Source organism: Streptomyces sp. NPDC000878 (assembly GCF_053599695.1).
Map to the genome: position 1 here is coordinate 57,672 of NZ_JBSFMT010000010.1, position 56,442 is coordinate 114,113.

49 protein-coding genes, 2 tRNA genes, 1 pseudogene and 1 riboswitch (2 of these 53 running past the window's edge) are annotated in these 56,442 nt (G+C 70.3%); of the genes and pseudogenes, 18 read left to right on the forward strand and 34 right to left on the reverse strand.

The genetic code is table 11. The features are described 5' to 3' along the window. The 5 genes from ACWDR4_RS12075 to ACWDR4_RS12095 all read right to left on the reverse strand — a co-directional run. Positions 1-324 carry the 5' portion of an ABC transporter ATP-binding protein gene (locus tag ACWDR4_RS12075; protein ID WP_450407158.1) on the reverse strand. 864 nt of this gene lie to the left of the window's left edge, so only the first 324 of its 1,188 coding nucleotides appear in the window; its start codon is at positions 322-324; its stop codon lies off the left edge, out of view. 89 nt (positions 325-413) lie between these two features. After that, positions 414-1,247 (reverse strand): carbohydrate ABC transporter permease, encoded by an 834-nt coding sequence (locus tag ACWDR4_RS12080; protein ID WP_450407160.1) that lies wholly within the window; start codon positions 1,245-1,247, stop codon positions 414-416. Continuing rightward, on the reverse strand, positions 1,247-2,206 hold the full coding sequence (locus tag ACWDR4_RS12085) for a carbohydrate ABC transporter permease (RefSeq protein WP_450407163.1): 960 nt from the start codon (positions 2,204-2,206) through the stop codon (positions 1,247-1,249). Before ACWDR4_RS12085 ends, ACWDR4_RS12080 begins: the two co-directional genes overlap by 1 nt. 70 nt (positions 2,207-2,276) lie before the next feature. Continuing rightward, complete coding sequence (locus ACWDR4_RS12090) at positions 2,277-3,521, reverse strand: ABC transporter substrate-binding protein (protein WP_450407165.1); 1,245 nt, start codon at positions 3,519-3,521, stop codon at positions 2,277-2,279. Positions 3,522-4,068: 547 nt separating this feature from the next. Further along, positions 4,069-4,142, reverse strand: a tRNA-Pro gene (locus ACWDR4_RS12095). A gap of 101 nt (positions 4,143-4,243) precedes the next feature. On the opposite strand from ACWDR4_RS12095, the gene ACWDR4_RS12100 reads away from it, so the two are divergent. The 3 genes from ACWDR4_RS12100 to ACWDR4_RS12110 all read left to right on the forward strand — a co-directional run bounded on the left by ACWDR4_RS12100 (position 4,244) and on the right by ACWDR4_RS12110 (position 7,727). Next, positions 4,244-4,777 (forward strand): DUF309 domain-containing protein, encoded by a 534-nt coding sequence (locus tag ACWDR4_RS12100; RefSeq protein WP_450407168.1) that lies wholly within the window; start codon positions 4,244-4,246, stop codon positions 4,775-4,777. Positions 4,778-4,825: 48 nt separating this feature from the next. Continuing rightward, complete coding sequence (cobF, locus tag ACWDR4_RS12105) at positions 4,826-5,614, forward strand: precorrin-6A synthase (deacetylating) (RefSeq protein ID WP_450407170.1); 789 nt, start codon at positions 4,826-4,828, stop codon at positions 5,612-5,614. A gap of 70 nt (positions 5,615-5,684) precedes the next feature. Continuing rightward, on the forward strand, positions 5,685-7,727 hold the full coding sequence (locus tag ACWDR4_RS12110) for an MDR family MFS transporter (protein WP_450407173.1): 2,043 nt from the start codon (positions 5,685-5,687) through the stop codon (positions 7,725-7,727). A gap of 6 nt (positions 7,728-7,733) precedes the next feature. Here ACWDR4_RS12110 and ACWDR4_RS12115 read toward each other — a convergent pair whose 3' ends face one another. Further along, entirely contained in the window at positions 7,734-8,522 is a 789-nt protein-coding gene (locus ACWDR4_RS12115; protein WP_450407175.1) for a sulfite exporter TauE/SafE family protein, read from the reverse strand. A gap of 224 nt (positions 8,523-8,746) precedes the next feature. On the opposite strand from ACWDR4_RS12115, the gene ACWDR4_RS12120 reads away from it, so the two are divergent. From ACWDR4_RS12120 to ACWDR4_RS12130, 3 genes are all read left to right on the forward strand, one after another. Further along, the gene (locus tag ACWDR4_RS12120; RefSeq protein WP_450407178.1) at positions 8,747-9,595 is read left to right on the forward strand and encodes an alpha/beta hydrolase; all 849 of its coding nucleotides are present in this window, start codon (positions 8,747-8,749) and stop codon (positions 9,593-9,595) included. Positions 9,596-9,701: 106 nt separating this feature from the next. Beyond that, positions 9,702-9,944: a WhiB family transcriptional regulator gene (locus ACWDR4_RS12125; protein ID WP_450407181.1), complete on the forward strand. Its 243-nt coding sequence runs from the start codon at positions 9,702-9,704 to the stop codon at positions 9,942-9,944. Between the two features lie 49 nt (positions 9,945-9,993). Next, a complete protein-coding gene (locus ACWDR4_RS12130; protein WP_450407183.1) occupies positions 9,994-10,476 on the forward strand; it encodes a Dps family protein in 483 nt (160 codons plus the stop codon). A gap of 48 nt (positions 10,477-10,524) precedes the next feature. Here ACWDR4_RS12130 and ACWDR4_RS12135 read toward each other — a convergent pair whose 3' ends face one another. The 8 genes from ACWDR4_RS12135 to ACWDR4_RS12170 form a co-directional block, all read right to left on the reverse strand. After that, complete coding sequence (locus tag ACWDR4_RS12135) at positions 10,525-11,214, reverse strand: SDR family NAD(P)-dependent oxidoreductase (protein WP_450407186.1); 690 nt, start codon at positions 11,212-11,214, stop codon at positions 10,525-10,527. Further along, complete coding sequence (locus ACWDR4_RS12140; RefSeq protein WP_450407188.1) at positions 11,211-12,134, reverse strand: cupin domain-containing protein; 924 nt, start codon at positions 12,132-12,134, stop codon at positions 11,211-11,213. Before ACWDR4_RS12140 ends, ACWDR4_RS12135 begins: the two co-directional genes overlap by 4 nt. Continuing rightward, positions 12,131-13,510 (reverse strand): amidohydrolase family protein, encoded by a 1,380-nt coding sequence (locus ACWDR4_RS12145; RefSeq protein ID WP_450407191.1) that lies wholly within the window; start codon positions 13,508-13,510, stop codon positions 12,131-12,133. Before ACWDR4_RS12145 ends, ACWDR4_RS12140 begins: the two co-directional genes overlap by 4 nt. Positions 13,511-13,556: 46 nt before the next feature. Continuing rightward, a complete protein-coding gene (locus ACWDR4_RS12150) occupies positions 13,557-14,570 on the reverse strand; it encodes an alpha-ketoacid dehydrogenase subunit beta (RefSeq protein ID WP_450407193.1) in 1,014 nt (337 codons plus the stop codon). Further along, complete coding sequence (locus tag ACWDR4_RS12155; protein WP_450407195.1) at positions 14,558-15,538, reverse strand: thiamine pyrophosphate-dependent dehydrogenase E1 component subunit alpha; 981 nt, start codon at positions 15,536-15,538, stop codon at positions 14,558-14,560. The genes ACWDR4_RS12150 and ACWDR4_RS12155 overlap by 13 nt, the downstream gene beginning before the upstream one ends. Continuing rightward, positions 15,538-16,872: a M24 family metallopeptidase gene (locus ACWDR4_RS12160; protein ID WP_450407198.1), complete on the reverse strand. Its 1,335-nt coding sequence runs from the start codon at positions 16,870-16,872 to the stop codon at positions 15,538-15,540. The genes ACWDR4_RS12155 and ACWDR4_RS12160 overlap by 1 nt, the downstream gene beginning before the upstream one ends. Before the next feature lie 91 nt (positions 16,873-16,963). Further along, positions 16,964-17,608: a helix-turn-helix domain-containing protein gene (locus ACWDR4_RS12165; protein ID WP_450407200.1), complete on the reverse strand. Its 645-nt coding sequence runs from the start codon at positions 17,606-17,608 to the stop codon at positions 16,964-16,966. Between the two features lie 81 nt (positions 17,609-17,689). Next, positions 17,690-18,856 (reverse strand): histidine kinase, encoded by a 1,167-nt coding sequence (locus ACWDR4_RS12170; protein ID WP_450407203.1) that lies wholly within the window; start codon positions 18,854-18,856, stop codon positions 17,690-17,692. Positions 18,857-19,009: 153 nt separating this feature from the next. On the opposite strand from ACWDR4_RS12170, the gene ACWDR4_RS12175 reads away from it, so the two are divergent. From ACWDR4_RS12175 to ACWDR4_RS12205, 7 genes are all read left to right on the forward strand, one after another. Further along, positions 19,010-19,378: a DUF4333 domain-containing protein gene (locus ACWDR4_RS12175; RefSeq protein ID WP_450407205.1), complete on the forward strand. Its 369-nt coding sequence runs from the start codon at positions 19,010-19,012 to the stop codon at positions 19,376-19,378. Between the two features lie 35 nt (positions 19,379-19,413). Continuing rightward, the gene (locus ACWDR4_RS12180; protein ID WP_450407207.1) at positions 19,414-20,100 is read left to right on the forward strand and encodes an ABC transporter ATP-binding protein; all 687 of its coding nucleotides are present in this window, start codon (positions 19,414-19,416) and stop codon (positions 20,098-20,100) included. A gap of 473 nt (positions 20,101-20,573) precedes the next feature. Continuing rightward, positions 20,574-22,580: an FtsX-like permease family protein gene (locus ACWDR4_RS12185; RefSeq protein WP_450407209.1), complete on the forward strand. Its 2,007-nt coding sequence runs from the start codon at positions 20,574-20,576 to the stop codon at positions 22,578-22,580. Positions 22,581-22,659: 79 nt separating this feature from the next. Further along, positions 22,660-23,376, forward strand: a complete 717-nt coding sequence (locus ACWDR4_RS12190; RefSeq protein ID WP_450407212.1) for a response regulator — start codon at positions 22,660-22,662, stop codon at positions 23,374-23,376. A gap of 88 nt (positions 23,377-23,464) precedes the next feature. Beyond that, a complete protein-coding gene (locus ACWDR4_RS12195) occupies positions 23,465-23,992 on the forward strand; it encodes an NUDIX hydrolase family protein (RefSeq protein ID WP_450407415.1) in 528 nt (175 codons plus the stop codon). 209 nt (positions 23,993-24,201) lie between these two features. Continuing rightward, a complete protein-coding gene (locus tag ACWDR4_RS12200) occupies positions 24,202-24,357 on the forward strand; it encodes a hypothetical protein (RefSeq protein WP_389350693.1) in 156 nt (51 codons plus the stop codon). 306 nt (positions 24,358-24,663) lie between these two features. Next, a complete protein-coding gene (locus tag ACWDR4_RS12205; protein ID WP_450407418.1) occupies positions 24,664-26,559 on the forward strand; it encodes an ABC transporter ATP-binding protein in 1,896 nt (631 codons plus the stop codon). Positions 26,560-26,583: 24 nt separating this feature from the next. Here the strand turns inward: ACWDR4_RS12205 and ACWDR4_RS12210 are convergent, their stop codons facing one another. Together ACWDR4_RS12210 and ACWDR4_RS12215 are read right to left on the reverse strand one after the other, a co-directional pair. Beyond that, positions 26,584-29,958: a pyruvate carboxylase gene (locus ACWDR4_RS12210; protein WP_450407421.1), complete on the reverse strand. Its 3,375-nt coding sequence runs from the start codon at positions 29,956-29,958 to the stop codon at positions 26,584-26,586. 103 nt (positions 29,959-30,061) lie between these two features. Further along, a complete protein-coding gene (locus tag ACWDR4_RS12215) occupies positions 30,062-31,903 on the reverse strand; it encodes an ABC transporter ATP-binding protein (RefSeq protein WP_450407424.1) in 1,842 nt (613 codons plus the stop codon). A gap of 160 nt (positions 31,904-32,063) precedes the next feature. Here ACWDR4_RS12215 and ACWDR4_RS12220 point away from each other — a divergent pair, with 160 nt between their 5' ends. Then, positions 32,064-33,083, forward strand: coding sequence for a glycoside hydrolase family 43 protein (locus ACWDR4_RS12220; RefSeq protein ID WP_450407214.1), 1,020 nt, complete (start codon positions 32,064-32,066; stop codon positions 33,081-33,083). A gap of 89 nt (positions 33,084-33,172) precedes the next feature. On the opposite strand, the gene ACWDR4_RS12225 is transcribed toward ACWDR4_RS12220, so the two are convergent. The 5 genes and pseudogenes from ACWDR4_RS12225 to tdh form a co-directional block, all read right to left on the reverse strand. Further along, positions 33,173-33,246: transfer RNA gene (locus ACWDR4_RS12225), tRNA-Pro, on the reverse strand. A 197-nt stretch (positions 33,247-33,443) separates the two neighbouring features. After that, complete coding sequence (locus tag ACWDR4_RS12230; RefSeq protein ID WP_450407217.1) at positions 33,444-33,803, reverse strand: MmcQ/YjbR family DNA-binding protein; 360 nt, start codon at positions 33,801-33,803, stop codon at positions 33,444-33,446. A gap of 74 nt (positions 33,804-33,877) precedes the next feature. After that, positions 33,878-34,270: pseudogene (locus ACWDR4_RS12235) on the reverse strand (LysR substrate-binding domain-containing protein); the annotation flags it as partial. A gap of 516 nt (positions 34,271-34,786) precedes the next feature. Then, positions 34,787-35,980 carry a glycine C-acetyltransferase gene (locus ACWDR4_RS12240; RefSeq protein WP_450407220.1) on the reverse strand — a complete coding sequence of 398 codons (1,194 nt, stop codon included), beginning with the start codon at positions 35,978-35,980 and terminating at the stop codon, positions 34,787-34,789. Between the two features lie 68 nt (positions 35,981-36,048). Next, entirely contained in the window at positions 36,049-37,077 is a 1,029-nt protein-coding gene (gene tdh, locus ACWDR4_RS12245) for an L-threonine 3-dehydrogenase (protein ID WP_450407223.1), read from the reverse strand. Between the two features lie 321 nt (positions 37,078-37,398). On the opposite strand from tdh, the gene ACWDR4_RS12250 reads away from it, so the two are divergent. Beyond that, entirely contained in the window at positions 37,399-39,285 is a 1,887-nt protein-coding gene (locus ACWDR4_RS12250) for a DUF2264 domain-containing protein (protein WP_450407226.1), read from the forward strand. Positions 39,286-39,324: 39 nt separating this feature from the next. Here ACWDR4_RS12250 and ACWDR4_RS12255 read toward each other — a convergent pair whose 3' ends face one another. The 6 genes from ACWDR4_RS12255 to ACWDR4_RS12280 form a co-directional block, all read right to left on the reverse strand. Beyond that, entirely contained in the window at positions 39,325-39,915 is a 591-nt protein-coding gene (locus tag ACWDR4_RS12255) for a GAF domain-containing protein (RefSeq protein WP_450407228.1), read from the reverse strand. Next, entirely contained in the window at positions 39,912-40,520 is a 609-nt protein-coding gene (locus ACWDR4_RS12260) for a GTP-binding protein (RefSeq protein ID WP_369030961.1), read from the reverse strand. Before ACWDR4_RS12260 ends, ACWDR4_RS12255 begins: the two co-directional genes overlap by 4 nt. Beyond that, positions 40,498-40,869: a DUF742 domain-containing protein gene (locus tag ACWDR4_RS12265; RefSeq protein WP_450407231.1), complete on the reverse strand. Its 372-nt coding sequence runs from the start codon at positions 40,867-40,869 to the stop codon at positions 40,498-40,500. The genes ACWDR4_RS12260 and ACWDR4_RS12265 overlap by 23 nt, the downstream gene beginning before the upstream one ends. A 2-nt stretch (positions 40,870-40,871) precedes the next feature. After that, entirely contained in the window at positions 40,872-41,303 is a 432-nt protein-coding gene (locus ACWDR4_RS12270) for a roadblock/LC7 domain-containing protein (RefSeq protein ID WP_105969869.1), read from the reverse strand. Between the two features lie 77 nt (positions 41,304-41,380). After that, complete coding sequence (locus ACWDR4_RS12275) at positions 41,381-43,510, reverse strand: ATP-binding protein (RefSeq protein ID WP_450407234.1); 2,130 nt, start codon at positions 43,508-43,510, stop codon at positions 41,381-41,383. Positions 43,511-43,890: 380 nt separating this feature from the next. After that, positions 43,891-45,165 (reverse strand): MBL fold metallo-hydrolase, encoded by a 1,275-nt coding sequence (locus tag ACWDR4_RS12280; protein ID WP_450407237.1) that lies wholly within the window; start codon positions 45,163-45,165, stop codon positions 43,891-43,893. A gap of 240 nt (positions 45,166-45,405) precedes the next feature. Between ACWDR4_RS12280 and ACWDR4_RS12285 the strand changes: the two genes are divergently transcribed. Both ACWDR4_RS12285 and ACWDR4_RS12290 read left to right on the forward strand, forming a co-directional pair. Continuing rightward, positions 45,406-46,596 carry a Glu/Leu/Phe/Val dehydrogenase dimerization domain-containing protein gene (locus ACWDR4_RS12285; protein WP_450407240.1) on the forward strand — a complete coding sequence of 397 codons (1,191 nt, stop codon included), beginning with the start codon at positions 45,406-45,408 and terminating at the stop codon, positions 46,594-46,596. A gap of 126 nt (positions 46,597-46,722) precedes the next feature. After that, positions 46,723-47,337, forward strand: coding sequence for a TetR/AcrR family transcriptional regulator (locus ACWDR4_RS12290; RefSeq protein ID WP_450407243.1), 615 nt, complete (start codon positions 46,723-46,725; stop codon positions 47,335-47,337). Between the two features lie 95 nt (positions 47,338-47,432). On the opposite strand, the gene ACWDR4_RS12295 is transcribed toward ACWDR4_RS12290, so the two are convergent. The 5 genes from ACWDR4_RS12295 to ACWDR4_RS12315 all read right to left on the reverse strand — a co-directional run bounded on the left by ACWDR4_RS12295 (position 47,433) and on the right by ACWDR4_RS12315 (position 54,730). Beyond that, positions 47,433-48,218 carry an SGNH/GDSL hydrolase family protein gene (locus ACWDR4_RS12295; RefSeq protein WP_450407427.1) on the reverse strand — a complete coding sequence of 262 codons (786 nt, stop codon included), beginning with the start codon at positions 48,216-48,218 and terminating at the stop codon, positions 47,433-47,435. A gap of 122 nt (positions 48,219-48,340) precedes the next feature. Continuing rightward, entirely contained in the window at positions 48,341-49,072 is a 732-nt protein-coding gene (locus ACWDR4_RS12300) for a DUF6250 domain-containing protein (protein ID WP_450407246.1), read from the reverse strand. Continuing rightward, positions 49,069-50,949: a rhamnogalacturonan lyase family protein gene (locus ACWDR4_RS12305; RefSeq protein ID WP_450407249.1), complete on the reverse strand. Its 1,881-nt coding sequence runs from the start codon at positions 50,947-50,949 to the stop codon at positions 49,069-49,071. Before ACWDR4_RS12305 ends, ACWDR4_RS12300 begins: the two co-directional genes overlap by 4 nt. A 214-nt stretch (positions 50,950-51,163) precedes the next feature. Beyond that, positions 51,164-52,174 carry a M23 family metallopeptidase gene (locus ACWDR4_RS12310; protein WP_450407251.1) on the reverse strand — a complete coding sequence of 337 codons (1,011 nt, stop codon included), beginning with the start codon at positions 52,172-52,174 and terminating at the stop codon, positions 51,164-51,166. A gap of 2 nt (positions 52,175-52,176) precedes the next feature. Beyond that, positions 52,177-52,336, reverse strand: a riboswitch (cyclic di-AMP (ydaO/yuaA leader). Between the two features lie 312 nt (positions 52,337-52,648). Beyond that, the gene (locus ACWDR4_RS12315) at positions 52,649-54,730 is read right to left on the reverse strand and encodes an alpha-galactosidase (protein ID WP_450407430.1); all 2,082 of its coding nucleotides are present in this window, start codon (positions 54,728-54,730) and stop codon (positions 52,649-52,651) included. A gap of 169 nt (positions 54,731-54,899) precedes the next feature. Between ACWDR4_RS12315 and ACWDR4_RS12320 the strand changes: the two genes are divergently transcribed. Beyond that, positions 54,900-55,697: a tyrosine-protein phosphatase gene (locus ACWDR4_RS12320; protein WP_450407254.1), complete on the forward strand. Its 798-nt coding sequence runs from the start codon at positions 54,900-54,902 to the stop codon at positions 55,695-55,697. 18 nt (positions 55,698-55,715) lie between these two features. Here the strand turns inward: ACWDR4_RS12320 and ACWDR4_RS12325 are convergent, their stop codons facing one another. Together ACWDR4_RS12325 and ACWDR4_RS12330 are read right to left on the reverse strand one after the other, a co-directional pair. Continuing rightward, positions 55,716-55,838: a DUF6126 family protein gene (locus ACWDR4_RS12325; RefSeq protein ID WP_235473469.1), complete on the reverse strand. Its 123-nt coding sequence runs from the start codon at positions 55,836-55,838 to the stop codon at positions 55,716-55,718. After that, positions 55,835-56,442 carry the 3' portion of a helix-turn-helix domain-containing protein gene (locus ACWDR4_RS12330; protein WP_450407258.1) on the reverse strand. Its footprint extends 16 nt past the window's final position, so the window shows 608 of its 624 coding nt (coding positions 17-624); its start codon lies beyond the right edge, outside the window; the stop codon is at positions 55,835-55,837. Before ACWDR4_RS12330 ends, ACWDR4_RS12325 begins: the two co-directional genes overlap by 4 nt.

Here is a 56,442-nt window from a genome sequence, read left to right on the forward strand (position 1 = left end):
CTTGTCCACCTTGGCGAGGCGCAGCGGGAAACCCATGTTCTCCCGGACGTTCATGTGCGGGTACAGGGCGTAGCTCTGGAACACCATGGCGACATCGCGTTCCTTGGGAGCGAGGTCGTTGACGACTTGGTCTCCGATGCGCAGGGTGCCCTCGGTGATGTCCTCGAGTCCGGCGATCATGTTCAGGGTGGTGGACTTGCCGCATCCCGACGGACCGACCAGGATCACGAACTCCCCGTCGGCGATCTCGAGGTCCACGTCCTTCACGGCGAGGGCCCCGTCGGGAAAGCGCTTGGTTACTCCCTCAAGGATGATCTCGGCCATGGTGGTGTCTCCTTGCCTTCATGCATTCCGGGTCCGAGCACTGCGGTCGGCGTCTCGGACCGGTGGCCTGTCTGCCACGGTCGGCCCGTTCACCCCTTGACTGCCCCGGAGGTCAGTCCGGCGACGATCCGCCGCTGGAAGAACAGGACGAAAAGGATGATCGGGATGGTGATGACCACAGCGGCGGCGGCGATCGACCCTGTGGGCTGCTGGAACTGGGAGCTCCCGGTGAAGAACGCGATCGCGGCCGGCACTGTGCGCGCGGACTCGGTGGAAGTCAGCGAGATCGCGAACAGGAAGTCGTTCCAGCAGAAGATGAACACGAGAATGGCCGTGGTGAACACGCCCGGCGCGGCCAGCGGCACGATGACCATCCGGAAGGCCTGCGCGGGCGTCGCCCCGTCGACCTTGGCGGCCTTCTCCAGATCCCAGGGGATCTCCCGGAAGAAGGCCGACAGGGTGTAGATCGCGAGCGGCAAGGAGAAGGTCATGTACGGGATGATCAGCCCGACCCAGGTGTCGAAGATCCCGATGATCCGCTCGATGTTGAACAGCGGTGACACCAGAGAGATCGGCGGGAACATGGCGATCAGCAGTGACATGCCGATGAGCACCCGCTTGCCGGGGAAGCGGAGCCTGGCCACCGCATAGGCGGCCATGGTGCCGAGCGCCACCGCGATCACCGTGGCGATCAGGGCGATCCCGATCGAGTTGATCAGAGCCCGGGTGAACTCGGCGGTCTCGAAGATGCCCTGGTAGTTCTCCCAGGTCCAGTCCGTGGGGATGTAGTTGCCGTCCGTCAGGGTGGTGGGGTCCTTGAACGACAGCGCGGCGATCCACCACACCGGGAACAGGGCGTACAGCACCACCACCACGTTGATGACACCCCAGCGGGCGGCATGCGACTTCCCGACCTCGGCCATCAGCGCTTCACCTCCGCGCCGGGTGCTGCGGTGCCGAAGAGTTTGACGAAGGTGAAGGCGATGATCCCGACGCAGATGAAGATCAGGACCGAGATCGCGGACCCGATGCCGAGGTTCAGCGCGGTGAACAGGTTGTCGTACCCGAGGATCGACAGAGAGCCGGTCCCCTGGGCGCCCGCGGTCAGGATGTAGATGTTGTCGAAGATCCGGAACGCGTCCAGTGTGCGGAAGAGCAGTGCCACCAGGACGGCCGGTTTCATCAGCGGCAGCATGACTTTGGTGAAGCGCTGCCAGGCTGTGGCGCCGTCCACCATGGCCGCCTTCAGGGTCTCCTCAGGGACCAGCGCGAGGCCCGCGAGCAGCAGCAGGGCCATGAACGGCGTCGTCTTCCACACCTCGGCGAGGATGATCAGCCAGAGGGCGGGCCACTGCTCGGTCAGCGGAGCCTCCCCGCTGGGCAGCAACTCGGCGAGGTATCCGAGCTCCGGGGTCCAGGCGTACTGCCAGGAGAAGGCGGCGACCACGGTGACGATCCCGTACGGAATGAGGACCGATGTGCGGACGACGCCGCGCCAGAAGATCGTGCGGTGCATCACCAGGGCGAGCCCCATTCCGAGGACGAGTTCGATCGCCACGGACACGGCGGTGATGAACAGCGTGACCCAGAAGGCGTCCCACCAGAACGGGGAGGACAGCACCGCCCCGTAGTTGCTCAGGCCCACGAACTCCGCCCGTCCGGGAAAGCGCAGGTCGTACCGCTGGAGGGACAGATAGACGGCGTACCCGATGGGGTAGGCGGTCACGGCGATCATGACGACGACGGCGGGCGCGCAGAGCAGCCAGCCGAGCCGCCGCTCCTGCCTGGCGCCCGCCGAGATTGCCGCCCGGTCCGGCCCCGCCTGCTCCGTCTCCGCCTCGGGGGGCGGCGGGGCTCCGGTCGGTTGCGCCCGCGCGCTCATCGCGGGCCGCCCGAGGACGAGACCCGCGCGCTGCGGCGCCGGCTGACGGAGTGGTGCGGGAGGTGGTGGTTCACGGGATCACACCCTCGGATCGCAGGGCATCGTCGATCTGTTCCCCGATGGTGTCGACCGAGCTCTCCGGTTTGATCCCGGACGGCGGAGACAGCGTGTGGGAGACCGCGATCGACACGTTCTGGTAGACCGGAGTGATCGGTCGCACGCTCGCCGACTCCAGGGCGGCCAGCACTTCCCTGGAGAAGGGGTACTCCTTCATGAACGCGGGCTCGTCGTACAGGGCGCGCAGGGTGGGCGGCAGACCGCCCTCAAGCGCGGCAGTGAGCTGGTTCTCCCGGTTGCGCAGGCACAGCGCCGCCTCGAAAGCCAGGTCGGGGTGGCGCGAGTAGGCGCTCACAGCCAGATCGATGCCGCCGATGGTGGGCCGTGCCGGGCGGTTCGCGTCGACCCGAGGGTACGGCGCCCAGCGGAAGTTCTTGAACAGCTCGGCGTTGTTCGCCTTCATCGACGGATAGACGAACGGGTAGTTGAGCTCGAACGCCGCCGTCCCCGACTCCATGGCGAGGCGGTTCTGGTCCTCCATCTGGTTGGGCAGGGAGGGGTCCGCGGCCGGGGACTTCGCCAGATCACGCATGATCCCGGCGGCCCGCACGGCAGGAGGACCGAGGGAGGGCTCGGTCGCACTCGCGTTGAGGATGGAGCCGCCCGCGCTGTTGATCAGCGTGTTGAACCAGACGGTCAAACCCTCGTACTGGGCGCCCTGGATCTCCACGAAGTGCGGTTTGCCCTGCCGGGCGAGGGCGCCGGCCATGTCCAGCATCTCGGCCCAGGTCCTGGGTGGGGTGGGCACCAGGTCCTTGCGGTACCACAGGAGCTGGGTGTTGGTGTTGTACGGGACGGCGTACAGCTTGCCTTTCCAGGTCGAGGTCTGCAGCGGTACACGCAGGGTGCCCTCTACGGCCTGCCGCCTCGCCGTCCCCGCCCATTCCCGGATCCAGCGTGCCTCGGCGAACTCCGCCGCCCAGGTGACGTCCAGGCCCAGGATGTCGAGCGAGTCGTCCTCGGCGGCGAGTCTGCGGACAAGCTGCTGGCGCTGGCCGTCCGCGGCACGCGGGAGCTTGTTGTAGCTGATCCTGTAGCGGCCGCCCGACGCCTGGCTGCACCGGTCGGCCGCCTTCTGGAGCGCACCGGAGTCGTCGGGGAAGTTGTACCAGTTGAGGGTGGGCCTACCGGATCCCTCGTCACCGCCACAAGCGGCGAGCACCGACGCCAGCAACGGCAGTACGGCAAACGCCCGCAACCATCGAGTCCCTCTGGGACGTTTCTTCTGACCCGAAACCGGCTGGCAGCCGCACCTCGCGTGCACGCGCTCCACACCTCGCTTTCGGACGGTGGCACGGGACTCGGACCTCGCAGTGTTTCCCTCCCGGCGAACACTAAAGGCCACATAAAGCAAGATCAAGCACATATCGCACCTAATCACCCAGCCCGGCCCACCAGTGGGACCGACTCAGCGGACCTGCGGGCATGGAAGGGGGGGGCGATCGACTTCGGCTACTTCCCACTGCTCCACGGCAGGGTGCGCGATCTGTTCGACACGGAACCGTCCGCCGAACCCGACTGGGTCGCCAGCTGCGCGCGGCCGTGCACTGTCGACCAGACGCGGTATCAAGGGAAACGTCTGCGCAGGTCAGAGCGTTTGCAATCGCCCCGGTAGTGCACCTTGACCGAGTCAAGGTGCACTACACAACCGCCCCATAGCGTTCGGTCCCCATCTGGTCCCCGAGAACGACGAAGAGGCCACTTCCGATCAACCAGAAATGACCTCCGACCTGCTACTTCGCAAGTCGGGACGACAGGATTTGAACCTGCGACCCCTTGACCCCCAGTCAAGTGCGCTACCAAGCTGCGCCACGTCCCGGTGCGTCCACCCGCGGTTGCCCCGCGTGATCACGCGTACAGAACTTTACCCCACGTCAGGGGCTGCCCCGAAGGCGGCGGGATCCGCGCGACAATCGGTGTATGGGCAGTGCATCGGAAGGTCGGGCGGCAGTGGGCGGTCGGGATCGGGACGAGGAGGGGCGGGCGCGCAACGCCCGGCCCCGGGACGGGCTCGGGCGCCCGCTGCCGTACGGCGAACACGGGGTGGCCCGGCAGCCCGAAGGCGTCGTACGCCGTCCCGAGGAGACCGTCGCCGAGGCCCAGGCGTTGCTGGACGCCGGGAAACCGTTCCACGCGCACGAGGTCTTCGAGGACGCCTGGAAGTCGGGGCCCGCTCAGGACAGTGGCCTGTGGCGGGGGCTCGCGCAGCTGGCCGTGGGACTCACGCACACCGCGCGCGGGAATCTCACGGGCGGTGTCCGGCTGCTACGGCGCGGGGCCGGTGCGGTCGAGGAGTGGGCGGCCGTGGACGCACGGCCGGGGCCGTACGGGATGGACCTCGCGGGGGTCGTGGCCTGGGCGCGGAGGCTGGCGGCGGAGGTGGAGCGGGACGCCGTGGCCGTCGACGCAGGGGCTCGGGCGCCGCGTCTGTCGGGCGGTACGGCCGACGGCTGACCAGGGGCGACCGCCGCGTTGTCAGTGGGGTGCGGCAGACTCGGGGGCGTGCGGAAGATTCATGTCATCGGTATCGGCGCGGGCGACCCCGACCAGCTCACCCTGCAAGCGGTCAGGGCGCTGCGGAGCACCGACGTGTTCTTCGTCCTGGACAAGGGCGAGGCCAAGTCCGACCTGGTGCGGCTGCGCCGGGAGCTGCTCGACACACATGTGCCGGAAGGGACGTACCGCCTGGTCGAGGCGCGCGACCCGGACCGGGACCGGACGGCCGGGGGCGGCGCGTACGCCCCTGCCGTCGGGGACTGGCGCAGTGCCCGGGCCGAGATCTACGAGCGGCTGATCGCGGAGGAACTCGGCGCGGACGAGAGCGGGGCGTTCCTGGTGTGGGGCGATCCCTCGTTGTACGACAGCACGCTCGGGATCCTGGAGGAGATCCTCGGGCGGGGCGCGGTGGAGTTCGAGTACGACGTCGTGCCCGGCATCAGCAGCGTCTCCGCGCTCGTCGCTCGGCACCGCACCGGGCTCAACCGGGTCGCGCGTCCCGTGCAGATCACCACCGGGCGGCGGCTGGCCGAGGGTTTCCCGGCGGGTGTCGACGACGTGGTGGTGATGCTCGACGCGCATCAGGCCTTCCGGGAGTACGCCGGTGAGGACATCGACATCTACTGGGGTGCCTACATAGGCACCCCGGACGAGATCCTGGTCTCCGGGCCGATCGCCGAGGCCGGTCCCCGTATCGAGCAGCTGCGCGCGGAGGCCCGGGAGCGCAAGGGCTGGATCATGGACACGTATCTGCTGCGGCGGAATCCCGGGGGCCGCCGACCCGGGCAACCGTAGGCACCGCAGGTGGGCACCCGGGCGGACCGCACCCCTTGCACGGGTGTACCACCGGTGTGATCGTGACCTCGTGACAGTCGCCGAGGACACCGCGCCTCCCGGCGCCGCGCAGCCGCCCGTGCTGGACACCCGCCGACGCAACGTCGTCTTCGTCACGATCATGCTCGGCATGCTGCTGGCGGCCCTGGACCAGACGATCGTCGGCACGGCCCTGCCGACGATCGTGTCGGACCTGGGCGGTGCCGAGCACATGTCGTGGGTGGTGACGTCGTATCTGCTGGCGGAGACCGTGGCCACGGTGCTGGTCGGCAAGTTCGGCGACCTGTTCGGCCGCAAGGTGGTCTTCCAGGTCTCGGCGATCGTCTTCATCACCGGTTCGTTCCTGTGCGGGCTGTCCACGAACATGACGCTGCTGATCGTCTGGCGGGCCATGCAGGGCGTCGGCGCGGGCGGACTGATGGTCACGGCGATGGCCCTGATCGCGGACGTGATCCCGCTCCGGGAGCGCGGCAAGTACCAGGGCGCGATCGGCGCCGTGTTCGGGGTGGCGACGGTCATCGGCCCGTTGCTCGGCGGCCTGTTCACCGACCATCTGACCTGGCGCTGGGCGTTCTACGTCAACGTCCCGATCGCGATCGTCGTCGTGATCGCGGCGGCCCGCACCATCCCGGTGGTGAAGTCGGCGGTGCGGCCGGTCATCGACTATCTGGGCATCGCGTTCGTCGCGATCGGCGCCAGCTCGCTGATCCTGGCGACGAGTTGGGGCGGCAACGAGTACGCGTGGGGTTCCGGCGTCATCATCGCGCTGTTCGTCGGCGGCGCCGTCTCGCTCGGCCTGTTCTGCTGGGCCGAGTCCCGGGCGGCCGAACCGATGCTGCCGATGCGGCTGTTCGGCAACCCCGTCTTCACGGTCTGCTCGATCCTCAGCTTCATCGTCGGCTTCGCGATGCTGGGCGCGATGACCTACCTGCCGACCTTCCTCCAGTACGTGGACGGCGACTCGGCGACGGTCTCCGGCGTACGGACCCTCCCCATGGTCCTCGGGCTGCTGATCGCGTCCGTGTTCAGCGGCAACGTGGTCAGCAAGACCGGCCAGTACCGCCTTTTCCCGATCATCGGCTCGGCGGTGATGGGCGTGGGCCTGTATCTCCTCTCCCTGATGGACGCGTCGACGAACACCTGGCTGGCCTCGCTCTACATGTTCGTCCTCGGTACCGGTATCGGCCTGGGCATGCAGGTGCTGACGATCGCCGTGCAGAACACCGTCGAGTACGCCGACCTCGGCACCGCGACCTCCGGCGTCACCTTCTTCCGTACGCTGGGCAGTTCGTTCGGCACCGCCGTCTTCGGCACGCTGTACACCAACTCGCTGACCCCGAACCTCTCCGAGGGCATCGCGGAGGCCGCGCGCACGGGCACGGCGGACGCGGCCACCATCACCAAGGCGGCCACCAGCCCGGAGGGCCTGCACAACCTGCCCTCCGAGGCGGCCGAACCGATCATCGGCGCGTACGCCGAGACCATCCAGACCGTCTTCCTGTGGACCGTGCCGGTCGCGCTGGTCGGCTTCGTCGTGGCCCTGTTCCTCAAGCAGGTCCAGCTGCGCGACAGTGCGCGCATGGCGTCGACGGACATGGGCGACGGCTTCGCGACCCCGGCCTCGGCGGACTCGCGGCGCCTGCTGGAAGCCTCCGTCGGAAAGATCATCGGCAGTACGGATCTGGACACCGCGCGCCGGATCGTGAGCGACTCCGACACCCGGCTCGACACCGCGGGAGCCTGGGCGGTCATGCAGGTCGAGCTGTTCACCCGGATGGTCGGCCATGCGGGCCTGGGCCTGATCGCCGCCCGCCGCCATATGCCGCCCGAGGTGCTCCTGCCGGTCTTCGACCGCATGGTCGAGGAGGGCTATCTGACCCGCACGGGCACCTTCTTCTCGCACACGGAGGCGGGCGCCCGCGAGGCGCGGGTGATCGGCGAGGCGTGGGGCACCTGGCTGGCCGGCCGCGTGGAACAGGACCTGGGCCGCCCCCCGGGCGAGGACCTGCGCACCGCGGTGGACACGATCGCCAAACGCCTCCTGGTGGAGGACCTCAGCAGCAGCGTGTCCTAGGGGTCGTCAGCGCAGCAGCAGTTGCGCCCCGCCCACCACCGTCGCTGCGATCACCAGCTGCTCGAACAATCGCTGGTTGATTCGGTTCACAGCCCATTTGCCGAGAAACGCCCCGGGCACCACGAACGCCACGAGCGCGGCGTCAAGCAGCAGGGAGTGGCCGTCGATCAGGCCGAGGCCGGCGCTGAAGGGGACCTTCGAGACGTTCACGATCAGGAAGAAGAACGCCGACGTCCCCAGGAAGCCGAGCTTCCGGAAGCCGGCCGACAGGAGATACATCGACATGACCGGGCCGCCCGCGTTGGCGACCATCGTCGTGAAGCCGCCGAGGACACCGTACGAGCGGGCCTTGAGACGTCCGGCGGGTGTGCTCACCGCGTCCGGGGCGTCCTCCTCCGACTCTGCCTCCGCCTCCGCCCGCCGCCGACGCCACACCGTCACCCCGGCCATCAGCAGCAGGATCGCCCCGATCGAGGTCCGTACGACCTCGTCGTCCGCCCACACCAGGAACACCGTGCCGACGACCACACCCACCGCGACCGCCGGGAACAGTCGCCACAGCGTCGGCCAGTGGGCGTGTCTGCGGTAGGTCAGGACGGCGAGGACGTCCCCCGCGATCAGGATCGGCAGCAGCACGCCGGTGGACTCACGGGCGGGCAGGACGGCCGCGAAGATCGCCAGACTGACCGTGTTGGCCCCGCTGACGGCGGTCTTCGAGAAGCCGACGAGCAGCGCCGCGGCGGCCAGCGCGGCGAACTCCCAGTGTGTTATGTGCCAGAGCGTCATCGTGTTCATGCGGAGACCGATGCTATGCCCATCCAACTGACCCCCGTAAGCAGCGTCTCGCCAGGTGACCCCTGCCCCACACGGCCCCTACCCGAGTCCGACTACCGACGGTGGCCGACGCGTCACCGTGGACCGGCCGCCCCGCCCCTGGGAAGATCCATCCACACCGTTACGCGCGCACCTTTCCCGCACGCCCTTCCACGCACCCCGTCCACGACGCAGCCGGAGGAGCCATGGCCGAGTTCCGCGAGTACGTCCTCACCGGCACCAGAGGCACGATCGCCGTCCGCGAATGGTCCCGCCCCACCCGGAGCGATTCCGAACGCCCGTTCGACCAGCCCCGCTGTCTCGTCCTCCTCTCGCACGGGTACGCCGAGCACGTCGGCCGCTACGAGGAACTCGCCGGCGTCCTCGTGGCCCGCGGCGCGACCGTCCTCGGCCCCGATCACCAGGGACACGGCAGGTCGGCGGGCGAACGGGCGGTGATCCACGACTTCGAGGACGTCGTCACCGATCTGCACACCGTCGCCGACCGCGCCCGGGCCGCCCACCCGGACGTACCGGTCGTCCTGATCGGCCACTCCACCGGCGGTCTGATCGCGGCCCGCTTCGCACAGCGGTACGGCGGTGAACTCGCCGCGCTCGTGCTCTCCGCGCCCGTGCTCGGCAGCTGGGACCTCCCGGGGCGGCTGCTCGCCCTCGACGAGATCCCCGACCGGTCCATCAGCCCGGCCGCGCTCTCCCGCGACCCCGCGGTCCGGGCGGCGTACGCGGCGGACCCGCTGGTCTGGCACGGTCCGATGAAACGGCCGACGCTGGAGGCGTTCGTACGGACGCTGGGGACCGTGGCGAAGAGCGGTGACATCGGACCGCTGCCGCTGCTGTGGCTGCACGGCGACGACGACCGGCTCGTCCCGCTCGCCGGGAGCCGCGTCGGCGTCGAGGAGCTGCGCGGCACCGACTGGACCGAGCGGATCTTTCCGGGCGCCCGGCACGACATCTTCCTGGAGACGGACAGGGCGACGGCCTTCGACGAACTGACCGCCTTCATGGACCGGGTGATCGCGCCCCGGGCGGCCTGACCCCCCTCCCCTCCGGCCCCTGCGCACCCCCTTCTCACCCCTCCCCCGCCGCACGCGGCCGATTCCCTCACGTTTCCGCCCATGCGTCCTGGGAACCCGCGTCCCCATGGAGTGGTTGCGGCAAGCAGCCTGCGCGGGAGAGGACCCGGAACTGTTCTTCCCCGTGGGCACGGCAGGGCCGGCGCTGCGGGACATCGCCACCGCGAAACGCGTGTGCGCCCGCTGCCCGGTGGCCGCGCAGTGCCTGGAATGGGCCCTGCGCAGCGGCCAGACCTCGGGCATATGGGGCGGCACCTGCGAGGACGAACGTGCCGCACTGCTCCGTACCGCGAGAGAACGGGTCCGGTGACGGGAAACCGGGCCACCGCAGCACCCCGTATCACAAGGAGGAGCACCCCATGACTGTTGTGAAGAGCAGCCTGCCCGAGCCGGAGCGCCGGATCACCGGTGACGCCCTGCAAGGGACCCTGGTGGATCTGCTGGCGCTGTCGCTGATCGGGAAGCAGGCCCACTGGAACATCGTGGGGCCGAGGTTCCGTTCGATCCACCTGCAGCTCGACGAGGTCGTGACGGCGGCCCGCGGGTTCTCCGACACCGTCGCGGAGCGCGCGGCGGCGCTCGGTGTGCCGCCGGACGGCCGCCCCGACACCATCGCCTCGTCCCTCCCGTTCCAGGACCCGAAGGACGGCTGGTTGCAGGACACGGAGGTCGTGCAGCTCCTCGTCGACGCGCTGGGGACGGCGATCGGGCGCCTGCGCGAGCGTATCGACGCGACGGAGAAGGCCGATCCGGTGACCCAGGACCTGCTGATCGCCATCACGGCCGAACTGGAGAAGCAGAGGTGGATGTTCGAGGCGGAGAACGTGCAGCGCGCCAACTGACCTACTTCTCTTCGGACTTGTCCTTCTCTTCGGACTTGTCGGGCTTGCTCACCCCAACAGCCAGCCCCCGTCCACACTCAGGTCGATCGCGTTGACGGACCGGTTGCGCAGCAGGAAGTCCACGGCGTCCACCACGTCGGCCATCGTGGCGAGTTGGCCGGCGGGTGTGCGGGCGCGCAGGCCCGCCAGCACCTCCGCCGGTTTGTCCCGCCAGTACGGGCTGTCGCCGACCACCCCCGGGTGCACGGCGTTGACCCGGATCGGCGCGAGTTCGACCGCGAGGGTCCGGACGAGCCCGGTCACGCCGGCGTTGACGGTCGCCACCGTCGTCGCACCCGGGTAGGGCCGTTCCTTGGCCTGGCCGCCGAACAGCACGATGGCGCTGGCGTCACGGAGCCGCGGGCACAGGGTGTGCACGACCTCGGTGTAGCCGACGAGTTTGAGGGTGACGAGATGGAGGGCCGCGTCGATGTCGTACGCGGTGACCCGGTTCTCGTCGCGCGAGACGCCCGCGAGGACGAGATGATCGACCTGTCCCACGTCGGCGAGCGCGGCAGCGACGTCCCGGGGGTGCGAGAGGTCCAGGGCCAGGCCCCGGGCGCCGATCTCCTTGGCCACCGCATCGGCGCGATCGGCATCACGGCCGGTGAGGACGACCTCGTCGCCGCGTTCGACACGGGCGCGAGCGAACTCACGGCCGATTCCGGACGTACCGCCGACCACGACCACACTGCTCATGCCCGTTCCTCCCCGTCGCCCACGTTTCCCACGTTTCCCAGTACGTCCCTCAGGTGGTCCCAGTCCCGGGTGAACCGGTAGGAGTGGCGCGGCGGTGGCTGCGGGGCCTGTGTCTCCAGCCAACGGACGGGCCCGTCACCGGCGTTGGTGAAGCCGTGCACACAACCGGCGCCCGCCCAGGCCGTATCGCCGGGGCGGAGGCGGTGGCGTTCGCCGTCGAAGGTGGCGTCGACCACCCCTTCGAGGATCAAGTACGTCTCCTCGAAGGGGTGGTCGTGCGTTCCGGCGACGCCGTCGGGCGCGTACTGCACCATGAACATCGTCGAGGCGACCGCGCCCAGGTCGCTGTCGACCATCATCTTCACGGTGATCCCGCTGTAGACGAGCAGCGCGGTACGCATGCTCGCGGACACCGCGAGAAGATCCTGGGACTGCTTGCCGGGGTCCATCTGCCCGGGCTCGAAGTGGCCGAACGACCGGGTACGCGGGTCGCGTACGTCGATCCGGACGGGCTCGCGCTCCGGCAGCGCGGGCACGGCCCAGGTGTCGTACCCGTAGCGGGCGCGCGGCACAGGCGCGAGCATGTCGGCCCAACGCCCGCCCATCTCACCGGAGTTGGCGCTGCCCGTGCCACGCCAGGCATGCGGCACGCCTGTCGGGAGGAGCCCGTAGTCGCCCTCCTCCAGGAGGTACGAGCCCTCGGGCACATCGAGGATCACACTCCCGTCGAGCACGTGGAAGCTCTCCTCGTACGAGTGCACGTGCGCGCCCACCGCGCCGTCCGGCCGTATCTCGCACAGACCGAAGCCGGTGTGCACGCTCCCGTCCTCCTCGCCGATGACCGCGCGACGCCTGAACCCATCGCTGCCGTACGGGAGTTGCGGCGCGTCCGCCGCGTACCGCACCACGAAGTCCGTCATGCCTCGTTCCCCGACGCCCCCGACGCCCCCGACACCTTCGCTGCCTTCGCCGCCAGCAGCCGGTCGCGGGACTCCTCGACGAGCCGCCGGGCCCGTCCGGTGTCGGCGAGCAGCTTCCCGTCGCGCTTACGGACGATGCCGTCGACGACGACCGTCTCGACGTTGGACACATCGGCCGACAGGGTCACGGCAGCCACCGCGTCATGCACCGGCGCCATGTTCAGTGCCGTGGCGTCGAGTGCGACGACGTCGGCGCGTTTGCCGGGGGTCAGGGAGCCGGTGCGGTCTTCGAGGCCCGCGACATGGGCGCCGTTGACCGTGGCCAGCTCCAGCATTTGACGAGCCGTCAACATCGTTGCGGGGACGGGTATATCGGCCTGCCAGGACTCGGCGTTCACCCGGGCCCGTTCGGCGCCGAAGGCCGCGCGGATCTGGGTGAACATGTCGCCGGGCACGGTGGTGACGACGTCGATGCTGAGCGACGGCCGCAGTCCGTGCTCGATCGCCTTCATCACGGGCGGCCAGCCGTGCCCCATCTGGGTCTCGACCTGCGGCGCGATCGACACCGTACCCCCGCTGTCGGCGACCATCCGCCACTCGTCCTCGCTGAGGTAGCAGCAGTGGACGTAGGTGGTGTCGGCGCCCAGCAGACCCAGCTCCTGGAGCTGCTTCACCATGCCGAAGCGGCCCGCGAGCCGGCCCATGGCGACATGCACGGTGATCGGGATGTCCAGTTCGCGGGCGAGGGCCCATTCGGCGGTGACGACGTCGTTGGTGCAGAAGCCGGGGCCGCGCGTGGCCAGCGCCATCGTCAACAGGCCGCTGTCGGAGGCGAAGTGGCTGGAGCGGATGCGTCGTACGTCGTCGCCCGGTATCGCGATCTTGCTGTCGAACCAGTAGTCGGCGAGGGAGGTGTTGGCGCTGCCGTAGGCGTACTGGGCGCGGATTCCGGTCTCCGTGAGGGCCTTTACGGCGGCGTCCGGGTGCTCGGGCGTGTTGTTGATGTGGGACCAGTCGACGAGGGTGGTGATGCCTGCGTTGAGGCATTCCAGGGCGCCCGCGAGGTTGCCCGCGTACACGTCCTCGGGGGTGTAGAGAGGGGCGAAGGTGTCCAGGACGTCCACGAAGTAGTCGTCGAGGGTGGCGTCGGGGGCGCAGCCACGGATCGGCGCCTCCCAGGTGTGGCGGTGGGTGTCGACGAAGCCGGGGATCACGATGTGGCCCGTCATGTCCAGCACGTCGGCGTCCGCGCTGATCTCGCGCTGGACCGCGACGATCTTCCCGTCCTCGATCAGGACGTCGCCCTGGGGCAGTTCCCCGATGTCGGGGTCCATGGAGATCACATGGCCGGAGCGCAGAAGCAGACGATCTGTCATCGCCCTTCCTCTCATGGAGAGTTGGTACGGATCTCAGTAGGCGCTCTCAATAGGCCGCGAGGGCGCGGACGGCCGTCACGACCTTGTCCACGGTGGGGATGACCCGCTCCTCCAGCGCGTCGGCGAACGGCAGCGGGACGCACTCCCCCGCCACCCGCCGCACCGGCGCGTCGAGCAGTCCGAACCCCTCGTCAGCGACGACGGACGCGAGCGTCGCGCCCCATCCGCCCTGGTACGGGTTCTCCTCGACAATCGTAAGTCGCGAGGTCTTCCCCAGCGAGGCGAGAACGGTGCTGACGTCGAGCGGTACCAGGCAGCGCAGGTCGACGACCTCCGCGTCGACCCCCTCCGTGGCCAGCTGTTCGGCGGCGGTGAGCGCGACCGGGACCATCGAGGCGAGGGCCACGAGCGTGATGTCGGTGCCCTCGCGGACGACGGCCGCCTTCCCCAGTTCCACCACATGGTCCGGCGGCGCAGGCGCGCCCTTGCTCGCGAACAGCCCCTTGTGCTCGAAGAAGACCACGGGGTCGTCGCTGCGAATGGCGGACGCCATCATGCCGATGACGTCGGCAGGGGTCGACGGTGCCGCGATCTTCAGCCCGGGCACGGTGAACGCCCAGTTCTCGGTGGCCTGCGAGTGCTGCGCCCCGAAGCCGAGCCCACCGCCGTTCGCGGTGCGGACGACGAGCGGCACGGTCACCTGACCACCCGTCATATACCGGATTTTCGGTATCTCGTTGGCGAGGTAGTCCCAGCAACAGGCCAGGAAGTCGGAGAACATGATCTCGGCGACGGGTCGCATCCCGGTCATGGCAGCGCCCATCGCGGCGCCCACGATGGCCTGCTCGGAGATGGGCGTGTCCCACACCCGCTCGGGCCCGAACTCCTTGAACAGCCCGGCGGTCGTCTTGAACACCCCGCCGGCCTCCCCGATGTCCTCCCCGAGACACACGACCGCCGGATCACGCCGCATCTCCCGCGCGATGCCCTCGGCGACGGCTTCGCGGTAAGTGATCTGCCGTTGTGCAGCAGCTTCTTGAGCCTCCGTCAGGTCCGCCATGCCGCACCTCCGTCCGCCCATACGTCCGTCAGCGCCTCGGCCGGATCGGGTGCGGGCGCCGCCTTCGCGGCCTCGACTGCCGCCTGTACGACCGCACTTGCGCGCTCGTCGACAGCGGTGATCGTCCCGACCGGAACACCCAGCTCGGTGAGCCGACCCCGTGCGAGGTCCAACGGGTCGTGCTTGAGCCAGCGTTCGACTTCCTCGGCGGGTCGGTAGGTGGCCGGGTCGGCGCGGCTGTGCCCGTAGTGCCGGTAGGTCTCGGCCTCCAGGAGGGCGGGCCCGTCTCCCGCCCGGGCCCGCCGCGCCAGCCGGTCCACCGCCTCCCGCACCAGCACCACGTCGTTGCCGTCGACGACCTCGCCCGGAATGCCGTACGCCGGGGCCCGGTCGGCGGCCGGGCGGGGCACCGCCGTGACGTCCGCGATCGCCGTGTACTCCATGTACAGGTTGTTCTCGCAGACGAACAGCACGGGCAGTTTCCATACGGCGGCCAGGTTGAGCGCCTCGTGGAAGGCGCCGATGTTGGTCGCGCCGTCGCCGAAGAAGGCGACCGCGAGCTGGTCGGTGCCGCGCAGCCGGGCCGACCAGGCGGCGCCGACGGCCATGGGGAGATGGGCGCCGACGATGGCGTACGAGCCGAGCATGCCGACGGACGCCTTGGTGAGGTGCATTGAGCCGCCCTTGGCCCTGCAGAGCCCGGTGGCGCGACTCATCAGCTCGGCGAGGCACTCCTCGGGGGTGGCGCCGCGCGCGAGGGCGTGGTGGTGACCCCGGTAAGTGGCGAAGACGTAGTCGTCGTCGCGCAGGGCGGCGCTCGCGCCGACGGCGATGGCCTCGTGCCCTGCGGCGAGATGGGTGGTGCCCTTGACCAGCCCGGACAGGAAGAGGTCGTGGGCCGCCTTCTCCGTACGGCGGATGACGGCCATCTGCTCGTAGAGAGTGAGGAGTTCATCTGCGGTGACCATCAACCGCTCCCGTTCCTGCGGGTGTTGAGGTGGGACTGGGATTCGCGGCGCGTGTTGAGTTCGCCGCCGACCGTCCAGTACTTGCGGCCCGCCACCAGGAGTTCCTCGGCCGGGAACTTGGTGATGACCTCGCAGCCGTCGGCGGTGACGACGATCTCCTCCTCGATGCGTGCCGCCGTCCAGCCGTCGGAGGCCGGCCAGTAGGTCTCCAGGGCGAACACCATGCCCTCTTCGAGGACTTCGGGGTGGTCGAGGGAGACGAGACGGCTGAAGATGGGCTTCTCCCAGATGGACAGCCCGACCCCGTGGCCGTACTGGAGCGCGAAGGCGGCCGTCTCGTCGGGGAAGCCGAACTCCTCGGCGCGCGGCCAGACTTGGACAATGTCGGCGGTGGTCGCGCCCGGCCGGACCAGGGCGATGGCCTCGTCCATGTACTCCCGGCAGCGGACGTAGGCGTCGCGCTGGGCTCCGGAGGCGCTGCCGACGGCGAACGTGCGGTAGTAGCAGGTGCGGTAGCCGAGGTGGCTGTGCAGGATGTCGAAGAAGGCGGGGTCGCCGGGGCGGATCAGACGGTCGCTGTAGACGTGCGGATGCGGTGAACAGCGTTCCCCGGAGATGGCGTTGACGCCTTCGACGTACTCGCTCCCGAGGTCGTACAGGACCTTGCTGACGAGTCCGACGCACTCGTTCTCGCGGACGCCGGGACGCAGGTAGCCGTACAGCTCCTCGTAGGCCGCGTCGACCATCGCGCAGGCCTGGGCGAGCAGGGAGATCTCGTCCGGGGTCTTGGTGCGGCGGGCCTGGAGGAAGACCTGCTGGCCGTCGACGACGTCGATGCCCTCGGCGCGCAGGGCCATCAGGATCGGCATCTCGGCGAGGTCGACGCCGAGGGGTTCGTCTCCGAGGCCGTGGGCGCGCAATTCGGTGGCGATCTTGCGGGCCACGTCCTCGGCGATGCCCGCGTCCGGGTGGAAGGCGCCGCGCAGGGTGGAGATCCCGGCGCGGGCGCCGGTGGGCGGGCCGTCCTTGCCGTCGCTGTAGTCGAGCCAGGGGTTGTAGAGCTGGTGGTGGCGGGCGGCGGAGCCGAAGTCCCAGAGGACCGGTTCGCCGCCGCGCACCAGCAGCGCGAAGCGGATCAGCTTGTCCATGGCCCACGTACCGATGTGGGTGGACGTCATGTAGCGGATGTTGGCGAAGTCGAAGCTGAGGACCGCGCCCAGCTCGGATCGGTTCAGGGCCTGGTGGAGTCTGGCCAGCCGCTCCCTGCGCAGCCGGTCCAGGTCGACGCGCTGTTCCCAGTCGACGGCATTGGGTCCGAAAGTGCGGATCGCCATGGCGACCACCCCCACTTCGGAGTGAACGACTCGACGGCCCGAGTGTCAACTATTACTGAACAGTCTGTTCGATGTCAGGAACTGCCCTGGCTCAGGAACTGCTCTGGCTGAAGACGAACCACACCCCGACGGCCGGTTCCGCGCTGTCGTTGCGGTACCGGTGCGGGGTCGTCGACTCGAAGCACACGGCGTCGCCGGGACGCAGGGTGTGCTCGTCGAAACCGAGGGTGAGGACCAGCTCTCCCGAGGTCAGATAGCCGTACTCGGTGCCCGCGTGCCGCATCAGCCCGCCGCTGCTCGACGACGAGCCGCCGGGCCGGTAGGTCACCAGCAGGAAGTCGACATCCGTACCCGGGACATGTCCGAGCCGCTCCCACACCACCCCCGAGTCCAGCTCGATCGTCTCCCGCTCACCTGCTCCCACCAGCGGTCCGATCCTCCGGCCGGGGTCGGCGGCGAAGGCCGCGAGAGCGTGCACGACCGTGGCGCCGGCGACCACCGGGGACTCCCGCACGGCGTCCGCGGGCGTGTCGAAGAGGGACTCGACGGAGATCGCGAGGGTCGTGGTGATCGCGTACAGGGTGCTGACGGACGGCTGGCTCTTGCCGGTCTCGATCTGGGAGACGAGACTGGCGGAGACCCCGATCTCGCGCGCGAGCCCCCGCAGACTCATCCCCCGTTCGAGGCGCGCCTGCCGGATCCGCGCCCCTACGGGCGGCACGGCGGCGGATGACACGGGCGGCTCCTCTCACTGTCGGTGGTGTGCAGTGTTATTGAACAGCACGTCTCGGCCGTGCCACCGGAGAACTCCATCGCGTCACGCCTTCCCCGTGGGGAAGAGCGCCCGTACCTCCCACCCCTCCGTCTGTCCGGCCGGTGGCCCGGCGCGCAGGTCCCCGCCGAGGGCCGTGACGCGTTCCGTGAGGCCGACCAGGCCGAACCCGCCGCCGTGCGCGGCGGCCGGGAGTTGAGTGCCGCCCCGGCCGTCGTTGGTCACCCCGACCTCCAGTCGGCGGCCGTCGTGGCGGAGCCGGACGGTGATCTCGGTGGCGTCGGCCGCGTGCCGTCGTACGTTCGTCAGCGCTTCCTGCACCACCCGGAACGCGGCGGCCTGCACCTCGTGCGGGAGGTCGTCCGGCACGGCGGGGTCGCGGTCCAGGGTGACGTGCTGGACCGGGCTCGCGAAGCCGTCCGTCAGCTCCACGATGCCGGCCAGGTCGCCGACGGGTCTGCGGTCGGCGGCGTCCGGGCCGGTGTCGCGCAGCACGCCCACGGTCCGGCGCATCGAGGCCAGGGCCTCCGTGGCCGCGCGTTCTATGCCCGCGAGGACGGTGTCGAGATTCTCCGGCTCGGTGGTCGCCATCATGCGGGCCATCTGGGTCTGGACGAGGATGCCGGTGACGTGGTGGGCGACGAAGTCGTGCAGGTCGGCGGCGATCGCCACCCGCTCCGACCGCCGCGTCGCGTTGACCGTCATGATCCGCCGGTAGTCCAGCGCGCGCAGATACCCGGCCAGACCGGCGACGAGGCCGATCAGGACGAGCGCGGCCATCATGAAGCCCATCAGGCTGGACATGTCGTCCTGATAGAAGCGCGCGGGCGTGCCGAGCAGCGCGGCGCCGTTCAGGGCTCCGCAGATCATCGCCCAGGGCTGAGGGCAGTGGCGTACCGCGATGAACAGCAGACTGAGCAGAATCGCCGTCTCGCCCAGGCCGAACGGGGCCTGGGCGTGCAGCAGCAGCGACCCCGCCGTGAACAGCAGCGAGGCGACGGCCGGTAGACCCGTGCGCAACTGTGGGGTGAACCAGTCGGGCCGCCGCCCGGCCGGCCACAGCAGGGCCGCGAACCCGAGAACCAGGACGACCACGTGGGGCCAGACCGCGTAGCCGCTCTCGTTCGCGTTGAGCACGTCCACGATTCCGGCCATGACCAGGAGCGAGACGACGAAGGCCCGGGCGCAGTTACGGGGCGAATCCGATGTCATGCGGATCACCGTATGCGCGGACGACGCCGGCGGGATCGGCCGAATGGTCGAGGAGCGGTCCGTGAAGGATGGCCGGACGGCCGAGGCGCGCGTCCGGGCCCACGGGAGAGAGTGGAGCCACTTCCCGCCCGGCCCCACCTTCAGGAGTACGAGATGCAGCGCAAGGCCCTCATCAGCGTGATCGGCGGTGCGACCGCCGCGGTCGCCCTGGCCGGCGTCGGCACCCATCTGATCGCGGGTACGGAGTCGACGACCTCGTTGGACCGGTACACGACGGTGACGGTGGACGGTCACAAGGCGCTGTCGGCCGAGATCGTCGCGGGCCGCGCCCAGAGCAAGTTCCACCCGCTCCCCTGGGTCGGCACAAAGGTCTCCGGCGTCTCCTGCCCGACCGGCCTGAAGGCCGTGAGCGGCGCGAGCATCACGTGCACGGGCCGCACCGGCAAGGGCAACGACATCGACATACCGGTCAGGGTCGTGAAGGCGACGGCCACCTCCGTGACCTGGAAGTTCGAGCGCTGAGCAGCGACGAGAAAACCAAGGAGAACGAGCAGATCATGAGTACTGTCCTGGCCGGTCGCGGCCTCACCAAGAAGTACGGCTCCACCACCGCGCTGCACGGCGTCGATGTGGAGGTCGGCGTCCGTGAGTCGCTGGCGATCATGGGTCCGTCGGGGTCCGGGAAGTCGACCCTCCTGCACACCCTCGCCGGAGTCGTCCGACCGGACGACGGCGAGGTCCTGCTGCAGGGCGAGCGCATCGACAACCTGGGCGAGAACCGGCTGAGCGAGCTGCGCCGCAAGCGGTTCGGATTCGTGTTCCAGTTCGGCCAGTTGCTGCCCGAACTGCCCGCCGAGGAGAACGTCGCGCTGCCGCTGATGCTGGACGGCATGCCCCGCGGCCGGTCCGTCTCGCTGGCCCGCCGCTGGTTCGCCCCGCTCGGCCTCGACGGTCTGGAGAAGCGCCGCCCCGGTCAGCTGTCCGGCGGTCAGGCCCAGCGCGTCGCGATAGCCCGGGCCCTGGTGGTCCAGCCCGACGTGGTCTTCGCCGACGAGCCGACCGGCGCGCTGGACCAGGTCACCAGCGAGGAGGTCATCCGGCTGCTGACCTCGGTCACCCGCGAGCAGGGCGCCTCCCTGGTGATGGTCACCCACGACCCGGACGTCGCCGCCCACTGCGACCACGTCCTCCAGGTCCGCGACGGCCGCATCACGGGGCACCAGCAGTACACGGTGACGCCCTGAGCCGACGGGGCCGGCCACTGCGCCGCTCTGGCCTCGCGTGCCTGCAGGCCGCCTCTGCACACGAGCCACTGCGACGACGCCCCGCCTGACAAGCGGTCCCACCGCACCACCTTCCCGCTGCCACCGCGCCCCCGACACTTCTCTGCCAGCCACGGCCCGCCACTCCGCCTGCCGAGTGGTCCCCACGGCATCGCTGTCCCGCCGTCACCGCTCTCCCCACCGGCTTCCTCTGCCCCGGCCCGCCTCGCAAGCACTCCCCACCGCATCGCTGTCCCTGCACAGCACTCCCCTTTCCATGGGCCGCCGCCCACGCCCTCCGACCGCCTGCGGCCCCACCCTCAAGCACGCCCACACCCCCTGCCTCCGTCCGGCCCCCTTCCCCCCAGCCGTTCCCAGCCCACCGCGCCCGCACTCCCACACACCCGCCCCATCACGCCCGCCTCTCCTCCTCCCCCCGATCCCCCGGAGCCCCAATGTCCTCGCCCATCCCACAGTTGACGTGGTTTCTCGCGTGCCGCTCCGGCCGTCGCGGTCTGCACAGCCAGTTGCTGGCGGCCGGTGCCGCGGCCGTCGGTGCGCTGATTCTGCTGGTGTTGACGGCCGCCTATTTCGGCAGTGACACCCGCGCCCACGCCACGGCCTGGCGCACACCGGAGCCTGACCGGCACGGCACGGCCGTGCAGACCCTCGGCACGACGTACATAGGGGACCGGCCCGTCACCGTCGTGTCGCTGGCCCAGCTGCCGGGCCGCGAGGCAACTCCGGCGCCTCCGGGGCTGACCGGGTTCCCCAAACCGGGGCAGGTGTACGTCTCGCCCGCACTGGCCGACCTGCTGCACAAGACGCCGGCGAACCAACTCGCCGACCGTTTCCCGAAGGTGTCGTCGTACGGCGCCATCGGCGACGCCGGTCTCGGGGCGCCCCAGGAGCTGGTGGCCGTCGTGGGGCGGGCCGCGTCCGACCCGGCGGTCTCCACCGCGGCCGAACCGCTCGGCATGTTCGGCCAGTTCAGCCGGCAGACCGCACGCGCGGTGGTCTCCGGCTTCGACGGCGGCGAGGTCAGTGTGTTCACCTCGTCGGACAAGTCCACGGTGTCGATCGGGGTGGCGATCGTCGGCGTCCCCGTGATCGTGCTCGCCGCAGCCGCCGGACGGCTCGGCGCGGCCCGGCGCGAGCAACGGCTCGCCGCGCTGCGGCTGGCCGGGGCGACACCGCGCCAGATCCTCGCGATGACCGGCCTGGAGTCGGCGGTCGTCGGCGCGGCCGGGGCCCTCACGGGCGCGCTGGCCTACTGTCTGCTGCTGCCCGCGCTCGCGGAGATCCCGTTCGGCATCGGCACCTGGTACACCGGCCAGTTGTGGGTGGGTCTGCCCTGGCTGCTGGGGATTGTGGCGTTCGTGGCCGGACTCATCGCGGTGAGCGCCATGTTGACGCTCCGTCAGGTGGCGACCTCGCCGCTGGGCGTGGCCCAGCAGGCGAATCCGCGCCGTACCAACCTCATCCGCCTGATCCTCTTCGTGGCCGTCCTGCTCTACATCTACGTGACGACGGCGTCGGGCGGTGCCGACTCACGTCAGCAGCTCGCGATGCTGCTCATGTTCTACGGCGCCTTCTGGCTGCTCGGCCCCTGGGTCGTGGACCGGCTCGGCCGGATCACGGCCCGCTTCGCCCGCCGCCCGGCGACCCTGCTGGCGGCGCGCCGGCTCAGCGACGACCCGCGCGGCTCCTGGCGCACCGTCAGCGGCCTGGTCCTCGCCGGGTTCGTGGCCGGTTTCTTCACCGTGGGGAACGTGGGCATCGACGACTACCGTTTCCCCGGCCAGGTCGCCATAGCCACCACAAACACCGCCACGGCCCGCACCGCCGGCGCCGAGGCCCGTACGCTGCTCCACGCCGCCGGGGTGAAGGCGACCGTCACCGCGAGCGACGGCGACGCCGAGATACTGGGCAGCACCCCCGGAGTGGTGGTCCATGTCTCCGGCGGCGCAGCGCAGCTCGACACCGCGACCACCACCTTGTCGGACCTGGTTCCGGGCCAACTCCCGTACACCCAGGCCTACGTCAACGCCGAGACCGAGGCCTTCACCGGCCGGCTGGGCGAACTCGGCACCGCCGCCCTCGCGGTCAGCTTCCTCGTCGCGACCGCCTCCGCCGGACTGACCGCCGCCGCGAACGTCCTCGACCGGCGGCGCGTCTACGCCCTGCTTCGGCTGGCCGGTACCCCGTTGAAGCTCCTCGACCGGGCCAGGTTCCGCGAGACGGTCCTCCCGCTGGTCGTCCTCGCGGGCGGCACCACCACGGCCGGCGTCTACGCCGCCTTCCAGGTCAACAAGTTGTTCCACAGCACGATCAGCACCTCCGGCGCGACAACCCTGGCGGTGTGCGTGACCGTGGGCGCGCTGGCCATGTTCGCGGCGATCGGAGCGAGCAGACCACTGCTGCGCGCGGTCACGCAGGATCCGGCACAGACAGCGGACTGAGCAGGGACCGCCCTCTCCCCTTCCCGAACCCGAACACGCACCGCTCCTCCCCCTCCCACCCCTGAGGCATGATCGAGCCATGACCCCCGCACCGCCCAGCCCCCCGATCCGCGTCCTGATCGCCGACGACCAGGACATGGTCCGTACGGGCTTCCGTTTCTTCCTGGACGCCCAGCCCGACATCACCGTGGTCGCCGAGGCCGCCGACGGCGAGGAGGCCGTGGCACTGGCCCGCAGTGAGCGTCCGGACGTGTGCCTGCTGGACATCCGGATGCCCAGGCTCGACGGCCTGGAGGCGACCCGGCTGCTGGCCGGCCCCGGGGTCGCCGACCCGATGCGGGTCGTCGTGGTCACCACCTTCGACCTCGACGAATATGTGTACGGAGCACTGCGCGGCGGCGCCTGTGGGTTCCTGCTCAAGGACTCGGGGCCCACCCTCCTCGCGGAGGCGGTGCGGGCCGCGGCGGCCGGTGACTCCCTGGTGTCGCCGTCGGTCACGGTCCGGCTGCTCGAGCACATCACCGGATCGCAGACCGCCGAGTCCCGTCCGGCGACCCCGCCGCCGCCCCCGGTCTCCGCGGCGACGCTCAAGGAACCGCTCACCGACCGGGAACTCGACGTGGTCCGGCTGGTCGCCCTCGGCCACACCAACGCCGAGATCGCCTCCGCGTTGTTCGTCTCCCTCTCCACGGTCAAGACGCATCTGTCGAGCGTGCAGGCGAAGCTGGCCGCCCGGAACCGGGTGGAGATCGCGGCCTGGGCCTGGCAGCACGGGCACGCCCGCCCGGAGGCGTGAGGAGCCGCACCCTGGATGTGGCGCGTTCGACGTGGATCAGCTATGCAGAAACAGGACGAGTTGAAAGTACGATCAGCCAATGTCTGACATGATCGAAACCACGCCCGGCTGGCTGGCACCCGACGAGCTCGAACAGGCTCGCGCGAAGATGCCGATCCTGTACGTCGAAGCCGTACCGGTGCGCGTCGACGACAACGGCGAAGTCTCCAGCATCGGCCTGCTCCTGCGCATCAGCTCGGACGGCACGGTCAGCCGCGCTCTGGTGTCGGGCCGTGTCCTGCACCACGAGCGTGTGCGCGACGCCCTCCTGCGCAACCTGGAGAAGGACCTCGGCCCGGTGGCCCTGCCCCGGGTCCCGGCCTCCCCTCAGCCCTTCACCGTCGCGGAGTACTTCCCGACGCTGGGGGTCACCCCGTTCCACGACCCGCGCCAGCACGCGGTGTCCCTCGCCTACATCGTCCCGGTGGCCGGCGACTGCCGCCCCCGCCAGGACGCCCTCGACCTGGTCTGGTTCAGCCCGGAGGAAGCCTCCTCCCCCGTGGTCCAGAACGAGATGCCGGGCGGCCAGGGAGTTCTCCTCAAGCAGGCCCTGGCCCATGTCGGCCGCCTGGCCTGAGCAGGGCGGACAAACAGAACCCAGGAATTACCAAGGTTCTCACAGTATTTCCATGGCAATTGAATTCTGAGATTTCGACTAACACTGCACGGGGCCGTGTTAAGTTTTCTTTCATCGGGCGGCGGGAAAGCCCGGGGCGAGAGCCCCGAACCCCTGTCCGTCCACGCGGAATCATCCCGTGCAGTACTGGAAACTCAGAAGGAGTCAGTATGAGCTTCAGGATTATTGCCCCGCTCACCCCGCAGCGGAACGCGAACACGAACCCGAACGCCAACCAGTTCCCGCAGCCCCCGCAGGACGCACAGCAGGCGCGCCGTCGGCGCCCGCGACCCGGCGAGCCCGTGCCGCCCCGGGCCGGCAACTGACGTAAGCCCTGCTCACACGGGAGGGCCGGTGGTGTTCCACCGGCCCTCCCGGCGTTTCCGCTCCGCTCCGCGGCACTGTGCACGGACTGTGGATCTCCCCGGAAACACCTGGCGATCGAGCAAAGTCCCGGAAACCGCGGGAGCTTGCTCCGTAAAGTCATGCAGCACAGGAGAATCATGCGTGCGACCAAAACCAGGGGCAATTCAGGGACCGGCCATCCGCGCAGCGTCCCGCCGGGTATTGAATTGTCCGAATACGGGTTCCCGATCAATTTAGAAAAGAATGCGGGGAACGAGCCGGACGAAATCTACGACGACCCGGACGACAGCTACGACGCATACGAATCGTCCGCCACCCCCACCGTCCCCGCCCGTACCGCCTTTCGTCGTTTCTGGCCGCTGACGAAAGGGCTGCGGCGCTGGCTCGTGGCCGTCTGGCTGTGCACCGTGCTCGGCGCGCTCGCCGAGACGTCCGCCATCCTGCTCTTCGGCGATCTCACCGACAACGCGCTGCAGAACGGCTCGCTGGACGCCTTCTGGACGCCTGCGGCCCAGTGGCTGGGCATCGCCGTGGTGGGCGCGGCCATCGGGTACGCGGGCGGTTCCCTCTCCGTGTGGGTGTCGGAGCGGTTCGTGATGCGGCTGCGCGAACGAGTCTTCGACCATGTGCAGAAGCTGCCCCCGCACTTCTTCCAGCGCCACCGCCAGGGCGATCTGCTCTCCCGGCTGACCGGTGACATCGAGGCCATCGAGCAGATGGCCGTCTCCGGCCTCATCGGCACCGCGTCCGCGCTGTTCAGCGCCGTCTTCTACGCGGCTGCCGCCTTCTGGCTGCAGTGGGACCTCGCTGCGGTGACCTTCGCCCTCGCCCCGCTGTTCTGGCTCGCCGCACGGAGGTTCTCCGCCGGCGTCAAGTCCGTCGCCCGGGACGGCCGGGTAGCCGACGGCGCGGTGACGTCCGTGGTGGAGGAGTCCCTCGGCAACCTCGTCCTCACCCAGGCGTACGGCCGCGAGGACGCCGAGCGGCGCAAGCTGAAGCAGGAGGCGACGGCGTGGTTCCGGGCCTCCGTGCGCTCGGCCCGCCTGAACCAGGCGTACGGGCAGCTCGTGCAGGTCATCGAGACGATCTGTGTGCTGGCCGTGATCGGCATCGGCGTGTGGGAGATCTCCGAGGGGCAGATGACGCTCGGTCAACTGCTCGCGTTCGCCGCCCTCCTCAGCTACCTGTACCCGCCGATCCGCAGCCTCGCCCAGCTGGGTCTCGTCGTCACCGCCGCCACGGCCGGCGCCGAACGGCTCATCGAGGTACTGGACGCCCGGCCCGCGGTCAGCGATCCGACCGGCCCCGAGCGCGCCGGGACCGGGCGACCCGACGGCAGCGTCGAGGTACGGGACGTCTCCTTCCGCTATCCAGGAGCCGACGCCACGGCACTCGACTCACTGTCCTTCACCGTGCGCCCCGGCGAACTGGTGATCGTCACCGGGCCGAGCGGCGCCGGCAAGTCCACCCTCTCCAAGCTCCTGCTGCGCTTCTACGACCCCGACTCCGGCGCCGTCCTCCTGGACGGCACCCCGCTCAGGGACTTCCCCCTGGACCGGCTGCGCGAGTACATCGCCCTGCTGCCCCAGGAGACCCTGGTCCTGCACGACACGGTCCGCGCCAACATCGCCTGCGGCCGGCCCGGCGCCAGCGACCACGCCATCGAGGAGGCGGCCCGTACGGCCGACGCGCACGACTTCATCACCGCGCTCCCCGACGGGTACGACACCCGGGTCGACCCCAACTCGGCGCGGCTGTCCGGCGGCCAGCTGCAGCGCCTCGCCATCGCCCGGGCCGTCCTCCGCGACGCACCGGTCCTCGTCCTCGACGAGCCGACCACCGGCCTGGACGCGATCGCCTCCCGCCGCATCGTCGAACCGCTGCGCCGTCTGATGGCGGGCCGCACCACGATCGTGATCACGCACGACCTGGACCTGGCCCCCGACGCCGACCGCATCCTCGTCATCGACCGGGGCCGCATCACCGAGTCCGGCCGCCACGACGAACTCCTCGCCCTGGGCGGCACCTACGCCCACCTGCACAGCTCCCGGACAGAGACGTCGACGGGACCGGCCGAGCCGTTCCCGCCGATGTTCACGCCTCCCCCGTACGCCGTGTTCACCGGCCCCGAGGGCTACTACTACGGCGGACAGGCGTCCTGAGACCCTTGAGACCCGACGGCGGCCTCAGCCGATCTCGACGAGCAGATCGCCGCCCTCCACCTGCTGGATCCTGTTGATGGCCAGCCGCGTCACCTTCCCGGCCTTCGAGGCGGTGACCGCGGCTTCCATCTTCATCGCCTCGATGGTGGCCACCGTGGCACCGGCCGCCACCTCGTCCCCCTCGGCGACAGCGAGGGTCACGACCCCGGCGAAGGGCGCGGCGACATGTCCGGGGTTGGCCCGGTCGGCCTTCTCCGTCGCCGGGATGTCGGAGGCCACCGAGGTGTCGCGCACCTGGATCGGCCGCAGCTGGCCGTTCAGGGTCGACATCACCGTACGCATACCGCGTTCGTCGGCCTCGCCCACGGCCTCCAGCTCGATGAGCAGCCGTACGCCCGGTTCGAGGTCGACGGCGTACTCCTTCCCGGGGCGCAGCCCGTAGAAGAAGTCCTTGCTGTCCAGGACGCTGGTGTCGCCGTACGTCTGACGGTGTGTCTCGTACTCGCGGGTCGGCCCGGGGAACAGCAGCCGGTTGAGTGTCGCCCGCCGCTCCTTCACCAGCCCCTCGCGGTCGTCCGCCGTCAGCTCCTCGACGGGCTTGGGCGCGGCCCGGCCCTCCAGCGCCTTGGTGCGGAACGGCTCCGGCCAGCCGCCGGGCGGGTTGCCCAGCTCGCCGCGCAGGAAGCCGATGACGGAGTCGGGGATGTCGAACCTGTTCGGCGTCGCCTCGAAGTCCTTCGGCGAGACGTCGGCGCCCACCAGGTGGAGCGCGAGGTCACCGACCACCTTCGACGAAGGGGTGACCTTCACGAGCCGGCCGAGGATGCGGTCGGCGGCAGCGTACATCGCCTCGATCGCCTCGAAGCGGTCGCCGAGGCCCAGGGCGACCGCCTGGGTGCGCAGGTTGGAGAGCTGCCCGCCGGGGATCTCGTGGTGGTAGACCCGCCCGGTCGGCGCGGCCAGGCCCGCCTCGAACGGGGCGTAGATCTTGCGGACGCTCTCCCAGTACGGCTCCAGGTCGCCCACGGCGGCGAGGCTCAGCCCGGTCGACCGCTCGGAGTAGTCGGTCGCGGCGACGATGCCCGACAGCGAGGGCTGCGAGGTGGTGCCCGCCATCGACGCCACCGCCCCGTCGACCGCGTCGACGCCCGCCTGGATCGCGGCGAGGTAGGTCGCCAGCTGACCGCCCGCCGTGTCGTGGGTGTGCAGATGCACCGGCAGATCGAACTCGCGGCGCAGCGCCGATACGAGGGTCGCGGCGGCCGGAGCCCTCAGCAGCCCCGCCATGTCCTTGACTGCCAGGACGTGCGCGCCCGCCTCGACGATCTGCTCGGCCAGCCGGAGGTAGTAGTCGAGGGTGTAGAGCCGCTCGGACGGATCGGACAGGTCGGAGGTGTAGCAGAGGGCGACCTCGGCGATGGCCGTGCCCGTCTCCCGTACGGCGTCGATGGCGGGCCGCATCTGCCCTACGTCGTTCAGCGCGTCGAAGATCCGGAAGATGTCGATGCCGGTGGCCGCGGCCTCCTGCACGAAGGCGTCGGTCACCTCGGTCGGGTACGGGGTGTAACCCACGGTGTTCCGGCCGCGCAGCAGCATCTGGAGGCAGATGTTGGGCACGGCCTCGCGGAGTGCGGCCAGGCGTTCCCAGGGGTCCTCGGCGAGGAAGCGGAGCGCGACGTCGTAGGTGGCGCCGCCCCAGCACTCCAGGGAGAGCAGCTCGGGCAGGGTCCGCGCCACGACCGGGGCGACGGCAAGCATGTCCCTGGTCCGGACCCGGGTGGCGAGCAGCGACTGGTGGGCGTCGCGGAACGTGGTGTCGGTGACGCCGATGGCCGGTGAGTCGCGCAGCCAGCGGGCGAAGCCCTCGGGGCCGAGTTCGACGAGCCGCTGCCGGGAGCCGGCGGGCGGTTCCGCGTTCGGCAGGGCCGGGATCTTGGTGACCGGGTCGCTCAGCTCGGGCCGTTCACCGTGCGGCTTGTTCACGGTGACGTCGGCGAGGTAGGTGAGCAGCTTCGTACCGCGGTCGGCGGAGTGACGTGCCGTGAGCAGGTGCGGGCGCTTCTCGATGAACGACGTCGTGACCCGGCCGCCCCGGAAGTCCGGGTCGTCGAGCACGGCCTGGAGGAACGGGATGTTGGTGGCCACGCCACGGATGCGGAACTCGGCCACGGCACGCCGGGCCCTGCTGATCGCGGTCCCGAAGTCACGGCCCCGGCAGGTGAGTTTGACCAGCATCGAGTCGAAGTGCGCGCTGATCTCCGTACCGGCGTGGGTGGTGCCGCCGTCCAGCCGGATGCCGGAGCCGCCGGGCGAGCGGTAGGCGCTGATCCGGCCGGTGTCCGGGCGGAAGCCGTTGGCCGGGTCCTCGGTGGTGATACGGCACTGGAGTGCGGCCCCGTGCAGGGTGACCGTCTCCTGGGAGAGGCCCAGGTCGGCCAGCGTCTCGCCGGAGGCGATGCGCAGCTGGGACTGGACGAGGTCGACGTCGGTGACCTCCTCGGTGACCGTGTGTTCGACCTGGATGCGCGGGTTCATCTCGATGAAGTGGTAGTTGCCCTCGCGGTCGAGGAGGAACTCCACGGTGCCGGCGTTGCGGTAGCCGATCTCCCGGGCGAACCGTACGGCGTCGGCGCAGATCCGGTCGCGCAGTTCCGGGTCGAGGTTCGGCGCGGGGGCCAGCTCGATCACCTTCTGGTGACGGCGCTGGACCGAACAGTCGCGTTCGAACAGGTGGATGACATTGCCCTCCCCGTCCGCGAGGATCTGCACCTCGATGTGGCGGGGTTCGACGACGGCCTTCTCCAGGAAGACCGTGGAGTCGCCGAACGCGGAGGCCGCCTCGCGCGCCGCGGCCTCGATGGACTCGCGCAGCTGGGCGGGTTCCTCGACCCGCCGCATACCGCGCCCGCCACCGCCGGCGACGGCCTTGACGAAGACCGGGAAGCCGATGTCCTCGGCGGCGCGGACGAGTTCGTCCACGTCGGAGGAGGGTTCCGAGGAGCCGAGTACCGGTACGCCGGCCGCGCGGGCGGCGGCCACCGCACGGGCCTTGTTGCCGGTCAGCTCCAGTGTGTCCGCGCTCGGCCCGACGAAGGTGATGCCGGCCTCCTCGCAGGCCCGCGCCAGGTCGGGGTTCTCCGACAGGAACCCGTAGCCCGGGTAGACGGCGTCCGCTCCCGCCTGCCGCGCGGCGCGGACGATCTCCTCCACGGAGAGGTACGCCCGCACCGGGTGTCCCGGCCGGCCGATCTCGTACGCCTCGTCGGCCTTCAACCGGTGCAGTGAATTGCGGTCCTCGTGCGGGAAGACGGCCACGGTCCGCGCGCCCAGCTCATAGCCGGCTCGGAACGCGCGAATCGCGATCTCACCACGGTTGGCGACCAGCACCTTGCGGAACATCATGGATCCCTTCAGCCTGCCGGTGACGCGCCCCATGGTGTCGGCCCGGCCCGACTTGCGCCATGTGAACCGGGCCACTAACCGCCACCTGAGCCGCGTCCACTCAGTGCAGGTCGGCCCGCGCGGGACTGTCGTCGACAGGATCATCGAAGGACTCGTCGTCGAGGAAGCCGCCCGACTGGTGCTGCCACAGCTTGGCGTACGCGCCCTCCGCCGCGAGCAGTTCCTGGTGCGTGCCCTGCTCGACGATCCGCCCGCGGTCGAGGACCACGAGCCGGTCCATGGAGGCGACCGTGCTCAGCCGGTGCGCCACCACGAGCGCCGTCCGTCCCTCCATGAGCCGCCACAGCGCCTCCTGGACGAGGATCTCGCTCTCGGAGTCGAGGGCGCTGGTGGCCTCGTCGAGCAGCAGGATCGGCGCGTCGCGCAGGATCGCCCGGGCCAGGGCGACCCGCTGGCGCTGTCCGCCGGACAGTTTGACCCCGCGCTCGCCGACCATGGTGTCGAAGCCCTCGGGCAGCGCGTCGGCGAACTCGGTGACGTGTGCCGCCTCGGCCGCGCGGCGGATCTCGGCGTCGGTGGCGTCCGGGCGGGCGAACGCGATGTTGTCCCGCAGGGTGCGGTGGAACATCGCCGGGTCCTGCGGCACGTAGGCGATCAGGCTCCGCAGGTCCGTCTGGCGCAGTCGGCTGATGTCCTGGCCGCCGATCAGGATGCGGCCGGAATCGATGTCCGTCATACGCAGCAGCAGCCGGCTGAGCGTGGTCTTGCCGCCGCCGGAACGGCCGACGAGCCCGATCCTCGACCCGCTGGGCACGGCCAGGTCGAGTCCTTCGAAGAGCGGCTCCGCGCCCGCGTGGGCGAAGGTGACGTTCTCGAAGCGGACGTCGGCGGCCCGGGACAGCAGGGCCTCCGGGGACTCCGGGTCGAGCACGGTCGGCGAAGTCAGCAGCAGTTCGGTGAACTGGGCAGCCTCCGTCATCGAGCTTTCCAGCCGACGGTAGATCTGGTTGAACTCGAACATGATCCGCGTCGCGTTCGTGTAGTAGGTGAAGGCGACGACGACCGCCTCCACACCGTGCCCGCCCCCGGCGAGGGTGACCGCGAGCAGCAGGCCCAGGGCGTTGGTCAGCACGGACAGGGGCGCGACCAGCGTGTCGATGCGCAGGTTGCCGTAGTCCCACGACCTGAGCATGAGCCGCCGCGAGGCCGCGACCCGGGACCGGTGCTCGGCGGCCTCGCGCTCCTCGGCGGCGAACGCACGGACCGTGTCCATGTTCATCAGGCTGTCGGCGACGTGGCCCGACACGCGGGCGATGGCCTCCTCACGCTTGTCGACGAGCGCCTGACGGCGGCGGATGAGCGGCACCACGCACACCGCCGTCAACGCGAGCATCGCCAACAGGCCGACGACGAGCAGCGGTTCGTAACGCCACAGCACCACCGACCCGAACAGAAGCGGCACCAGACTGCCCACGACCTGGAACGTCAGCGTGTCGACGAACTCCTCGAACCGGGAGGCGAAGCTCAGGACCCGCTTGGTCAGCGACCCGGCGAAGTTGTCGTGGAAGAACGAGGCGTCCTTGGCGAACAGCTCGTCCATGCCGATCACGTACAGATGCTCGATGCCCCGGGCGTCGACGCGGTTCAGACAGTGCAGGCCCCCGCGCCACAGCACCTCCGCGAGCAGCAGGACACCGCCGAAGCCGAGGACGTACGGCAGCGTGGAGCCGACGGTGATCCCGTCCTCGCCGGCGATCCGGCCGACGAGCTTCGCGACGATCAGCGGCGCGATGTAGTTGATACCGATGTTGCCGAGCGCCGGCAGCAGCATCGCGGGTACCGTCAGCCGCCTGAGGCGGGCCAACTCCCGTCCGTAGTAACGAAGTGCGAGGAGCACCGAGCCCTTGCCCGGCGTGACCTCGCGCGATTCAGGCGATTCCATATCAAACCCTGTGTAGTCGTGCGGCAGCCAGCCACGCATTTCGGGCATCGAAGTGTCCCGCGACGGCACCGGGGCAGTCCAAGCGTTTTTCTCGGCCAACGACTTGACCCACAACCCGGCCAACAGCGGACCGTGCACAGGGGCGACGTATTCTTCGGCCATGGCTGACACCGAACCGATGCGGCTTCCCGACATGCCGCTGCACGATCCGTTCGTCGTCGCCGACGAGAAGACCCGCACGTACCACCTCTACACGTCCAACGACCCGTCCGTGTCGGGCGTGGACGGCACCGGCACGATGGTCTACCGCAGCCCCGACCTGCGCGACTGGACGCGCCCGGTCGTGGTCTTCCTCGCCGCCGAGCAGCAGGGGATCTGGGCGAGTGACGGCGGCTGGGCGCCGGAGGTGCACGAATGGGGCGGCCGGTACTACCTGTTCACCACACTCCACAACGAGGACAGACCGCTTCCGCTGCCTCCGCCCAACCAGTGGGGTACGCCGTTCCAGGTCCCGTCCTACATGCGCGGCACGATCACGGCGGTCTCCCCGTCACTGCTGGGCCCGTTCACGGTCGTCGACCCCGCGCGCCCCACCCCGCCCGCGAACCTCATGACCCTCGACGGCACGCTCCACGTCGACCCGTCCGGGCAGCCGTGGATGGTGTACGCGCACGAGTGGCTGCAGACCATCGACGGCACGATGGAGGCGATCCGCCTGGCCCCGGACCTGTCACGGACGATCGGAGATCCGATCTTCCTGTTCAGGGCCTCGGACGCGTCCTGGATCACCGAGGAGATCCCCGCAGGCCGGCCGCATCAGCTCGCGCCCTACATCACCGACGGCCCGCAACTCCACCGCAACCCCGACGGCTCCCTGCTCATGCTGTGGTCGACGTACGAGAAGAACGTGGCCGGCAAGGACGGGACGATCAGCGGCGGTTACGTACAGACCTACGCCACCTCGAAGTCGGGCGGCATCGAGGGGCCGTGGCAGCAGCACCGGCCGCTGGTCCGCGAGGACAGCGGTCACGGCATGCTCTTCCACACGTTCGACGGCCGGCTGATGATGGTGCTCCACCGCCCCTTCGAGAACGCGCGGGGCAAGCTGTACGAGATGGAGTTCGCCGGCCAGGAGCTACGGGTACTGCGCCGACGCGCCGACCTCGACGGCGGCAGCTGACCTCACGCTACGGACGGACTGGGCCGGACACACCGGAGGCCGCCCTCTCATCGCTGAGAAAACGGCCTCTGACCTGCGACTCATACAAGTCGGGACGACAGGATTTGAACCTGCGACCCCTTGACCCCCAGTCAAGTGCGCTACCAAGCTGCGCCACGTCCCGGTGCCGTCTGACCTGGGGTTTCCCCTGGCCGAACGCGCATGGAAACAATACCGCACTCGGGTCGATGGTCGCGCACCCCTTTATGCGTGCCGGTATTCAGGCTGCCGACCCTTGACCTCAAGTTTGGTCGAGGTCGCACATACGGCCCCGTGGACTCGTACGTCTCCTCCGTACGATCCTGACCTCGTGGTTCTCGCTCAGCCGGCACCCGGCGTCCTCAACTCCGGGTAGGCGTCCAGCAGTCGGGGCGGGGCCGCCTGGCGCCAGGAGTCGGTGAGGATGTCGCGCAGTTCGTCCTCGTCCTCCAGCGCGGCCAGGCGCGCTCGCACCCAGGCGAACCCCGCCTCGTGGTCGGCGATCCAGAACTTCTCCGGCTCGGCCAGGACCAGTTCGTCGCGCTCCTCCTTCGGGCAGCGCACGGCGATGGAGGTCTCGTCCTCGGGCAGCGTGGCGAACATCTTTTCCGCGACCCGGAACGTGGGCATGCCCCAGGCGATCTTCTCCGTCGTGTCCGGCAGGGAGAGGGAGATACGGCGTACGTCTTCGGCTTCCGGCATGCAACGCACGGTAGCCAATACCACTGACAATCACTCGGCGAGCACGTCCCGCTGCCGGTGCCGGGGCGGGACAGCTACGCCTGCGCCGCCGTGCCGAGCGCCGTCAACACCGGGCGGATCAGCGGGTGTTCCTCCGCTCCCCTGCGTACGGCCGCGAAGACCCGCCGCGTGGGCGCGACCCCGTCGACCGGGCAGACGACGACACCCGTCAGGTCTATGCCGCGCAGTGCCGAACGCGGTACGAGGGCCACGCCCGCGTCGGCCGAGGCGAGGGCGACGACCGCGCGGAAGTCGTCCGAGGAGTGTTCGAGGCGGGGCCGGAATCCGGCGTTCTCGCAGGCCAGGACCACCACCTCATGGCAGGGATTGCCGGGGTACGGGCCGATCCAGGAGTCCTTGGCCAGTTCGGCGAGCGGCACCTCCTGGGCGCCGGCGAGGCGGTGGGCGACCGGGACGACCGCGTCGAAGGTTGGAAGGTTGGTGACTGCTCGCCAAGGAGTGCGTACGAGGTCAAATTAGCTCGATCGTGTGATGGTCGGCTTCCGGGCTTGCACTGCCCTGGGCCGTTTGGGTTAGCGTGATCGTGCGATCTGGGACGCCGGGTGCGGTGCCAGCGTGCGGGGCCCCTGCTCCACCAGAGGATGGTTCAGGGCCTCCCCGTCGCCTCTGGCCGTACCCAACTGGCCAGGTCGCGCAGGGAACTGGCCTCCCGGGCCCGGACCACGCACAGGATGCGTGTCGCCGCCCCGGGGTCGAGAACGCCGGGGACCAGTGCGCCCAAGACCGTTCGGGGCGCGCGGCTGAACAGGCTCACGCCCGCTCAGTCCACAGGAACGGTGAGGTACAGCGCGGCAACCGCCGTCACCGTGCGGTGGTCGGCCACCGCACGCAGGATGCGGAGCCGCCGCGCTTCGATCACGCGATCGATTATCCCATATGCCCCGGACGGAATGTCCGGGGCAGTGGGTCCGGGGGCAGTCCGCTCAGCCCTCCAACTCCGCCCGCGCCGCGACAAAAGCGTCGATCGCACGGTTCACGTCCTCGATGGAGTGCGCCGCCGACAACTGGACGCGGATCCGGGCCCGCCCCTGCGGCACGACCGGGTACGAGAAGCCGATCACGTACACGCCACGCTCCAGCAGCAGCTCCGCCAGACGGCCGGCCTTCGCGGCGTCCCCGATCATCACGGGCGCGATGGCGTGGTCCCCGGGCAGGATGTCGAAGCCCTCCTCGGTCATCCGGCGGCGGAACAGCGCGGTGTTCTCGGCGAGCCGAAGGCGCAGGTCGTCGGCGGTTTCCAGCAGGTCGAGGACCTTCAGCGAGGCCGCCGCGATCACCGGGGCGAGAGTGTTGGAGAAGAGGTACGGACGTGAGCGCTGGCGCAGCAGGGCGACGATCTCGGCGCGGGCGGACGCATACCCCCCGGAGGCCCCGCCCAGCGCCTTGCCCAGTGTGCCCGTGATGATGTCCACGCGGTCCATGACGCCGTGCAGCTCGGGGGTGCCCCGGCCGCCGGGGCCGACGAAGCCGACGGCGTGCGAGTCGTCGACCATGACGATCGCGTCGTAGCGGTCGGCGAGGTCGCAGATCTCGCGGAGGGGTGCCACGTACCCGTCCATCGAGAACACGCCGTCGGTGACGATCAGACGGCGCCGCGCATCGGACGCGTCCTGCAGCTGCCGTTCCAGATCGGCGAGATCGCGGTTGGCGTAACGGAAGCGGCGGGCCTTGGACAGGCGGATGCCGTCGATGATGGAGGCGTGGTTGAGGGCGTCGGAGATCACCGCGTCCTCGGCGTCGAGGAGGGTCTCGAAGACGCCTCCGTTGGCATCGAAGCAGGAGGAGTAGAGGATCGTGTCCTCCTGGCCGAGGAACGCCGAAAGGCGCGCCTCCAACTCCTTGTGCACCTCCTGCGTACCGCAGATGAAGCGCACGGAGGCCATGCCGTAGCCCCAGCGGTCGAGCGCCTCGTGGGCCGCGGCGATCACCTCGGGGTGGTCGGCGAGGCCGAGGTAGTTGTTGGCGCAGAAGTTGAGCACCTCGCCGGGGCGCCCGCCCGCGGTGACGGCGACGGTCGCGGACTGCGGGCTGCCGATGACGCGCTCGGGCTTGTGCAGACCGGCGGCGCGGATCTCGTCGAGGGTGGCGCGCAGGTCGTCGCGCACGGAGTCGAACATCTCAAAGCTCCTAAAAATGCAGGTGACTTACGCGTTCCAGCAGGTGACCGTACGGGCCGACAGACGACTCACGCGGTCCAGTCCAGGATGACCTTGCCGCCCCGGCCGCTCGCCGCGTCCGCGAAGGCGGCCTCGTGGTCGCCGATGTCGTACCGGCCGGTGATGACCGGGGTGAGGTCGAGGCCGCCCTCCAGGAGCACCGACATCGCGTACCAGGTCTCGAACATCTCACGGCCGTAGATGCCCTTGATGGTGATCATGGAGGTGACGATCCGGGCCCAGTCGACCGGGAACTCCTCGGCCGGCAGGCCCAGCATGGCGATGCGTCCGCCGTGCGTCATGTTGGCGATCATGTCGCGCAGCGCCTCGGGGTGACCGGACATCTCCAGGCCGATGTCGAAGCCCTCGCGCAGCCCGAGGGTGCGCTGGCCGTCGGCGACGGTCGCGCCGGAGACGTTCAGCGCCAGGCTCGCGCCGATCTTGCGCGCCAGTTCCAGCCGTTCCTCGCTGACATCGGTGACGACGACGTTCCGCGCCCCGGCGTGCCGGGCCACCGCCGCCGCCATCAGCCCGATCGGGCCGGCCCCGGTGATCAGGATGTCCTCCCCGACCAGCGGGAACGACAGCGCGGTGTGCACGGCGTTGCCGAACGGGTCGAAGATCGCCGCCACGTCGAGGTCCACGGGCACCCGGTGCACCCACACATTGGCGGCGGGCAGTGCCACGAACTCGGCGAAGGCACCGTCCCGCCCGACACCGAGCCCCACCGTGGCCCGGCACAGATGGCGGCGCCCGGCGAGGCAGTTGCGGCATCGGCCGCACACGAGGTGCCCCTCGCCGCTGACCCGGTCGCCGACACCGATGTCGGTGACATCGCGGCCGGTCCCGACGACCTCGCCCACGAACTCGTGCCCGACGACGAGCGGCGTACGGATCGCCTGCCGCGCCCAGCCGTCCCAGGCCCGGATGTGCAGGTCGGTGCCGCAGATCCCGGTTCTGAGCACCTTGATCAGTACGTCACCGGGGCCGACGGCCGGTTCCGGTACGTCCACGAGCCACAGCCCGGGCTCCGCCTTCTCCTTGACCAGCGCCTTCAACGCAACGGCTCCTGTGGGTAGAACCCCGGGGCAGGGCACACCGAAGGAGCCCGTGCCGGGGAGAGGGGGTGAGGCCGAGAACCTGGGCCGCGAGAAGAAATCTGCCGTACGGCGACTCCCCGGTCCATCGAGGTTTTCTTAAGCGCCGCCGCAGCTTTCCTTCACGCCGGACGCGGCTGGCATATCCCCATTGGCCGGATGAACGACAACAGCCACCCACCTGTTGATCCGTCCGGAACCATCAGCCGTATCCCTTCCGAGAAACCGCGCGAATCCTGTGTGAGACCCCACCGGGGCCCGTCGAAGGAGTCAGAACCCGTCATGCCCGCACCGCACTTGGCGCTCCCGCCCAACGACCGGGTCCTGTCGCTGTTCACCGGCTGGACCCGGGCGCACTGGGAGGCGCTCGCCGACCGGCAGTTGGAGGCGCTGGCTCCCTACGCGACGCCGGGTCTCGCGCAGTACCGGCTGCCGGGCCGGAATTCCTCGGCGGGCGTGGTGTCGGACGGCCTTGAGGGTTTCGCGCGGTCATTCCTTCTGGCCTCCTTCCGGATCGCGGGAGCGGCGGGCGACGTGGATTCCCGTCTCGTGGAACGCTACGCGCAGGGTCTGACAACGGGCACGGACCGTGACAGCGGCGAGGCCTGGCCCGAACTCACCGACCACTCCCAGCCAATGAACGAGGCCGCGTCGATCGCCATCGGGCTGCACGAGACCCGCCCGTGGATCTGGGACCGCCTGGACGTGGACGTCCAGGAGCGGATCGTCGACTGGCTGTGGGGATTCGTGGGCCGCCGCACCCGGGACGACAGCGGGCGGCTGTGCCAGGTCGTCGCCGAACAGTTCCTGGCCTCGGTGGGCGCGCCGCACCGCCAGGAGGACATCGACGGCGGCCTCGACCGGCTCGACGACTGGTATGTCGGCGGCGGCTGGTACAGCGACGGCGACGGTCGTACGTTCGACTACTACGTCGGCTGGGCGCTGCACTTGTACCCGCTGCTGTGGTGCCGGATGACCGGCGGCGAGGACGGCGGGCGCGGCCGGGTCCACCGTCGCCGGCTCGCCCAGTTCCTCGCCTCCTATCCCCAGTTCTTCGGGGCGGACGGCGCCCCCGTCCACCAGGGCCGCTCCCTGACGTATCGTTTCGCCGCGACCGCTCCCGTCTGGCTGGGCGCCCTGGCGGAGTGCACTCCCCTGGCCCCGGGGCTGACCCGGCGGCTGGCCTCGGGCGCGGTGGCGCACTTCGTGGAGCGCGGGGTGCCCGACGAGCGCGGGCTGCTGCCGCTGGGCTGGTACGGCACGTTTCTGCCGGCGACCCAGGCGTCCTCGGGGCCCGGATCGCCGTACTGGTCGAGCATGGCCTTCCTGGGCCTGCTGCTGCCCCCGGAGCACCTGGTGTGGACGGCACCCGAACGCCCGCTGCCCGTCGAGGAGTCCGACCAGTACACGGCGCTGCCGGGACCCGGCTGGCTGCTGCACGGCACCCGGCACGACGGCATCGTGCGGCTCGTCAACCACGGCAGCGACCACAACCCGATGGAGGGACCCGCCGCCGACGATCCGCACTACGCCAAGTTCGGCTACTCGACCGCCACCGCCCCGGAGACGGGCGCGGTGGCCTGGCAGCGGAACGTGGACGGCCACCTGGCGCTGCTCGCCCCCGACGGGACGGCGTCACGCCGGTGCAGAATCCTTCCGCTGCACTGCTCGGGGAAGGTCGCCGCCTCCCGGTACGAAGCCGAACTCCCTGGCGTGAAAGGGGAGTTCCGGGTCGAGTCGACGAGCGTCCTGCACGGCTCCTGGGAGATCCGCGTGCACCGCGTACAGGCACCGGCCGAGGCGGCGGTCCGGGAGGGCGGTTACGCGGTGGCCGACACCGCCCTGCCCGAGGCCGAGCGAGGCGACGGCTGGGCCCTGACCCGTACCGGCTCGGGGCTGACCAGTGTGGTCGTCGCGCTGCATGGCTGGGACGAGGCGACGGGCGTGGCCCGCGAGGTCGACGCGAACGCCTTCGGCCCGCACTCGGCGACACCGTATCTCCAGCGCGCGGCCGAGTCCCCGGGCGCGAGCAGGCTGTTCGTGACCCTGGTCGCGCTGACCCGGGACGCCGTGCATCCGCAGGCTCTGCGCGAGGCGGTGTCGTGCGCGGTGACGGAGGAGGGCCGCGCCCTCATCATGTTCCCGGACGGAGAGACGGTCTCCGTGTGACGGAGACGACGGAGACGTACGCCCCTCGGGCAGGCTCCTCTATGGGAGACCCTCCCCCGGTGCGAGCGGAGCCAGCTGTCCCACCAGTTCCGCCGCCATCGCCTTGATGGTCTCCAGCCCCGCCCTCCCCCAGGGGCGCGGTTCGAGGTCGGCGGCGCACACCGTGCCCAGCGCCATGCCCGTGGTGTCGATGAGCGGCGCGCCCAGATACGAGTGGATGCCGAACTCGTCGACGACCGGATTGCCCGCGAACCGCGGATAGTCGCGGACGTCCTCCAGGACGAGCGCCTTGCGCCGGACCACCACATGCGGGCAGAACCCGTGGTCGCGCGGCAGCCGGCGGCCCACGCGCGGCTTCACGTCGCCGGAGTCGGCGCCGGTCCCGCCGGAGGTGCCGGTGTCGCCCGGCACATGGAGCCCGGCGAAGAACTGCCGTTCCTCGCCGATGAAGTTGACCATCGCGTAGGGCGCGCCGACCAGCTCCGCGAGACGGTCCGCGAAGGCGTCCAGGGCGGGCTCGGGTCGTTCCCCGAGGCCGAGTCCACGCAGTCGGCGGATACGGGCGGGGGCGTCCTTGTCCTCGGGAGTCAGCAGCAGACGACCGGCCGGGCGTGGCGGGTCGTAGCTCATGGGCGGGCTCCCTCACTGTGGGCGGTGGGTGCGGGCGCGGGCGCGTGGGCGAGCAGATGCCGTACGAGGGTGAGCAGTGTCTGTACCCCCGAACTGGAGATCCGGGCGTCGCAGCGCACGATCGGGATGTCGGGGTCGAGATCGATCGCGGCGCGCACCTCCTCGGGGTCGTAGCGGTACGAGCCGTCGAACTCGTTGATCGCCACGATGAAGCCGAGGCCGCGCTGTTCGAAGAAGTCGACGGCCGCGAAGCAGTCCTCCAGGCGCCGGGTGTCGGCGAGGATCACCGCGCCGAGCGCGCCCTCGGACAGCTCGTCCCACATGAACCAGAACCGCTCCTGTCCGGGCGTACCGAACAGATAGAGGACGTGTTCGGGGTCCAGGGTGATACGGCCGAAGTCCATCGCCACGGTGGTCTCGACCTTGTTCTCGATGCCTTCGAGACTGTCGGTCGAGGCGCTGACCGTGGTGAGCAGTTCCTCCGTGCTGAGCGGCGCGATCTCGCTCACCGCGCCGACGAGGGTCGTCTTGCCGACTCCGAATCCTCCCGCCACCAGGATCTTCAATGCGGTGGGGAAGGGATCAGAGCTGTCGTCGTAGTCCATCGAGCACTGCCTCCAGAAGAGACCGGTCAGTGGGGTTGTGGTAGAACTCGGGCGGTTTCGTCGTGAGTGCCCCGCAGTCGACGAGGTCGGACAGCAGCACCTTGGTGACCGCCGCCGGCAGCTTCAGATGGGCGGCCACCTCGGCGACCGAGACGGGCACCCGGCACAGGTCGATCGCCTGGGCGTGTTCGGGGCCGAGGTAGCCGAGCGGGGTGGCCCCGGTGGCCATCACCTGGGACATGAGGTCGAGGGCGGTGGTCGGCCGGGTCCGCCCGTTGCTGACGGTGTAGGGCCGCACGAGCCGCCCGGCCGCGTCGTCGAGCCAGGGCCCGTCGCCGGCCGCCGTCACGCTCAAGGCCTCATCGCCGAGGGTTCGGCGGACTGCCGGGGCGCGGTCATCAGGTAGGGGCGGACGCTCTTGACCAGCATCGCCATCTCGTAGCCGAGCACCGCGGCGTCGGCCTCGCGGCCGGCCAGCACGGCGAGACAGGTGCCGGAGCCGGCGGTGGTGACGAACAGCAGGGTCGAGTCGAGTTCGACGACGACCTGCCGGACCTCACCGCCGTCCCCGAACCGGACGCCCGCGCTGCGTCCGAGGGAGTAGAGACCGGAGGCCAGGGCGGCCATGTGGTCGGCGCTGTCCGGGTCGAGTCCGTGGACGGACTTCACGAGTCCGTCGCAGGACAGGAGTACCGCGCTCGTGGTGTGCGGTACGCGCTGGACGAGGCCGCTCATCAGCCAGTCGAGATCGGATACATGGCCGGTCGGCACATCGCTCGCCATGGTGGATCGACTCCTTGGGGTACGAAGGTCTGCGGGAGCGCTGGAGGTGGGGGCAGGGGTGGAACAGCGGGGGGTGGTCATCCGGCCGGTGCGCTCCCGTCGTGCCGGGCAGTGAGGTCCAGGTCGTGTCCGGGCGCGCGCAGTCGGTGCACCTCGGCTATGTGGGGTGCGTCCAGGGGCGGTACGTCGTCGACGCGGCCCGCGTCGGGGGGCGGCGGAGGGGTGTCGGGGCCGGTCGGCCGCATGGAGACCCGCTCCATGGACAGCGGCGCCGGGGGTACGGCGTCCGACGCGGCGGGGTGCACGGGCTCCGTGTACGTCGGTTCCGTGTACGTCGGTTCCGAGGGCGCCGGTGGCCTGGGGGACGGTGGCCTAGGGGCCGGTTCCCCGTACTGCGCCGCGTACTCCCTCTCCATCGCCGCGATGGCCGGGTCGGTGTAGCCCGGCTCCAGCTGGCGCGCCTCGGCGAGCCCGATGCCGCGCTGGAAGGCGGCCATGAGGCCGGGGTCGTGTCCGACGAGTTCGCCCTCCGGGCGGGGGGCCGCCGGGCCGCCGCGCAGTTGGGGCGCGATGTGTTCCTGGGCGCGGCGGCGGGGCAGCTGGGGCTTGCCCATGGTGCCGCGCACGGCGCCGGTCCGGGGAGAGGTCGGGGCGGTCGGCGCGGCCACGTTGTCCGCGACGGTCCGCCGGTCGTCTGCGCGGATGCCGGGCATCGCCTCCGCGGGGTTGGGCCGCTCCCCTTGGGCCCCGCGTACGGGCAGCGGTGCGGGGCCCCGGCCGTTCGGTGCCGGAGCGGCGGGCCGGGCCGCCTCCGGGCGCCGACGCGTCGAACCGCCGGACGGTGTGCCGGGCGTCGGCGGCCGTCCTTCGTGGCCTGCGGCCGACGGACGCTGCCGGGGCGGCTCGGCCACCCGCCGCATGCCGCCGGTCTCCTGGGCAGGGATCTGGGCAGGGTCCTGGGGCCGGGGCTGCGGTACGCCCCCGGAGCCGCCCGGGGGCGTGTCCGTGCCCAGCAGCCCCTGCGGCACGACGAGTACGGCCTGCACGCCGCCGTAGATGTTGGTCTGGAGGCGGACGTGGATGCCGTGCCTGCGGGCGAGCTGCGAGACCACGAAGAGCCCGATGCGTCCGTCCTGGAGCAGGCTGGCGACGTTGACCTGGTCGGGGTCGGTGAGCAGCGTGTTCATCTTGTGCTGCTCGCCCACGGGCATACCGAGGCCGCGGTCCTCGACCTCGACGGCGAGCCCCGAGGTGACGAGGTTGGCGCGCAGCAGCACCTGGGTGTGCGGGGCGGAGAACACCGTGGCGTTCTCGACGAGTTCGGCGAGCAGGTGGATGACGTCGGCGACGGCGTGTCCGCGCAGGGTGCCGTCGATCGGGGGCACGAGCTTGACCCGCGAGTACTGCTCGACCTCCGCGATGGCCGAGCGGAGCACCTCCGTCATGGAGACCGGGTTGCTCCACTGGCGGCGGGAGACGGCGCCGCCGAGCACGGCGAGGTTCTCGGCGTGCCGCCGGATGCGGGTGGCGAGGTGGTCGACGTGGAAGAGGCCCTTGAGAAGATCCGGGTCCTCGATCTCGTGTTCCAGCTCGTCGAGGATGGAGATCTCGCGGTGCACGAGCGACTGGAGGCGCCGGGCGAGGTTGACGAAGACCTCGACCTTCTGTTCGCTGCCCGCCTGGCTGGAGAGCTGCGAGGCCTGGACGACGGCGGTGACGGCACCGTCGTGAGCACGGGCGAGGTCGGCGCCGAGGAGTTCGAAGTCGTCGGCGTCTTCCGCGGGTACACCGCGCGTCCTGCGGGCCGGGGGCGCGTCGCCGCGCCGCAGTGCCTCGACGAGGGCGCGCAGGTCGGCCTCGCCTCGGGCGCTGGTGCGGCGCAGGGCGCCGAGGCGTTCGTGCACGGATCCGGCGGCGCGGTCGGCTGCCACCAGCGCGATCACGACGCTCCCGAGGGCCACCCCGAACGCGCCGGCGAGCACGGCGAACAGAGCGAGGGTGGGCCGCACCCCGCCGGAACGGACGATGAACAGGACGGCTGCGCAGGCGCTGAGGGCGACCGCGAGCGGCGGCAGCACGGCGAGCCTCATGAGCTGCGGCCGTATGTGGGTCTCGGGCAGCGAGGGGACGGTACGGGCGACCGGCCGACCGTGCCGTCCGCCCTCACGGCGGTCTGCGCGGGGGGCCGGTGCTCGGAGGTGAGACATCTTCGTCCTCGTACTGGTGCGTCGGGACCTGGGGATCGCGCGTCTGCGCGACTCGGGCGTGCGCCATCGCGGTGCCGGCCGAGAGCCGCAGAACCGAAGAAACCAGCCCTGTGTCGCCCGGCGGACACTCACAGTAGTCACCAACGCATCATGTGCGGTGGGCAGTTGACAAACTCCCCCGGAAAGCGCCCCGCTCTGATATGAGGCCTCGCACGGCAGACCGATAAACATCTCGGACGTACGTTCCCCCAGCCCGGCCAATCGATCGGAGCTGGTCAGAACCGGTCACGAAGAGACGGCGAGGGCCGGGGAGCAGCTTGCTCCCCGGCCCTCGCCGTCCGTACGACTGTCCGACCGTCGTCCGTTTTCGCCCGTCTCCGTCAGCCCGCAGAAACCGCCTTGGGCTCGCCGCTGCCGTCGGCAGTACCCCCCTGAATGTCACCCGCCGTGTCGGTCCGGGCTTCATCCACATCAGCCGTACGAGTGATATCGGCCGTACGACGGACATCGGACGGCCCGTCGGTGTCGAGCGTCGGCCACCCGCCCGCCGGCGTCAGGGCCACGCCCCGCCACCAGGGCTCCGAGGGGACGGTCTCGGCCGTGGGTTCGAAGGGCTCGCCCGGGTGCGGCAGCCCGATCCGCGCGTCCGCCTTGCGGGCGGCGGCGATCGTGCCCTCGCCGGGGTCCGACCACGCGTGCGCCGCCAGGTTGAAGGTGCCCCAGTGGATCGGCAGCATCAGACCGCTCGGCGTCCCGCCCTGGAGGTCGAGGTGGGCGCGCATGCCCTCCTCCGGGGTCATGTGGATGTCGGGCCAGAACTCGCTGTAGGCCCCGATCTGGATCATCGTGGCGTCGAACGGGCCATGGTCGGCGCCGATGTCCCGGAAGCCCTCGAAGTACCCGGTGTCGCCGCTGTGGTAGACGCGGTGCTCCTCACCGGCGACAACCCAGGAGGCCCACAGGGTGTGCTGGGTGTTGCGCAGGCCCCGGCCGCAGAAGTGGCGGGCCGGAGTGGCGGTCAGGGTGAGGCCGCCGACCTTCGTCGACTCGTGCCAGTCCAGCTCGCGCAGCCGGTCGGCGGAGACGCCCCAGCGCTCCAGATGGGCGCCGACCCCGAGCGGCACCGCGAACAAGGTGTCCGTGTCGGCCAGCGCCTTGATCGTGGGCATGTCCAGATGGTCGTAGTGGTCGTGCGAGATGACGACGACGTCGACCGGGCCGAGCGCGGCCAGCGGCAGGGGCACCGGGTGCAGCCGCTTGGGTCCGGCGAAGGCGAACGGCGAACAGCGCTCGCCCCAGACGGGGTCGAAGAGCACCCGCTGTCCGTCGATCTCGGTGAGCACGCTGGAGTGGCCCATCCAGGTCAGCCGGAGACCGGTGACCGGGGGCTTGGCGAGGTCGGCGAGCGTCGTGGCGTGCACCGGCACCGTGCCGGCCGGGGCGCGGCGGACCCGGTCCTCCTTGCGCAGGGAGGACTTCGCGAAGTCGAGGATGGCGCCGTCCGGCCGGGGCGTACCCGGCGGGTTCTGGAAGACACCGTCCGCGAAGTGGGGCGATCTGCGGATCCGTGCCAGGCGCTCCCCGCTCGGGTCCGCGCCGAAGGCGGCGGGACGCAGCGCGCGCAGCCGGGAGCTCGGAGGGGGGAATCCGGTCACGGTACCTCCAGGTGGAGTCGGTCAGGCATTCCATTATGGTCGCCCCCTCCGACACTCCGGCGTCGTACGTGTGTCGGCCGGGTCATTCCAAGGAAAGTCCAACGTTCCGGGCGGCGAATCGATTCCGGGGCGACGGAAAGCGACCGCCCGGGCACAGGTGGTGCGCGCGGCGGGCGAGGCACATGGGGCCGACGTCGCACGGCGCCCTGCAACTGAACGGTGAGTCAGTATATTGCCCCCATGGCAACCCCTCAGGGCGCTCCCCTGCTCTCCCTCACCTGGACCGATCACCTCACCGGCCGCCAGGGCTTCCTCGTCGTGGACAGACTGGTGCGGGGCGTGTCCAGCGGCGGGCTGCGGATGCGCGAGGGCTGCACCCTGGACGAGGTCGCGGGGCTCGCCCGGGGCATGACCATGAAGGAAGCCCTGCACTACAACCCGGAGGGCCGCTACATCCCCCTGGGCGGCGCCAAGGGCGGTGTCGACTGCGACCCCCAGGACCCGGGGGCGTACGGCCTGCTGGTGCGCTACCTGCGCGCGATGCGGCCGTACGTCGAGAGCGTCTGGACCACGGGCGAGGACCTGGGCCTCACCCAGGATCTCGTCGACCGGGCGGCGGCCGAGGCCGGGCTCGTGTCGTCGATCCAGGCGGTCTATCCGCTGCTGGACGACGAGAGCGTGGCCCGCGCGCGGCTCGCCGACGCGTTCGCGGTCGAGGTGGACGGCATCGGGCTCGACGAGCTGGTCGGCGGCTGCGGGGTCGCGGAGTCCGTGCTCGCGGCACTCGACCGGGCCGCGGTGCCGTACGCCGGGACACGCGTCGCCGTCCAGGGGCTCGGCACGATGGGCGGGGCCACGGCGCGCTTCCTCACGCGCGCGGGACTCACGGTGGTGGCCGTCTCCGACATCAAGGGCACGATCGCCAACCCGGCCGGACTCGACGTCGAGGCGCTGCTCACGGCCCGGGACTCGTACGGGACCGTGGACCGCGCGGTGCTGCGCCCCGAGGACCACGAACTGCCGGGCGAGGCCTGGCTGTCCGTGCCTGCGGAGGTGCTGGTGCCGGCGGCGGTCTCGTACGCCGTCGACACCGGGAACCAGGAGCGGATCACCGCGCGTTGGGTTGTCGAGGCCGCCAACATGCCCGTACTGCCGGAGGCCGAGGAGTTGCTCGCCGCGCGCGGCATCGTCGTCCTGCCGGACGTGGTCGTGAACTCCGGGACGAACGCCTGGTGGTGGTGGACGCTGTTCGGGGACATCGGCGCGGACCCGGAGGAGGCGTTCGCGTACATCCGGCGCTCGATGCGCGCCCTGATCGACCAGGTGCTCGCGCGCGCGGAGACCGACGGGACGGCTCCCCGGGCGGCGGCGCACGCGATCGTCGAGGAGCGGCTGCCGGTGATCGCGGAGCGGTTCGGGTGGTATCGGTGACGGTGTCCGGCGGCGCGACCGAGGGCCCTGGGGGTCTGCCCTGCGAACCGGCCACATCGGCGGGGATTTACAGGCATTGACGGACCTGCCCCGACATCGTGTCCGGTGACGGATTACTGTGGCCGGGTGGCAAGGGTGCGGTTGAGCGTGGCCGAGCGGCGCGAGGATCTGCTGCGGGCCGCCATCGAGCAGATCGAGGCGCGGGGCGTGGCGGCGGTCAGGATCGCCGACGTGGCCGACGTCCTCGGGGTGAGCAACGCGCTGGTGCTGTACCACTTCTCGACCAAGGAGAAGCTGGTCGCCGCCGCGTTCCGGTACGCGGCCGAGGCCGATCTCACCCATCTGGCCAAGCTTCTCGGGCGCCGCTCCCCCGCCCTGCGCCGACTGCGGTCCGCGGTGCGCTGGTACGCGCCGACGGGTCAGGCCAAGGGCTGGCGGCTGTGGATCGAGGGGTGGGCCGTGTCTCTGCGCGATCCCGTGCTGCGGGAGGTCGCCGGGGACCTGGACCGGCGCTGGAAGGCCGCGATCACCGAGGTCATCGCGGAGGGGGTGGCCGCGGGCGAGTTCACGTGCCCCGACCCCACGGGCACGGCACTGCGACTCACAGCGCTGCTGGACGGGCTGGCGGTCCAGATGACGGCGTACGAGGGGGTGTCGCGTGCGCGGGCCGAGCAGTGGGTGGACGCGGCGCTGGCTGGGGAACTGGGGCTGGAGCGCGCGGCGTTGGCGTCGGGCAGGTAGGTCGGTGTGGCCGCCGGACCTGGGGGCTGCCGCCCCCAGACCCCCGCTTCGGCCTGAACGGCCTCGTCCTCAAACGCCGGACGGGCTAAAGGACTTCACGCGACCCACTCGATCCGGCTCTTGATGTCGTCCGGCGACAGACTTCCCTTCGCCGTCACATGGTCCCCCGACGACTCGCCCCGCAGCCGCCGCCCGATCCACGGGACCAGATGCTCCCGTGCCCAGTGGACGTCGTCGCGGCGGATCTCGAAGGTGCCCCGCGGTGGCAGCACCGGCCAGGGCTGGTCCGGGTCGGCCGGGATCTCCAGGCCGAGGACCTGGCCCGCGCGCAGCGCCACGCGCGTGTGCCCCTCGGGAGAGAGGTGCAGCCGGTCGCTGTCCCAGGCCCGGCGGTCCTGGATGGTCTTCAGGGACCACAGGTCGAGCACCGGACAGCCGTACCGGTCGGCGATGGCCCGGATGTGTCCGTTGTACGTCGCGATCTTGCCGCGCATGTGCTTCAGCACCGGGACGTTACGGGTGTCGAAGCCCGTCGTCACCATGACCGTGCCGACCGCCGACGTGAGGTCGACGACCGCCCGCTCGAAGCGCTCGGCGAGTTCGTCGGGGTCGCTGCCGGGCCGGATGACGTCGTTGCCGCCCGCACAGAAGGAGACCATGTCGGGCGCCAGGTCCTTGGCCTGCGGAAGCTGCTCGGCCACGATCTGGTCGAGCAGCCTCCCGCGTACCGCGAGGTTCGTGTAGCCGAAGTCGCCCTCCGGGCGCCGGTCCGCGAGCAGTACCGCGAACCGATCGGCCCAGCCGACGAACGCCCCGTCGGGGCCAGGATCGCCGACGCCTTCGGTGAAGCTGTCCCCCACCGCCACGTACGACCCGATCACTGCTCTGCTGTCATTCTTCGAATCGTCTGCCACATCGGTCCATGATTCACCTACCGATGTGAGCTACGCGACCGTAGGAAAGGGTTGACTCGCGGTGAGATAAGCCACTCGTCAAGTATTGGTCAACCCGGAATAATAGGGAGACGCAGCTCACGGACGCTGAAGTCGGTGATCCGGAAGTGGCTCCACGTCGTACGGAAGGCGAAGTGCCCGCTCGTGTACGGCTCCGGGTCGCTGTAGTCGAAGACGAGCCGTCCCTTGTTCCACCAGCGGACCGTCGAACCGGCCGAGACGATCCGGACGCGATGCGGCTCGTTCGGGACCAGCAGCGGCTCCGTGTAATCGTAGATCAGCGGGCGCACGCCGGCCTCACCGACGTAACGGCGCAGCCGGGTCGTCGTGTTGGTGTTGGCGCCGTAGCCGACGTAGTACGTCTTCAGGTAGTCGTACTCGGCGAGGGCGCCGCCCCGAGGGGTGGCGAAGAGGTCGTCCGGTGAGCGGACGTCGACGGCGTTCCAGAAGTTGTTCAGGTCGGAGACACGGTCGTTGACCCCGCCCGCCGAGACCGGCGTCGCCGTGTACTCGATGACGTACGGGCCCGCGAGCTTCCGCTTGAACCAGATCGTCGCGCCGCTCGGTACGTCGACCTCCAGGACTCCCCGGGCCGCCGTGACGCTGCCGCCGTCCTCGAGTTCGACGGCCCACTGGCCGAGTCCGTGCCGGAAGTCGTCCCGGGCGATGAGCCGTCCGCGTCGGTGGTGGCCCGGCGAGGCGCTCGCCGGGCCGGCCGGGGCGAGGGCTGCCAGTGCCCCGCCTGCGGCCAGCGCTCCGAAGGCTCTACGGGTGGTCGTCACGAGGCAGCTCCCTTGGTGGTCGTGATCGAGGGCTTCGGCACCCTGCGGGTCTCGGTGCCGAGGTAGTAGTCCGTGTACGTCGACTGGAGATAGCCGCGCACGGTCCAGCCGAGGCGGTACGCGGGGTTCTGGGCGAGCGTGTAGACGCGCGTCGCCGTCGGCTCGGTGGTCGTGTAGAGGCGCAGTGCGGTGTGGTCGGCGGTCTCGGCGAGGATCTCCTCGCGCCAGTCGCCGATCAGGTCGCCGTAGAAAGGGGTCGCATTGCGCGGGCCGGAGACGACCCCCGACGGCTCGAAGATCCGCGTGCTCGTCTCGGTCTTCGGGTCCCACTTCTCCACGTGCGTGTAGTCGAGGAGTTCGGCGGCCTTGTCGCCGTCCCACCAGATACGGAAGTTGACGCTCGGGGTGGTCGTGGAGACCTTGCCGGCCTGGACGTTGCGGACGCCCGCGCCGGGGGCGGTGGCGTCGGCGGTGGAGGTCCAGTACTCGTAGCCGGGGTGACCGGGGTCGATGTCGGCGGCGTTGCCCCGGCCGACGTCGATGTCGGTGTCGTTCTCCCAGCTCGCCGGGTGCTGCCCGGTCACCAGGCGCTCACCGGTGTCGGCGTCGTAGTAGTACCAGGGGAACTTCGGTACGACGCCCAGCTCGGCCTGCTGGATGGCGAATCCCTCCAGACCCGGGCGGTCGGGATCGAGGTCGGCGATGTCGAAGCGGTCGCCGTGTCCGGCGCCGTCGACGACGTACCGGAGCGTGCCGTCGCTGTTGACCACGTAGTTGCCGTCGGCGATCTCGTCCCGGCCGTCCTGGTCGACGTCGACGGTCCGGATCTGGTGGAAGCTGGTCGCGCCGCTCGCTGCCGGGACCGCGTACTTCCAACGCCTGGTCAGATCCTGGCCGTTGAAGTCCCAGGTCTGGATGAGGATCCGGAACGCGCCGCGCCGGGCGCCTACCCGGGTGACCAACTTCGTGACCAGGCTGGGGTGTTCGCCGTCGAGGTAGGCGATGCCGAAGTGTCCGCCGGACGGGCCGTCGGCCACCAGGTCGTCGGGCACGGGCTGGCGGGTGCGCTCGGTTCCCGTGGCGCCGTCGATCACCGAAATGAACTGGTTGGCAGGCGAGTTGGCGGTGACCTCGCTACCGTCCGCGAAGGTGGTGCCGTCGGCCGTGTGCACGAGCACCTCGGCCCTGCCGTCGCCGTCCAGGTCGTACACCGTGACGTTGTCGTCGTTGCGGTAGCCGCCGATGGGCGTGGAACCGCTGATCGCCGCCGGAGCAGGGTCGTTGGCGCCGTTTCCGCCGACCTGGGTGTAGGAGCCGGGACCCAGGTCGACCCGCCACAGCCGCTCACCGGTGAGCGCGTACGCCTCCAACAGGTCGGGCCTGTGCCGGGTTTGGGAGAGTCTGCTGACGACGAGTTCATAGCGTCCGTCACCGTCGAGGTCGCCGGGCCAGGCGTGCTGCACGGTGTAGCCGTCGGCGGCGGCGAGGGGGATCTCCGCGTACCCCTTGTCGAAGGTGAGGGGCGAACTCGGCCGCAGCTCACGCCCGTTGACGATCGCCCGGACACTGTAGGCACCCGCGCCCCGGCTGTTGTCCTGGTACGTCGTGGACTTGACGATCGGCGCGGAGTTCAGGCGGCGTCCGCCCTTGTACACGTTGAAGGCGATCGCGTTGCCATGGCGCGCGTACTCGGTGCCGAGCAGCCGCCAGCTGAGGAAGGTGCCCTTGCCGGACGGTACGGCGACCAGGCCTCGGTCGAGGTTCTCGACCACCCGGCGCGAGGGCTCGGCCGCGTGTCCGGCGGGCGCGGAGAGCGCCCCGGCCGTCAGGATCGCGGCGACGACGGCGCCGGTTCTTCGGCGTCGACTGGAATGCACAGGTCCTCCGTAGACAGTCGCAGAGAGAGTAGAAAGCGCTTGCGCAGCAACGGAGTTCACTGTGCCCCCACCTTCTCGCCCTGTCGACGCTCCGCGGGCCCACGCCACAAGACTGCAATGCGACGATCATGAAGGCACACATACGGACATGCCGAAGGCCGGACCCGGGGATCGGGGTCCGGCCTTCGGCGGCTGTCCTCGTGAGGTGTCGGTGTCAGCCGACGGCGACACCCTTCGAGCGGAGGTACGCGACCGGGTCCACGTCGGAGCCGTAGTCCGGGGTGGTGCGGATCTCGAAGTGCAGGTGCGGTCCGGTCACGTTGCCGGTGGCACCGGAGAGACCGACCTGCTGTCCCTCGGTCACGGTCTGGCCGGCCGAGACGGAGAGCTGCGAGAGGTGGGCGTACTGGGCGTAGTAGCCGTCGGCGAGCTTGATGACGACCTGGTTGCCGTACGCGCCGCCCCAGCCCGCGGAGACGACCGTGCCGGCGCCGACGGCCTTGAGGGAGGTGCCGGTCGGGACGACGAAGTCGACGCCCGTGTGGTAGCCGCTGGACCACATGCTGCCCGACACGTGGTAGGCGGTGCCGATGGTGGCACCGGCCACGGGGAGGGTGAAGCCGCCGGAGCTGCTGGTGTCGGCGGCCTCGGTCGTCGTCGAGGTGTCGGCCGTCGCACTCTCGGCGGCCGGCTTGGACGTCTCCGTCTGGGTCGACTTCGAGGAGGACGAGGACGACGAGGACTTCGTCGAAGACGAGGACGAGGAAGAAGACGAGGAAGGCGAAGAGGTCGACGCGGCCTTCTTGCCGATCGTCAGCTTCAGACCGGGGTGGATCAGGCTCGGGTCGGAGCCGATGGCGGTCCGGTTGTCCGAGTAGAGCTTCTGCCAGCCACCGCTGACGCTCTGCTCCTGGGCGATCTTCGAGAGGTAGTCGCCGGCCTGGACCGAGTAGATCCTGACGCTCGCCTTCTTGGCGGCGGAAGACGTGGAAGCGGCGGCCTTTCCGGCCTTTTCCGTCTTCGCGGAAACGGACTCGGCCGATACGGACTTGGCCGATTCCGAAAGCGACGACACGGACTGGGCGGTGGACTCCGCCGTGGCCGCATGGGCGCCGGTGGCTCCCAGAAGCGGCAGAGCGAGAGCCGCTCCGCCAGTTCCGGCAGCGGCTATCGAGCGGGAGAAACGCTGGGACTTCGGACGGCGGTGCTTACCCTTCGCGGGCATGACGAATTCCTCTCCGTCGCCTGCGAGGTGAGCTGTCGGGTGCGGACTGGAGATGTCCGGCCACGCCTGAACGTGACTTAACCCCAAGCCTGTTCCAGAGACCGGAACAGGCGTTCTACCTGTGGGTCCCCCGCTCCTGCCGTTGTCGGGTGTTCGATGCGGGCTCCGGGCGGCGGCAGGATTGGGCGTCCGTCCGGATTGGTGGCGAACGTAAGCGACCAAGACGCACGGAAACAAGCCTGGGGTTCCCTGTGTACGGGTTTCCTGTGGTCCTCCCCAGAATTCCCGGTCACTGTCCGTGAATTACGGATCTTTCCGCCCCTCGAACTCCCTTAAAACACGCCTAAATTACGTGAACATGACGGCGACACACGGTCACGAATATGACGCTGCTCACTCGCCCGATTCACAGCAACCTTTATTCCCAGGCGAGTTGGAATGAAGACACCATAGGCGCCATATGGGGCAGAAGTGTCAGATGCGACGCAGGCGGAGAACTGCCGCATCCAGGTCACCCTTGAGCCCGGTTCGTAGTCCGTGGTGCAACAGCACGGCACCCCGGTGGACTTCGCCCGTTTCGCGGCATTCGTACGTCGCCGAGGGGTCGAGTCCGCGCAGCCGCAGCGCCGGGAGCGGCTCACCGTGGTGCTGCGCCTGGAGCCAGGCCAGGACGACGGCCTCGTCCCCGAGCACGTACTGCACCGCGCTCAGCCCACCGGTCGGCCGCCGCAGCCGGTAGAGGTCGCCGCGCTGCACGACGGGCCGGATCTCCTTGTACAGCCCCACCCACTCCCCTGCCTCGGCCAGCTCCTCCTCGGTCCATTTGGTGAGGTCGCCGCCGACGCCGAGCACCCCGGCCATCGCGCTCACGAACCGGAACCGCAACGAGCTGACCCGGCCGTTGAGCTGGGTGTTCGGGCTGTCGGTGACCCAGGCGGCCATGACCCGCGCGGGATGGATCTGACTGAAGCCCTCCTGGATGGCGAGCCGGTCCAGCGGGTCGGTGTTGTCGGAGGTCCACACCTGGTCCGTACGGGCGAGGACACCGAGGTCGATCCGGCCGCCGCCACCCGAGCAGGACTCGAAGGCGACGTCCGGGTGGGCCGCCCGCAGCCGGTCCAGCAGGGCGTACAGCCCGTGGACGTGGTCGACCCACAGGCGCTGCGGATAGTCCTCGCCGGGCCAGCCGGCGTCGGTGAAGCAGCGGTTGAAGTCCCACTTCACATAGTCGATCGGCGCACTGGAGAGCAGCCCGTCGAGCTGCTCCCAGAGGTACTGCCGGACATCCTCGCGCGCCAGGTTCAGTACGAGCTGATTGCGGAACTCCGTCCTCTTTCGTCCCGGTTGGAACTGCACCCAGTCGGGGTGCGCGCGGTACAGATCGCTGTCCGGGTTGACCATCTCGGGCTCGACCCAGATGCCGAACTGCATCCCCAGGGCGTGCACGTACTCGGCGAGCGGCTTGAGTCCCGCCGGGAAGCGGTCCGGGTTGGGCGTCCAGTCGCCGAGGCCGGCCCGGTCGCTGGTGCGGGCCCCGAACCAGCCGTCGTCCACGACGAACAGCTCGACGCCGATCGCGGCGGCCCGCCGGGCCAGCACCCTCTGCTGCTCCTCGGAGATGTCGAACTCCGTGGCCTCCCAGGAGTTGTAGAGCACGGGCCGGTCCCGGTCGGCGTCCGGCACGACGAACGCGCGCTGGTACGTGTGCCACGACCGGCTCGCCCCGCCGTGCCCGGAGTCCGTCCACAGCCCCGCGAAGACGGGCGTGGTGAAGGACTCGCCCGGCGCCAGGCGCAGCAGGCCCGAGTCGTCGTATCCGGCGCCGCCGGTGATCTGCACGCGCGCGTCGGGCAGTTGGGCGACGGCGATCCGCCAGGACCCGGACCAGCCGAGCGCGCACGCGTACACCTCGCCGCGCTCCTCGGTCGCGTCGGTGTCGAGCGCCACCCAGGGCAGATGCTGGTGCCCGGTGTGACCGCGCCGGCTGCCGATGACCTTCTCACCGTAGGTGAGGTCGGTGCTCACGAGCCGGGACTCGGCGGCCCAGCGCCCGTGCAACTGGGACAGGCGCCAGCCGTCGCGCTCGGGGAGCGTCCAGGTGGCGGAGTCCGCGCGGAGCAGCTCCAGTGGGCCGGTTCCGTCGGGCGCGTCATGGGTGAGGGTCACCCAGCGTTCCACCACGTCGTGGCGCATCCGGTAGTGGAGCGTGATGACCAGTCCGGTGTCCCGGAACGTCAGCCGGAGTTCGTCCCCCTCCGCCTCGTACGCCTCGAACCGCCATTCGGTGCCCCTGCGCTCGTCGGTGCGCACGGACAGCGCGGGCCGGGCGAAGCGGGGGCCGCCCTCGACCGGGTACTCCTCGCGGCCGTCGAGCGGGGACTCGAAGGGCCAGTAGTCCGGCAGCGGACGGACGGTGAGTGCCTCGGCGTCGGCGAGGGCGATCCGCGGGCCCCAGTGCAGATGCAGCAGTTCGTCGTCCTCGGTGAGATGGACGGCGTAACTGCTCGTGGGCCCCGAGAGAAGCCACGTACGACCGGTTCCGGCGATTTCCAGCATCATGTCCCCACAGATCCGAACAGGCACGCCCAAGTCTCAACATCATCGGCGTCACGGCCCTCGACGGCAACGCCTGTGGAAAACTCCTTGGCCTGCGCAGGCATGTCGTATCGTCGAAGCGCGCCCGTCGACGAGCAGCGTCCGCGGGGCGGTGTGGGAGGGAGCCCCCGTGACGCAGCAGGTCCCGTCGACCGAGCCCGAGCTGGGTGGCGTACGAAACTTCCGTGACGTGGGCGGACTGCCGACCGTGGACGGCCGGCGGGTGGCGCCCGGGCGGCTGTTCCGCAGTGGTCATCTGGCGCACGCGACCGACGAGGACGCGGCGTTCCTCGGCTCTCTCGGACTGCACACGATCTTCGACTTCCGCAACGCGGCGGACATCAGGCTGGAGGGGCAGGACGTCGAGCTGCCGGGTGTGCGCAACGTGAACATCCCGCTGTCCGACCCGGCGCACGGCACGGAGTTCTGGAAGATGGTCCGGGACGGCGGTCTCGACGAACTGCGCAGCCTCCTGGCCGACGGCAAGGGCGAGCAGCGGATGATCAACTCCTACCGCGAGATCATCCGGGACCGTACGACCGAGCACTCCCGGATGCTGCACGCGCTGGCCGAGGACAGTGTCCCGGCCCTGATGCACTGCGCGGCCGGCAAGGACCGCGCGGGTCTGTCCATCGCGGTGACACTGCTCGCCGTCGGGGTGGAGCGCGACGCCATCGTGGCCGACTACATGGAGTCGAACGCGCAGCACCGCCGCTACAGGGTGCGCCGCACCAGCTCCGACGCCCAGGCCTACAGCCCCGAGGTCCTGGAGCTGCTCAACCCGTTGTTCGGCACCCGCCCCGAGTATCTGACGACGGCCATGGACACGGTCGAGGAGACCTGGGGCAGCGTCGACAACTATCTGGCACAGGGGCTGGGCGTCACCCCGGAGACACGGGAGCGGCTGCGCGAGCGGCTCCTGGACTGAGCCCGCCGTCCCTCAGGGCTACTGCTTCGCACCCACCTCGAACAGCAGGTAGATGAAGGCGGCGAAGACGTGCCCGACCGCGATGTAGATGATCAGCCGGACCCACAGGGCCCGGGGGAACTTCTCTTCCATGTCCGTCATGGCGTGACTCCAGGATTCGGGCCGAGGCAGAGCGCGGCGGTGGGGCTCTGCAGCAGGGTGTGGACGAAGAGCAGGTCGGTGCCGTCGCGGCCGTCGGCGGCGAGGCGGTGCGGGGTCAGCGAGTCGAAGTGCGCGCTGTCCCCCGGTGCGAGGACGTGAGCGGTGTCGCCGAGGCGCAGGCGCAACCGCCCCTTGAGGACGTACAGCCACTCCTCGCCGGGGTGGACGCGCACGATGTCGCCCTGCGCCCCGTACGGCACATGGACGCGCAGGGCCTGCATTCCTCGTCCGGAGGCACCGGCCTGCCAGTACGACCAGCCGCCGGCGGCCGTCGGCTCCATGTCGGCGGCGCGCACGACGGCGTCCCGGTCGGCGACCGTCTCACCGAGCAGTTCGGAGACCGTCGTACTGTAGATACGGGCGAGCCCGAGCAGCATCGGCAGGGAGGGCTGGCGCTGCCCCGTCTCCAGACGGGAGAGGTGGGCGGGCGACAGCCCGGCGGCCCGGGCGGCGGCCTCCAGGGTGAGGGCGGCCCTGCGGCGCAGCGCCCTGAGCTGCGGTGCGACGACGGGCAGGTTCTCGACCGGCCCGGACTCCTCGGGAA

Coding starts and splice junctions, on each gene's coding strand:
- ACWDR4_RS12080 (WP_450407160.1), bottom strand. CDS start 1,247: ATGGCCGAGGTCGGGAAGTCGCATGCCGCCCGCTGGGGTGTCATCAAC.
- ACWDR4_RS12085 (WP_450407163.1), bottom strand. CDS start 2,206: ATGAGCGCGCGGGCGCAACCGACCGGAGCCCCGCCGCCCCCCGAGGCG.
- ACWDR4_RS12100 (WP_450407168.1), top strand. CDS start 4,244: ATGGGCAGTGCATCGGAAGGTCGGGCGGCAGTGGGCGGTCGGGATCGG.
- ACWDR4_RS12115 (WP_450407175.1), bottom strand. CDS start 8,522: ATGAACACGATGACGCTCTGGCACATAACACACTGGGAGTTCGCCGCG.
- ACWDR4_RS12120 (WP_450407178.1), top strand. CDS start 8,747: ATGGCCGAGTTCCGCGAGTACGTCCTCACCGGCACCAGAGGCACGATC.
- ACWDR4_RS12125 (WP_450407181.1), top strand. CDS start 9,702: ATGGAGTGGTTGCGGCAAGCAGCCTGCGCGGGAGAGGACCCGGAACTG.
- ACWDR4_RS12130 (WP_450407183.1), top strand. CDS start 9,994: ATGACTGTTGTGAAGAGCAGCCTGCCCGAGCCGGAGCGCCGGATCACC.
- ACWDR4_RS12135 (WP_450407186.1), bottom strand. CDS start 11,214: ATGAGCAGTGTGGTCGTGGTCGGCGGTACGTCCGGAATCGGCCGTGAG.
- ACWDR4_RS12140 (WP_450407188.1), bottom strand. CDS start 12,134: ATGACGGACTTCGTGGTGCGGTACGCGGCGGACGCGCCGCAACTCCCG.
- ACWDR4_RS12145 (WP_450407191.1), bottom strand. CDS start 13,510: ATGACAGATCGTCTGCTTCTGCGCTCCGGCCATGTGATCTCCATGGAC.
- ACWDR4_RS12150 (WP_450407193.1), bottom strand. CDS start 14,570: ATGGCGGACCTGACGGAGGCTCAAGAAGCTGCTGCACAACGGCAGATC.
- ACWDR4_RS12155 (WP_450407195.1), bottom strand. CDS start 15,538: ATGGTCACCGCAGATGAACTCCTCACTCTCTACGAGCAGATGGCCGTC.
- ACWDR4_RS12160 (WP_450407198.1), bottom strand. CDS start 16,872: ATGGCGATCCGCACTTTCGGACCCAATGCCGTCGACTGGGAACAGCGC.
- ACWDR4_RS12170 (WP_450407203.1), bottom strand. CDS start 18,856: ATGACATCGGATTCGCCCCGTAACTGCGCCCGGGCCTTCGTCGTCTCG.
- ACWDR4_RS12175 (WP_450407205.1), top strand. CDS start 19,010: ATGCAGCGCAAGGCCCTCATCAGCGTGATCGGCGGTGCGACCGCCGCG.
- ACWDR4_RS12180 (WP_450407207.1), top strand. CDS start 19,414: ATGAGTACTGTCCTGGCCGGTCGCGGCCTCACCAAGAAGTACGGCTCC.
- ACWDR4_RS12185 (WP_450407209.1), top strand. CDS start 20,574: ATGTCCTCGCCCATCCCACAGTTGACGTGGTTTCTCGCGTGCCGCTCC.
- ACWDR4_RS12190 (WP_450407212.1), top strand. CDS start 22,660: ATGACCCCCGCACCGCCCAGCCCCCCGATCCGCGTCCTGATCGCCGAC.
- ACWDR4_RS12195 (WP_450407415.1), top strand. CDS start 23,465: ATGATCGAAACCACGCCCGGCTGGCTGGCACCCGACGAGCTCGAACAG.
- ACWDR4_RS12200 (WP_389350693.1), top strand. CDS start 24,202: ATGAGCTTCAGGATTATTGCCCCGCTCACCCCGCAGCGGAACGCGAAC.
- ACWDR4_RS12210 (WP_450407421.1), bottom strand. CDS start 29,958: ATGTTCCGCAAGGTGCTGGTCGCCAACCGTGGTGAGATCGCGATTCGC.
- ACWDR4_RS12215 (WP_450407424.1), bottom strand. CDS start 31,903: ATGGAATCGCCTGAATCGCGCGAGGTCACGCCGGGCAAGGGCTCGGTG.
- ACWDR4_RS12220 (WP_450407214.1), top strand. CDS start 32,064: ATGGCTGACACCGAACCGATGCGGCTTCCCGACATGCCGCTGCACGAT.
- ACWDR4_RS12230 (WP_450407217.1), bottom strand. CDS start 33,803: ATGCCGGAAGCCGAAGACGTACGCCGTATCTCCCTCTCCCTGCCGGAC.
- ACWDR4_RS12240 (WP_450407220.1), bottom strand. CDS start 35,980: ATGTTCGACTCCGTGCGCGACGACCTGCGCGCCACCCTCGACGAGATC.
- ACWDR4_RS12250 (WP_450407226.1), top strand. CDS start 37,399: ATGCCCGCACCGCACTTGGCGCTCCCGCCCAACGACCGGGTCCTGTCG.
- ACWDR4_RS12255 (WP_450407228.1), bottom strand. CDS start 39,915: ATGAGCTACGACCCGCCACGCCCGGCCGGTCGTCTGCTGCTGACTCCC.
- ACWDR4_RS12260 (WP_369030961.1), bottom strand. CDS start 40,520: ATGGACTACGACGACAGCTCTGATCCCTTCCCCACCGCATTGAAGATC.
- ACWDR4_RS12270 (WP_105969869.1), bottom strand. CDS start 41,303: ATGGCGAGCGATGTGCCGACCGGCCATGTATCCGATCTCGACTGGCTG.
- ACWDR4_RS12275 (WP_450407234.1), bottom strand. CDS start 43,510: ATGTCTCACCTCCGAGCACCGGCCCCCCGCGCAGACCGCCGTGAGGGC.
- ACWDR4_RS12285 (WP_450407240.1), top strand. CDS start 45,406: ATGGCAACCCCTCAGGGCGCTCCCCTGCTCTCCCTCACCTGGACCGAT.
- ACWDR4_RS12310 (WP_450407251.1), bottom strand. CDS start 52,174: ATGCCCGCGAAGGGTAAGCACCGCCGTCCGAAGTCCCAGCGTTTCTCC.
- ACWDR4_RS12315 (WP_450407430.1), bottom strand. CDS start 54,730: ATGCTGGAAATCGCCGGAACCGGTCGTACGTGGCTTCTCTCGGGGCCC.
- ACWDR4_RS12325 (WP_235473469.1), bottom strand. CDS start 55,838: ATGACGGACATGGAAGAGAAGTTCCCCCGGGCCCTGTGGGTCCGGCTG.